General features: G+C 38.8%; 53 protein-coding genes and 1 pseudogene (2 of these 54 cut by a window edge). 27 read left to right on the top strand and 27 right to left on the bottom strand.

Going from position 1 to position 57671, the window contains the following annotated elements:
* The 9 genes in view from LW137_RS04155 to LW137_RS04115 are tightly spaced (at most 58 nt apart) and all read right to left on the bottom strand, a layout consistent with a single transcriptional unit that may run on beyond the window.
* Positions 1 to 56, bottom strand: the 5' end (the start) of a protein-coding gene (locus LW137_RS04155; RefSeq protein ID WP_233033461.1) for a sensor histidine kinase. The gene continues 961 nt to the left of window position 1, outside the view; the window shows 56 of its 1017 coding nt (coding positions 1-56); its start codon is at positions 54 to 56; its stop codon lies beyond the left edge, outside the window.
* A complete protein-coding gene (locus LW137_RS04150; RefSeq protein WP_428845618.1) occupies positions 56 to 352 on the bottom strand; it encodes a Rod binding protein in 297 nt (98 codons plus the stop codon). The genes LW137_RS04155 and LW137_RS04150 overlap by 1 nt, the downstream gene beginning before the upstream one ends.
* Before the next feature lie 10 nt (positions 353 to 362).
* The gene (locus LW137_RS04145) at positions 363 to 1394 is read right to left on the bottom strand and encodes a flagellar basal body P-ring protein FlgI (RefSeq protein WP_233033460.1); all 1032 of its coding nucleotides are present in this window, start codon (positions 1392 to 1394) and stop codon (positions 363 to 365) included.
* Positions 1395 to 1443: 49 nt separating this feature from the next.
* Positions 1444 to 2421, bottom strand: coding sequence for a selenide, water dikinase SelD (selD, locus tag LW137_RS04140; protein ID WP_233033459.1), 978 nt, complete (start codon positions 2419 to 2421; stop codon positions 1444 to 1446).
* 58 nt (positions 2422 to 2479) lie between these two features.
* Entirely contained in the window at positions 2480 to 3085 is a 606-nt protein-coding gene (gene yedF / locus LW137_RS04135; protein WP_233033458.1) for a sulfurtransferase-like selenium metabolism protein YedF, read from the bottom strand.
* Positions 3085 to 4206, bottom strand: a complete 1122-nt coding sequence (gene dapE, locus LW137_RS04130; protein WP_233033457.1) for a succinyl-diaminopimelate desuccinylase — start codon at positions 4204 to 4206, stop codon at positions 3085 to 3087. The genes yedF and dapE overlap by 1 nt, the downstream gene beginning before the upstream one ends.
* A gap of 5 nt (positions 4207 to 4211) precedes the next feature.
* Positions 4212 to 4919 (bottom strand): carboxy-S-adenosyl-L-methionine synthase CmoA, encoded by a 708-nt coding sequence (gene cmoA, locus LW137_RS04125; protein ID WP_233033456.1) that lies wholly within the window; start codon positions 4917 to 4919, stop codon positions 4212 to 4214.
* On the bottom strand, positions 4916 to 6301 hold the full coding sequence (locus tag LW137_RS04120; RefSeq protein ID WP_233033455.1) for an NAD(P)H-hydrate dehydratase: 1386 nt from the start codon (positions 6299 to 6301) through the stop codon (positions 4916 to 4918). The genes cmoA and LW137_RS04120 overlap by 4 nt, the downstream gene beginning before the upstream one ends.
* A 17-nt stretch (positions 6302 to 6318) precedes the next feature.
* A complete protein-coding gene (locus LW137_RS04115; protein ID WP_233033508.1) occupies positions 6319 to 7740 on the bottom strand; it encodes an acetyl-CoA carboxylase subunit A in 1422 nt (473 codons plus the stop codon).
* An 89-nt stretch (positions 7741 to 7829) separates the two neighbouring features.
* Here LW137_RS04115 and LW137_RS04110 point away from each other — a divergent pair, with 89 nt between their 5' ends.
* The 5 genes from LW137_RS04110 to rsfS are packed head-to-tail and all read left to right on the top strand — an operon-like array spanning position 7830 to position 10294.
* Positions 7830 to 8591, top strand: coding sequence for an undecaprenyl-diphosphate phosphatase (locus LW137_RS04110; RefSeq protein ID WP_233033454.1), 762 nt, complete (start codon positions 7830 to 7832; stop codon positions 8589 to 8591).
* A 48-nt stretch (positions 8592 to 8639) separates the two neighbouring features.
* Positions 8640 to 8816 (top strand): hypothetical protein, encoded by a 177-nt coding sequence (locus LW137_RS04105; protein ID WP_233033452.1) that lies wholly within the window; start codon positions 8640 to 8642, stop codon positions 8814 to 8816.
* On the top strand, positions 8816 to 9343 hold the full coding sequence (locus tag LW137_RS04100; RefSeq protein ID WP_233033450.1) for a TylF/MycF family methyltransferase: 528 nt from the start codon (positions 8816 to 8818) through the stop codon (positions 9341 to 9343). The genes LW137_RS04105 and LW137_RS04100 overlap by 1 nt, the downstream gene beginning before the upstream one ends.
* A gap of 6 nt (positions 9344 to 9349) precedes the next feature.
* Positions 9350 to 9919, top strand: coding sequence for an adenylyltransferase/cytidyltransferase family protein (locus LW137_RS04095; protein WP_233033448.1), 570 nt, complete (start codon positions 9350 to 9352; stop codon positions 9917 to 9919).
* A gap of 36 nt (positions 9920 to 9955) precedes the next feature.
* Positions 9956 to 10294, top strand: coding sequence for a ribosome silencing factor (gene rsfS, locus LW137_RS04090; RefSeq protein ID WP_233033446.1), 339 nt, complete (start codon positions 9956 to 9958; stop codon positions 10292 to 10294).
* A gap of 38 nt (positions 10295 to 10332) precedes the next feature.
* Here rsfS and LW137_RS04085 read toward each other — a convergent pair whose 3' ends face one another.
* On the bottom strand, positions 10333 to 10602 hold the full coding sequence (locus LW137_RS04085; RefSeq protein WP_233033444.1) for a TFIIB-type zinc ribbon-containing protein: 270 nt from the start codon (positions 10600 to 10602) through the stop codon (positions 10333 to 10335).
* Positions 10603 to 10664: 62 nt separating this feature from the next.
* Between LW137_RS04085 and LW137_RS04080 the strand changes: the two genes are divergently transcribed.
* Positions 10665 to 11870, top strand: coding sequence for a 2,3,4,5-tetrahydropyridine-2,6-carboxylate N-succinyltransferase (locus tag LW137_RS04080; protein WP_233033442.1), 1206 nt, complete (start codon positions 10665 to 10667; stop codon positions 11868 to 11870).
* 59 nt (positions 11871 to 11929) lie between these two features.
* Positions 11930 to 13042: a tetratricopeptide repeat protein gene (locus tag LW137_RS07185; protein ID WP_283092230.1), complete on the top strand. Its 1113-nt coding sequence runs from the start codon at positions 11930 to 11932 to the stop codon at positions 13040 to 13042.
* Positions 13043 to 13100: 58 nt separating this feature from the next.
* Here LW137_RS07185 and LW137_RS04065 read toward each other — a convergent pair whose 3' ends face one another.
* Positions 13101 to 15005: an NAD(P)/FAD-dependent oxidoreductase gene (locus LW137_RS04065; protein ID WP_233033440.1), complete on the bottom strand. Its 1905-nt coding sequence runs from the start codon at positions 15003 to 15005 to the stop codon at positions 13101 to 13103.
* A gap of 148 nt (positions 15006 to 15153) precedes the next feature.
* Between LW137_RS04065 and dnaE the strand changes: the two genes are divergently transcribed.
* The 5 genes from dnaE (at position 15154) to LW137_RS04040 (ending at position 23699) form a co-directional block, all read left to right on the top strand.
* Positions 15154 to 18777 (top strand): DNA polymerase III subunit alpha, encoded by a 3624-nt coding sequence (dnaE, locus tag LW137_RS04060; RefSeq protein WP_233033438.1) that lies wholly within the window; start codon positions 15154 to 15156, stop codon positions 18775 to 18777.
* Complete coding sequence (locus LW137_RS04055) at positions 18774 to 19535, top strand: pseudouridine synthase (protein WP_233033436.1); 762 nt, start codon at positions 18774 to 18776, stop codon at positions 19533 to 19535. The genes dnaE and LW137_RS04055 overlap by 4 nt, the downstream gene beginning before the upstream one ends.
* A 1-nt stretch (position 19536) precedes the next feature.
* Positions 19537 to 20802 (top strand): UDP-N-acetylglucosamine 1-carboxyvinyltransferase, encoded by a 1266-nt coding sequence (murA, locus tag LW137_RS04050; protein WP_233033433.1) that lies wholly within the window; start codon positions 19537 to 19539, stop codon positions 20800 to 20802.
* 68 nt (positions 20803 to 20870) lie between these two features.
* Positions 20871 to 21650: a zinc transporter ZupT gene (gene zupT, locus LW137_RS04045; RefSeq protein WP_233033431.1), complete on the top strand. Its 780-nt coding sequence runs from the start codon at positions 20871 to 20873 to the stop codon at positions 21648 to 21650.
* Positions 21651 to 21665: 15 nt separating this feature from the next.
* Positions 21666 to 23699: a heavy metal translocating P-type ATPase gene (locus LW137_RS04040; protein ID WP_233033429.1), complete on the top strand. Its 2034-nt coding sequence runs from the start codon at positions 21666 to 21668 to the stop codon at positions 23697 to 23699.
* A 70-nt stretch (positions 23700 to 23769) separates the two neighbouring features.
* On the opposite strand, the gene LW137_RS04035 is transcribed toward LW137_RS04040, so the two are convergent.
* From LW137_RS04035 to ppk1, 8 genes are all read right to left on the bottom strand, one after another.
* On the bottom strand, positions 23770 to 24426 hold the full coding sequence (locus LW137_RS04035) for a YggS family pyridoxal phosphate-dependent enzyme (RefSeq protein ID WP_233033427.1): 657 nt from the start codon (positions 24424 to 24426) through the stop codon (positions 23770 to 23772).
* A 3-nt stretch (positions 24427 to 24429) separates the two neighbouring features.
* Positions 24430 to 25485: an RIP metalloprotease RseP gene (gene rseP / locus LW137_RS04030; RefSeq protein ID WP_233033425.1), complete on the bottom strand. Its 1056-nt coding sequence runs from the start codon at positions 25483 to 25485 to the stop codon at positions 24430 to 24432.
* A complete protein-coding gene (gene pgsA, locus LW137_RS04025; RefSeq protein ID WP_233033423.1) occupies positions 25486 to 26031 on the bottom strand; it encodes a CDP-diacylglycerol--glycerol-3-phosphate 3-phosphatidyltransferase in 546 nt (181 codons plus the stop codon).
* The gene (locus LW137_RS04020; RefSeq protein WP_233033421.1) at positions 26031 to 26810 is read right to left on the bottom strand and encodes an enoyl-ACP reductase; all 780 of its coding nucleotides are present in this window, start codon (positions 26808 to 26810) and stop codon (positions 26031 to 26033) included. Before LW137_RS04020 ends, pgsA begins: the two co-directional genes overlap by 1 nt.
* Positions 26807 to 27688: a 4-hydroxy-tetrahydrodipicolinate synthase gene (dapA, locus tag LW137_RS04015; protein ID WP_233033420.1), complete on the bottom strand. Its 882-nt coding sequence runs from the start codon at positions 27686 to 27688 to the stop codon at positions 26807 to 26809. The genes LW137_RS04020 and dapA overlap by 4 nt, the downstream gene beginning before the upstream one ends.
* 1 nt (position 27689) lies before the next feature.
* Positions 27690 to 28949 carry a M16 family metallopeptidase gene (locus LW137_RS04010; protein WP_233033506.1) on the bottom strand — a complete coding sequence of 420 codons (1260 nt, stop codon included), beginning with the start codon at positions 28947 to 28949 and terminating at the stop codon, positions 27690 to 27692.
* A gap of 149 nt (positions 28950 to 29098) precedes the next feature.
* Positions 29099 to 30145, bottom strand: coding sequence for a dihydroorotate dehydrogenase (quinone) (pyrD, locus tag LW137_RS04005; RefSeq protein ID WP_233033417.1), 1047 nt, complete (start codon positions 30143 to 30145; stop codon positions 29099 to 29101).
* A 33-nt stretch (positions 30146 to 30178) separates the two neighbouring features.
* A complete protein-coding gene (gene ppk1, locus LW137_RS04000; RefSeq protein ID WP_233033416.1) occupies positions 30179 to 32182 on the bottom strand; it encodes a polyphosphate kinase 1 in 2004 nt (667 codons plus the stop codon).
* 162 nt (positions 32183 to 32344) lie between these two features.
* Between ppk1 and LW137_RS03995 the strand changes: the two genes are divergently transcribed.
* From LW137_RS03995 to LW137_RS03985, 3 genes are all read left to right on the top strand, one after another.
* On the top strand, positions 32345 to 32938 hold the full coding sequence (locus tag LW137_RS03995) for a hypothetical protein (RefSeq protein ID WP_233033415.1): 594 nt from the start codon (positions 32345 to 32347) through the stop codon (positions 32936 to 32938).
* Positions 32939 to 33019: 81 nt separating this feature from the next.
* Positions 33020 to 34834 carry a menaquinone biosynthesis decarboxylase gene (locus LW137_RS03990; RefSeq protein ID WP_233033414.1) on the top strand — a complete coding sequence of 605 codons (1815 nt, stop codon included), beginning with the start codon at positions 33020 to 33022 and terminating at the stop codon, positions 34832 to 34834.
* A 197-nt stretch (positions 34835 to 35031) separates the two neighbouring features.
* The gene (locus tag LW137_RS03985) at positions 35032 to 35961 is read left to right on the top strand and encodes a ribose-phosphate pyrophosphokinase (protein WP_233033413.1); all 930 of its coding nucleotides are present in this window, start codon (positions 35032 to 35034) and stop codon (positions 35959 to 35961) included.
* Positions 35962 to 35996: 35 nt separating this feature from the next.
* Here LW137_RS03985 and rimO read toward each other — a convergent pair whose 3' ends face one another.
* The 3 genes from rimO to LW137_RS03970 are packed head-to-tail and all read right to left on the bottom strand — an operon-like array spanning position 35997 to position 38834.
* On the bottom strand, positions 35997 to 37328 hold the full coding sequence (gene rimO, locus LW137_RS03980; RefSeq protein WP_346344789.1) for a 30S ribosomal protein S12 methylthiotransferase RimO: 1332 nt from the start codon (positions 37326 to 37328) through the stop codon (positions 35997 to 35999).
* Positions 37321 to 38145: an enoyl-ACP reductase FabI gene (fabI, locus tag LW137_RS03975; protein WP_233033412.1), complete on the bottom strand. Its 825-nt coding sequence runs from the start codon at positions 38143 to 38145 to the stop codon at positions 37321 to 37323. The genes rimO and fabI overlap by 8 nt, the downstream gene beginning before the upstream one ends.
* Complete coding sequence (locus LW137_RS03970) at positions 38142 to 38834, bottom strand: triose-phosphate isomerase (RefSeq protein WP_233033411.1); 693 nt, start codon at positions 38832 to 38834, stop codon at positions 38142 to 38144. Before LW137_RS03970 ends, fabI begins: the two co-directional genes overlap by 4 nt.
* A 59-nt stretch (positions 38835 to 38893) precedes the next feature.
* Between LW137_RS03970 and polA the strand changes: the two genes are divergently transcribed.
* A complete protein-coding gene (polA, locus tag LW137_RS03965) occupies positions 38894 to 41587 on the top strand; it encodes a DNA polymerase I (protein ID WP_233033409.1) in 2694 nt (897 codons plus the stop codon).
* Between the two features lie 14 nt (positions 41588 to 41601).
* Here the strand turns inward: polA and LW137_RS03960 are convergent, their stop codons facing one another.
* Together LW137_RS03960 and nusA are read right to left on the bottom strand one after the other, a co-directional pair.
* Positions 41602 to 43248, bottom strand: coding sequence for a phosphoethanolamine transferase (locus tag LW137_RS03960; protein ID WP_233033407.1), 1647 nt, complete (start codon positions 43246 to 43248; stop codon positions 41602 to 41604).
* Position 43249: 1 nt separating this feature from the next.
* On the bottom strand, positions 43250 to 44371 hold the full coding sequence (nusA, locus tag LW137_RS03955; protein ID WP_233033405.1) for a transcription termination factor NusA: 1122 nt from the start codon (positions 44369 to 44371) through the stop codon (positions 43250 to 43252).
* 150 nt (positions 44372 to 44521) lie between these two features.
* Here nusA and LW137_RS03950 point away from each other — a divergent pair, with 150 nt between their 5' ends.
* The 8 genes from LW137_RS03950 to LW137_RS03915 all read left to right on the top strand — a co-directional run bounded on the left by LW137_RS03950 (position 44522) and on the right by LW137_RS03915 (position 51587).
* Complete coding sequence (locus LW137_RS03950; RefSeq protein WP_233033403.1) at positions 44522 to 44761, top strand: HP0268 family nuclease; 240 nt, start codon at positions 44522 to 44524, stop codon at positions 44759 to 44761.
* Positions 44762 to 46072: a tRNA (N6-isopentenyl adenosine(37)-C2)-methylthiotransferase MiaB gene (gene miaB, locus LW137_RS03945; protein WP_233033401.1), complete on the top strand. Its 1311-nt coding sequence runs from the start codon at positions 44762 to 44764 to the stop codon at positions 46070 to 46072.
* Positions 46069 to 46719, top strand: coding sequence for a lysophospholipid acyltransferase family protein (locus LW137_RS03940; RefSeq protein WP_233033399.1), 651 nt, complete (start codon positions 46069 to 46071; stop codon positions 46717 to 46719). Before miaB ends, LW137_RS03940 begins: the two co-directional genes overlap by 4 nt.
* A 62-nt stretch (positions 46720 to 46781) precedes the next feature.
* A complete protein-coding gene (locus LW137_RS03935; protein ID WP_233033397.1) occupies positions 46782 to 47729 on the top strand; it encodes a hypothetical protein in 948 nt (315 codons plus the stop codon).
* Positions 47726 to 48244: a hypothetical protein gene (locus LW137_RS03930; RefSeq protein WP_233033395.1), complete on the top strand. Its 519-nt coding sequence runs from the start codon at positions 47726 to 47728 to the stop codon at positions 48242 to 48244. Before LW137_RS03935 ends, LW137_RS03930 begins: the two co-directional genes overlap by 4 nt.
* On the top strand, positions 48241 to 48792 hold the full coding sequence (locus tag LW137_RS03925) for a hypothetical protein (RefSeq protein ID WP_233033393.1): 552 nt from the start codon (positions 48241 to 48243) through the stop codon (positions 48790 to 48792). The genes LW137_RS03930 and LW137_RS03925 overlap by 4 nt, the downstream gene beginning before the upstream one ends.
* Before the next feature lie 71 nt (positions 48793 to 48863).
* Positions 48864 to 50219, top strand: a complete 1356-nt coding sequence (locus tag LW137_RS03920; protein ID WP_233033391.1) for a hypothetical protein — start codon at positions 48864 to 48866, stop codon at positions 50217 to 50219.
* 108 nt (positions 50220 to 50327) lie between these two features.
* The gene (locus LW137_RS03915) at positions 50328 to 51587 is read left to right on the top strand and encodes a major outer membrane protein (protein WP_233033389.1); all 1260 of its coding nucleotides are present in this window, start codon (positions 50328 to 50330) and stop codon (positions 51585 to 51587) included.
* A gap of 38 nt (positions 51588 to 51625) precedes the next feature.
* Here LW137_RS03915 and LW137_RS03910 read toward each other — a convergent pair whose 3' ends face one another.
* Both LW137_RS03910 and dnaG read right to left on the bottom strand, forming a co-directional pair.
* Positions 51626 to 52681: a 7-cyano-7-deazaguanine synthase gene (locus tag LW137_RS03910; protein WP_233033387.1), complete on the bottom strand. Its 1056-nt coding sequence runs from the start codon at positions 52679 to 52681 to the stop codon at positions 51626 to 51628.
* Positions 52674 to 54287 carry a DNA primase gene (gene dnaG, locus LW137_RS03905; protein ID WP_233033385.1) on the bottom strand — a complete coding sequence of 538 codons (1614 nt, stop codon included), beginning with the start codon at positions 54285 to 54287 and terminating at the stop codon, positions 52674 to 52676. The genes LW137_RS03910 and dnaG overlap by 8 nt, the downstream gene beginning before the upstream one ends.
* A 159-nt stretch (positions 54288 to 54446) precedes the next feature.
* Here dnaG and LW137_RS03900 point away from each other — a divergent pair, with 159 nt between their 5' ends.
* From LW137_RS03900 to groL, 3 genes and pseudogenes are all read left to right on the top strand, one after another.
* On the top strand, positions 54447 to 55322 hold the full coding sequence (locus tag LW137_RS03900; protein WP_233033383.1) for a glycosyltransferase family 8 protein: 876 nt from the start codon (positions 54447 to 54449) through the stop codon (positions 55320 to 55322).
* A gap of 356 nt (positions 55323 to 55678) precedes the next feature.
* Positions 55679 to 55945 (top strand): annotated as a pseudogene (gene groES, locus LW137_RS03895) (co-chaperone GroES); the annotation flags it as partial.
* A gap of 16 nt (positions 55946 to 55961) precedes the next feature.
* Positions 55962 to 57608 (top strand): chaperonin GroEL, encoded by a 1647-nt coding sequence (gene groL, locus LW137_RS03890; RefSeq protein ID WP_233033381.1) that lies wholly within the window; start codon positions 55962 to 55964, stop codon positions 57606 to 57608.
* A gap of 22 nt (positions 57609 to 57630) precedes the next feature.
* Here the strand turns inward: groL and LW137_RS03885 are convergent, their stop codons facing one another.
* Positions 57631 to 57671, bottom strand: the final stretch of a protein-coding gene (locus tag LW137_RS03885) for a glycosyltransferase family 2 protein (RefSeq protein ID WP_233033379.1). Its footprint extends 1018 nt past the window's final position; only the last 41 of its 1059 coding nucleotides appear in the window; its start codon lies beyond the right edge, outside the window; its stop codon occupies positions 57631 to 57633.

The following is a 57671-nucleotide window of genomic DNA, read 5'->3' as shown; positions in this document are numbered from 1 at the left end:
TCTTTATCCTTGCTTGTTAGGGTATTAAGTAGATCTGATGAAAGAAGTGTCTGCACTATCTTTTTCCCATTTGTTGCTCTTTTAAATAGCCCAATAAAAGCTCACTATACCCAAAACTTCCACTTAAACTTTCTGACAAAGTATCTAGATACATTGAATGATAAATATCGCTTCCCGCCTCTTTTGGATAGAGCGGATCTTCATTTTTTATTGCTGTTGCAAGCATTGTTTTAACAATCAATGCCTCAAATGCATCTGTTTGTTTTTTAAGTTTTGCCTCATCGCTTTCTTTTGCTTCCACTCTTGGCACATTGGCTTGAAAAGTGGCTAAACTCGTATCAATTTTCATCATTCTAAGATCCTTATACAATTTCAAGATCAGCACTAATCGCGCCACTTTGCTTCATTGCAGAAAGAATAGAGATAATGCTCTTGGGTCCTGCACCCATTTTTTGCAACGCACGCACAATACTTGAAACTGTAGGTTTTTTTCCACTAGTTGAGATCATATTCTGTGCTGAGCTAATCATCGTCCCATCGCCAATATCTGTCGCTTTTGGATCACTTAGATCTTCTTGGGTAATCTTAATCGTAATGTCTCCATGCGTAATCACAATAGGCTCAATTGTGATTCCAACTCCTGCGATAATAGTCCCACTTCGCTCATCAATCACCACTTTTTCACGCATCGAATAATCCACCTCAACCTCTTGCACCAAAGCCAAAAACTCAATCATACTAAGCTTTTCTGGCTTATGCAACTGGATTGTCCTAGAATCAACAGCCTTGGCAATTCCTTCGCCAAAAACACGATTGAGAACCTTTTGAACACGAATAGCATTTTGAAAATCAGAGCCCTTCAAGCTCAGTGTAGCGGTGGTTTTGTTATATAGATCATAAGGGACCTCTCTTTCAACAGTTGCACCATTTAGCACATTTCCTGCCAATACATTTCCGCTCTCTCCGATACTTAGAGCCCCTTGAGCAACTGCATAAATATTGCCATCAACAGCACTCAGGGGAGTTAGAAGCAGGGTTCCTCCTGCAATAGATTTTGCATCTCCAATAGATGAAACTGTGATGTTGAGCTTATCTCCCTGTTTGGCAAAAGGAGGCAATGTCGCAGTCACCATAACTGCAGCAATATTTTTGGATTTAATGTCATTGGGGGAGACTTTCACATTCATTGTTTCTAACATATTGGCAATGCTTTGCATTGTAAATTTTGAACTTGATTTATCCCCACTTCCATTTAACCCAACAACAAGTCCATAGCCAATCAGTTGATTGTCCCTTACGCCTATAATGCTTGCGATATCGCCGATCTTCTGACCCATCATAAATGTAGCAAGCAGACAAATAGCAATCAATGCTCGTAGAGATTCCTTTCTCATCTTAGCGCCTCCGCTCTGTTTTGGAATCTTTTAAGCAATTCTTATTCCACTACAAAAGTTCAATCGCTTCTTGATCTCTTTTGGTCATTTGTCCAATAATCTCACTTTGCTCATATCCCCCAAACCTTAATCGTTCAACAAGCATATGCGCTTGATTTTGTGGCAAAGCAAACAATAACCCCCCAGAAGTTTGGGCATCAAAACAAGCAATCACTTGAGAAAAATCAAGAGAGGTTTTTATTTTTTGTTTGAGAAATGCATAGTTTTCTCGTGTTCCATTAGGAATCACATCTTTAGAAATCCAATCAACAACACCATCAAAAAGAGGGATTTTTTCGACAAAAATAGACGCTCCCTTATCGTGAGCACACATTTCAAGCAAATGCCCCACAAGCCCAAAGCCTGTTATATCTGTACAAGCATGGATCTCAAACTCCTGTGCCATCTGACTTGCAATTTGATTTAGCTGACACATACTTACTACTGCATCACAATCTGCTTTCAATTCCAGCTTTCCATTTTTGAGCGCTGTTGCAATGATTCCTGTTCCCAAGGGCTTACTCAACACCAAAGCATCACCAACTTGCGCAGTGCAATTTCTCCAAATTTTTTTAGGATGCACAATCCCGCTGACGCTCAAGCCATATTTTTGCTCTTGATCAGCAATTGTATGTCCTCCAAGAAGAGTGACCTTTGCTTCATTAAGCTTTGAGGCTCCCCCCTTCAAAATTTCAGTGATTATTTCTTTTGAAAGATGCTTTTTATCCCACATAAGAAGATTGAGAGCGGTTTTTGGAACTGCGCCCATTGCAAAGATATCACTCAAAGCATTGCTTGCAGCCATTTGCCCATACAAAAAAGGATCATCAACAATTGGTGTAATAAAATCAACACTTTCAACCAAAGCGACTTCTTCGCTCAAGGCATAAACACCGCAGTCATCACTTGTATCATACCCTACAAGTAGGTGCTGATCTCTATAGGTCTCCATTCCAGCCATCATTTGTCCGAGGTCTTCCAGACCCACCTTAGCTGCTCAACCTACACACTGCACAAATGAAGTCAATTTTGACATCATTTTCCTCCTACAAACAAATCACTCCTGATGAACTCATCATTTTTTGCATTATGACTGAAGCTGAAGATATTTCACCTACACTCATACGATTTAAAACCCCATAGTGTTCTAGACAAGTTTTGCATGCTAGTATCTTCACCCCCTTGCGTTGCATGTATTGCAACTCCTCCATTGTTTCTCGACTAGAATCTGCACAAAGCAAAACAGCTCGATTAAGAAGCAAAATTTCCTTAGGGAAGACGCTCCCCTCAGCCAAAGCAACAAACAAACGATCCAAGAGGCGTTTTCCAAACTCATTATCTCCCACTCTATCATCCTTGAGAAAAAGGATCTTGTCTTCTAGGCTAATGACTTTTTCCTCCAAAAATTCAAGAACCTCTATTTCTTCTTTTCCCTTAAGAGTAATGCTAAAACGATTTTCATCTCCCACTGTTTCAATGATATATCCATTATTGATAAGAAAATTTTCAACATCTTCTAAGGCATAATCTCCAAAGATTGCAATCTTACTCACAACAATATTTTTTTCTTTGATTTGCTCCAAAACAGATTTGACCTTCATAACAGGATCATTACAAACCAATCGCGTGATATCAATTTTAGCTTCTTTCATCAATGACCTCCTTGTTGAGATAAAAAATCTAAAAAGATTTCTTTCAAAATCTCCAAGTCCTTAATGCTCGTGCATTCATTTTTTGCGTGGATTCTATCATTTAATCCCCCTAGTTCCAAAACCTCCACCCCAAATGCAGCAAAATAGCGCGCATCACTTGTCCCTCCAGTTGTGCTTGCATTTGGAACATAACCCGTGATCTTTTCAATGCTTTGACTTAGCACATCAAACAAAGAGCTTTGGGTGACAAAAGGATGAGAACTAACCTGCAAAGTAAGATGATAAGGCAACCCCTTCAAAACCTCTTGGAGATACTGTCTCAATGTATCCTCATTGCTCAAAGTGGAATTGCGGACATTAAACATTATTTTAAGTCTGCTAGGTGTTACATTACATGTCTCTATCCCACCTCGAATATCTGTAACAACTATCTTGCTTGGCTCAAAAAAATCATCTCCTCCATCCAAATCAATCCCTGCAATCTTTCCCAGCCTTTCTCCCACAAGCTCTACAGGATTGACGCATTTTTGAGGATATGCAACATGCCCTTGCACTCCTTCTATCTCAATCACCCCATTAATAGAGCCACGACGCCCTATTTTGATCGTATCTGCAACTTTTAAATGACTTGTTGGTTCTGCAACAAGAGCAAAGTTGGGTAAAAAATCTCTCTTTCTCAGCTCTTCAAGCACAAACTTTGTCCCATCCAATGCTTTTCCCTCCTCATCACTTGTCAATAAAATTGACACAATCAAATCACATTCTTCTCCCTCAAATTCTTGAATTGCGCCCAAAAAAGAAGCGATCCCCCCCTTCATATCTTGGGCTCCTCTTCCAAAAATATAGCCATCCTTGATCACAGGGACAAAAGGATCGCTCTCCCACCCTTCACCGGCAGGCACAACATCAATATGGCCTGCAAAACATAAATGAAATTTTTTATTCTTTTTTCTAGGAGCAAAATCTCTATATCCAAAGAGATTTTTCACTTCACCGCAATCTAACCTCTCCCACACAAACCCATCCCCCACAAAATCCATAATCCACTGATAGATTCCGCATTCATTTGGCGTAACCGTTGGAAAAGAAATTAAACTTTCTAAAATTTTCTCCACTTCCACAACTCTTATCCTTTCTTTGCGATCAATAAAGCAAAATTAACCCATTTAAACAAAACCTCAATATGCAGAAACCCAGAATTTTTAAGCATAGTTAGATTCTCATCCATTGTATAGGGGACAAGCACATTTTCAAGAGCCTCTCTCTTTTGGGCAATCTCAAGCTCTGAATATCCTTGAGAGCTTTTATAAGAATAGTAGTGCTCAATCATCGCTCGATCCAAGCTCTTATCTGAGCTAATCATCTTTTCTCCCATCAAAAACACTCCTCCACTCTCAAGAGAATGAGCGATTTTTTGAATCATTGCCTCTCTTTGAAGTGGGCGAACAAACTGCATCGTATAATTTGCTATCACCACTTGAGAAGCTTGGAAATCATATGTCAGGAAATCTACCTCCTCAAATCTAATATTTCCTCCATATGCCTGAGCTTTTAAATTTGATCGCTCAATCATTGCACTTGAACTATCTAGTCCAACACACTCTGCCTTTGGAGCAAGATGAGATAAAGCAAACAAAACATTCCCCGTTGAACTCCCTAGATCATAAACCCTCCCTCCATTTTGCAAAGAAAGCGATGCAAAATGGGCGATAAGTTTTACCTGCTCTTGATAAAAGGGAATAGAGCGCGCAAGCATATCATCAAAAACACTTGCAACACTTTCATCAAACTCAAATTGCTTGGTTGGTTTTTGTACAAAAAGAGAATCTCTCATAGATATTTAACTGTCTCTATCAAATCAAGGGGATTTAGCCCATATGAACTTTTGATTTTTTCAGATGCAAGAGCATGGGCCAAAACACCATTAATGGAAGCCTTGAGTGGATCGCTTCCTTGAGCCAATAGCGAAGCAATCATTCCAGAAAGCACATCCCCACTCCCCCCCTTTGCCAAATTATTGCTTCCAAATGGACACACAAAGATCTGCTTGTCTTTGGCAATAAGCGTATTAGCCCCCTTAAGAACAAGAGTGATATATGGATATTTCGCACAAAATTCCTCAACCCATATCCATCGCTCCGCTTTAAGTTCCCAAACTTCCAAATCAGCTATTCCACAATTTTTCAAAAGATTCGCAAACTCTTTAATATGAGGAGTAAGGACAACATTCTCCATCCCCTCTAGCTCTTCTGCCAATCCCTGATAAGCAAAAACATCCGCATCAAGCACGCACGGAAATGCTCTGCAAATCTGCAAATCTTGTGAAGTGATCTCCCCTGCCCCCATACCAAATGCAATAGCCGTCGTATTTTTGGGAATCTGATGTGCTTTCATAATGCTATATGGAAGATGATCAATTTCTCCTACCACGCTTACAAGCCCCACACCAAAAGCCAGAGCACTCAAGGCACTCAATACGCTTGCCCCCTCCTTGCTTTGCATATTTTTTCTGTGCAAAATTGCCAAATGTCCATATTCTCCCTTGTGAGTATCGCGTTTTAGGCGATGTGGGAGATGCAAATCTGTCTTCTCCAGTAATTTTATTTTCGAGCTCGTTTCATACTGCTTCCTTGAGATTCCCAAATCTGCCACACGAATTTGACCTACATAATCCTTGGCTTGTTCTCCAAACAAATCACTCTTAAGTCCCCCCATCACAACAGTATAGTGTGCCCTAAAGGCAGTTTGTATCACCTTTTGGCCCACTCCACTTGGCAAATCACACGCAATCCTTAAGTGTGCCATCTTATTCATCGCCTCAATAAGCTTTACTTTTTCTGGTGAGAGCTCTCCTTTAAAACCACTTCCATAAAGACAATCTATGACTACGTCACAGGGATAAAGTTTATTAACAAAATCAATCCCCATCGCCTTACATCGCATAAATTCTTTTTCACATAGAGAAGTTTTGGGTTGATCTGCCATATAGACCCTAACGACATAATCCCCATCTAGCTTTCTTGCCAATGCCAAACCATCAGCCCCATTATTCCCCCCTCCGCAAACGATATAAATCACACTTTTAAGATGAGTGAGCGAATCAATTAAATGCTTTAGCCCTATCGAAGCATTTTCAACCAAAATTTCTTCTGACAATAAAAACTTATCTATCGCACGCTTATCTAAGAGTCTTGTTTCTTTGTAAATATTTTGCATTCTCTTTTCCTATGCACTTATTGGTGATTTTTCCAAGCCAAAAGTGCAGAAATGGCAGCCACCTCATCAATCTCATCATGCTCTTTTTGTGGCAACAAATCTTGAAGACGATCAGACAAATAAGAAGTGTTAAATATGCCTTTTTTAAACACTTGATCTTGACAAATATTTTTCAAAAACGGAATTGTTGTTTTGATTCCCCCAATCCTAAATTCACTCAATGCTCTAGCTAATTTTCTCACTGCCAAATCATAACTTGTTGCACGCACAATCAATTTGGCCACCATAGAATCATAAAATGGCGGGATCTCATAATCTTTATACACGCAACTATCAACCCTTACAGAGGGACCCAAAGCAGGATAATACGCACAAATCTTTCCCATACTAGGAGAAAAATCAGCATTGACATCCTCTGCATTAATCCTAGCCTCGATTGCATAACCCTGAAAATGCACATCTTGCTGCTGAAGTTCCAAAATTTCTCCACAAGCGATGCGAATCTGCCTCACAACCAAATCAAGCCCTGTGATCTCCTCTGTCACACCATGCTCGACCTGAATACGCGTATTCATTTCCATAAAATAAAATTGATTAAACTCATCAAGCAAAAATTCAACCGTCCCCACATTACTATACCCAACAGCCTTTGCAGCAGCCACAGCTACAGCTCCCATTCTTTTTCTTAGCCCCTCATCAATACTAGGACTTGGAGCAATTTCAATCAGTTTTTGATGACGCCTTTGAATGGAGCAATCCCTTTCTCCCAAATGAATCACATTTCCATACAAGTCAGCCACGATCTGAAACTCAATATGTCGCGGAGAAGAAACAAACTTCTCCATAAAAACATCATGATTGCCAAAAAACGCACCCGCTTCTCTTTTACATGCCTCAAAACTCTCTAACAATTCTTCCTCATGCTCTACAACCCTAATCCCCTTTCCGCCTCCTCCAGCACTTGCTTTCAAAATCACGGGATAGCCAATCTTTGAAGCGATATCTTTTATTTCTTGTGGAGTCTTATCATTGAGAGGCTCAGTCCCTTGAACAATTGGAATCCCATTTTCTTTCATCAAGGCTCTTGCGGTGTTTTTATCCCCCATTTTTGCTATCACATCGGCATTTGGACCAATCCATACCAATCCACTCTCTTGGACTCTGCGTGCAAAAACAGCATTCTCACTCAAAAACCCATATCCTGGATGAATTGCTTCTGCACCACTTTTGTGCGCAACTTCTAAAATTTTCTCAATATCTAGATACACTCCAATAGGATTGCCCTCAAGACGATAAGCCACATCCGCCATTTTGACATGCAAAGACAGCTCATCTGCTTCTGAATAAATCACAACAGATTCCACTCCCAAATCCTTGCAAGCTCGTATAATCCGCACAGCAATCTCTCCACGATTTGCAACCAAAATCCTCTTAAACATCCACAACAACTCCAAAATGATTAAAAATATCATTATTTTATCACTTGCTATAATAAAAGCACTTCAAAAACCACAGCCAAAGGATTTTCATGGACTTGTTTCATGCAATTATTTTAGGAATCATTGAAGGAATCACAGAATTTCTTCCTATTTCTTCTACAGGGCATATGATTTTGGCTTCTAAGCTTATGGGTCTAGATCAAAATAACTTTCTCAAAACTTTTGAAATAGCTATCCAGCTTGGATCAATCCTTGCAGTGATTGCACTTTTTTATCGCAAGCTCACTTGCGGAATTGATATATGGATCAAACTTATGATTGGTTTTATTCCCACTGGTTTATTGGGGCTCACGCTTTATAAACTCATCAAAGATCTCTTTGATCCTTTCACTGTGGCCTATATGCTTATCTTTGGCGGTGGGGTATTTTTGTGGATTGAATACTTTTATAAGCCTCAACACAAAATTGAAACAATCGAAAAAATTGATTATAAAAAAGCCTTTTTTATTGGCCTCTTTCAATCTTTGGCCATGATTCCTGGGACCTCTCGCAGTGGATCGACAATCATAGGAGGACTCCTACTAGGGCTTAGTCGAAAATGTGCAGCTGAATTTAGTTTTCTTTTAGCAATTCCTACTATGTTTGCTGCTACAGGTTATGATCTTTATAAAAATGCTGAAATTTTAAATACTCAAAACCTTCAAATCCTTCTTATTGGGGCGTTTGTGGCTTTTCTCACGGCTCTTATGGTGATCAAGGTCTTTATGCGTTTTATTTCTCATTTTGGCTATGGATTTTTTGGAATCTATCGCATTGCAATGGGAGCAATATTTCTTTTATGGATCCTCTAAGAATCAAGTACAATTGAAAGCCTAAACAAATACTAAAAAGGACAAATAATGAGTGATCTAATCATGAAATATGACTATCCAATGTCATACAAACTCGACAATTTTGAAAAATATGTTCCGCGACAAAAACTCGCGCGCTTTATTGCAAGATACGAACTTTTTAAAATGATCAAAAATACAAAAGGTTCTATCATTGAGTGTGGAGTCCATTGGGGGGGGGGATAATGGCATTTGCAAAACTTTGTGCAGGATTTGATTTGCTCAGCTTTGATCGAAAGGTTATTGGCTTTGATACATTTGAGGGATTTCCCCATCTGAATGAAAAAGATCAAAAATCTGTACATCATGATGAATTAAAAGTAGGCGGATTTAAAAGTTTTATGCAAATTGAAGATGAACTCCAAGACTGCATTAAAGAATACGATGAAAATCGCTTTATCAATCAATATGAGCGCATTGAATTAGTCAAAGGAGATGCTTGCAAAACAATCCCTCAATATATCGAAGAAAATCCCCATACACTAATCTCATTGCTCTATCTTGATTTTGATCTTTATGAGCCCACAAAAGTCGCTCTTGAGTATCTGGCTCCTCGTGTTGTAAGGGGAGGAATCATTGCATTTGATGAGATCAATGAAAAATACTGGAAAGGGGAAAGTATCGCGGCCTTTGAATACTTTGGCAATTTCAATCGATGTCGATTGCAAAAATTTGACTTTGTTCCAGGGATATCTTTTATGGTGATTGATTAGGAGATCATGAAATACTTACCTAGAGCAGATAAAAAACATCGCACAAAAATCCCTTCCATAGTCGTCTATGGAGGGAGTTTTGATCCTATTCATTTAGGGCATATTGGCGCAATCCAAACTGCCCTCAAGATTCTCAACCCCTCTTTATTCCTTGTCGTCCCCGCCTTTCGCAACCCATTTAAATCTTGCATCAAATACAGCACCCATCAGCGCACTAAATGGCTCAAGCGTGCAATCAAACAAATCAATGATAAGCGAGTTCAACTCTGCCTCTTTGAAATCAAACGCAATGCTCCCACCCCCACAATTCTCACAATCCAATATCTCAAAAAAACCTTTAATACTTCCAAAATCTACTTTCTCTTAGGAGAAGACAATTTAGAACACCTCCACACTTGGGATGCATTCCCTCTTCTGGCACATTTGGTTGAATTTATCTTACTAAAACGCCAAGGATACTCACCCATACCCCACTCATACAAAATGCTTCCTTTAGACATTCCTGCTTCATCTACTCAAATTCGCAATGGAAAACAAAGGGAATTTTTACCCCCATTTTTAAAGGGCTTAAGATAGAATCCCAGTTCAAAATCAACGCATTAGGACAATTTGATGATAGAAAATCGAATCCAAACCATCACACAGCTCTTAGAAGACAAAAAGGGCGAAAACATCGAAGTTATTGATCTAAGAGGAAAAGACTACATCACCGATTTTGTTGTAATTGTCACAGCACTTGTAGGAAAGCATTCTTTTGCATTGCTAGACACTCTCAAAACAGAGCTCAAATCTCAGGGAGTAGAGTTTTTTGGCACTGAAGAAGAAAGTGAAGATTGGATTATTGCTGATTTGGGAGATATTATGATTCATATCTTCACAGAAGCCCATCGCAAAAAATTCAATCTTGAAGAATTCCTCAGCACCCTTGGAAAACCTCAAATCCAAGACTAAACGCACAAGGCAAGAAGATTTTTCTGCCTCTGCAATCTCTAAAAATCAAATAGCTCACTCAAAAAAGATTCTCTTTTTTTGGGCTTATGATACCCATAATCTCTCTTATCATAGTCTTTTTGCGACTCATATCCCCTATTGCGATCATAAATACTAGATGAAGTCTTTGAAGATTCTGAATTGGCAATGATTTTATCAAGCTCTCCACGATCTAACCATACTCCTCGACACTTAGGACAATAATCAATCTCTACTCCGCTTCTTTCACTCATCAATAAATCATTTTCAATACATACAGGACACTTCATTTCTTCTCCTATCTTTTGTTTCAAATATTATAATTGAGCAATCACAATCAAAAGGATAAATCATGACAAAAGAAGAGTTCAAAAACTTCGTTTCTCAAGCAGAAAATACATCTAATTATCAAAAACCAATAGGTTTTGGAATCGCACGCGTAGATTTAGGAAAAAAAAGTGGAAAAACACTTTGTGCAACCTACCCTCTCTTGAATTGGAATGAAAATTTTGGCTCTTTTGCTGTTTTTCACAAAGCAAGCGAGCAGGCGATCCTTATCCACAATAGCTCTAGCGAAATCGTTTATGGAATCAATAAAGAATTTATCGATACAGCTCTGGATCTTTTCTCGCCCTTTATGGCAGAAGCACAAAAAGATCATCTTAGCCATAAAAACATCCAAGTCTTACTTGAGCTTAAAAGAGCCTATGATTCTGGAGAGCTTTATACAAAAGGAGGGAGGCCTAGATTTCGATTTTGTGCAATTTTTGCTGACACGCAATGTCAGAGTGTCGAGAGTGCCTATATGAAATTACTAGCCCTCTCTCTTGGAAAGGCTCCACTACGCTCATTAGTTCTTGATGGAATCTTTGGCCTTTTGAGCAATGTGGCTTGGAGTGGGAATAAACCTTATGAGCTAGATTATTTGAGAGAAAAAGAAATTGAACTCAAGATGAGAGGAAAATTCCCTGCAATCGATTTTGTGGATAAATTCCCACGCTATTTGATGCAAGTCATTCCTCAATATGACAATATTCGCTTACTTGATACTGCCAAAACGCGTTTTGGAGCCTATCTTGGAACAGGTGGATATACACAAATGCCTGGGGCTTCTTATGTCAATTTCAATGCTGGGGCAATGGGAGCGTGTATGAATGAAGGAAGAATCTCAAGCTCTGTCATTATTGGAGAGGGAACAGATATCGGAGGGGGGGCAAGCATTCTTGGTGTTTTGAGCGGAGGAAATAGTGAGCCTATCAGCATTGGCAAAAATTGTCTCTTGGGTGTTAATAGCTCCACAGGAATTAGCCTAGGAGATGGATGCATTGTAGATGGAGGAATTGCTGTTTTGGCTGGGACGATTTTTGCCATCACCCCCCAAGAAGCCCAAAAAATCAAAGAAATCAATCCTGATTTTGAAATCAATCAAACAGGGCTATACAAAGGCAAAGAGCTTTCTAGCAAAAATGGAATCCATTTCCGCCAAGATTCTAAAACTGGAGCAATGATCGCCTTTAGAAGCAATCGAGAAATCAAACTTAATGATGCTTTACACTAAATTGGAACTGCTTTTGCTATAAGCAATTTCAAGAATATCAACCAAAAGGAGTTTAAAACATGTTTAAGAAGATTCTAGGAGTTGCGACAATTCTTTGGAGCCTTGCTTTTGGAGCAGAGGGAGAAGCCCCTCAAGAACAGACCAATCAGGCAACCCAAAACATACCCCAACAGATCCAAGCTCCAACCAATGCAACCCAAACTCTTCCTTCTCAAACTCCTTCTGCCCAAACACAACCCCCACAAAGACAAAGAGATCCTTATGCTTCTTCCAATGCTCCACTGCCCAATGTAACTCGCGATATCGCTCCAACCTATCCTGATAACTTTGCAAGAGACAAATTCCAAGCTCAACCTACACTCAATGCAGCTGTCGATCTAGCCAAAAAGGGTGATATGGAACAAGCCCTCAAGCTCTTCTCTCAATCTTGCAACGAAGGGAATCCAGCGGGATGTTTTGGTGCGGGATTGATGCATATGTATGGTCAAGGCACACTCAATGATCAACAAAAAGCCGTTGGATATTATCAAGAAGCTTGCTCAGGTGGCGATGCTGTTGCTTGCACCAATCTAGCAATCGCATATGATGATGGAGTTGGCGTTCAAATGGATAAAGAAAAGGCACTTCAATATTATCTTGTTGGTTGTGAGGGGGGAGATAGTATTAGCTGTACCAATGCAGGATGGATGTATGCCAATGGGGTAGGAACACCCAAAAATTACTACCAATCTCTAAATACCTATAGCAAAGCCTGCAATCTTGGAAGTGAGCTAGGATGTTACAACTTGGGGCTTATGAGCAATACTTACAATGTCTATGGGATCGACAAAGATCGCTTAGGGGCACTTGATATGAATTATATTGCCTGCTCTCAGGGAGACATGGTGGGCTGTGCTAACCTTGGATATCTCTACTCTACAGGAGAAGCTGGAGCTCCACTCAATTACTATAATGCTGCAAAATACTTTGATCTTGCTTGTAAAAATGGAGTACTGAGTGCTTGCAATAATTTAGGGGTACTCTATGACAATGGTAGAGGAGTCTTGCAAGATCGTCTTCGTGCAATGGAGCTTTTTGCCTTTGCTTGTCAAAATGGATTTGAAACCTCTTGTCAGAATTATCGCATCATGAATGGCAATAGCAGGGGAACAACAAGAATGTTTGGGCGATAAAGAGCCCAAAAATCATCTTCTCTCAAGTCCGAAGAGACCCTCTCCCCCTTTTGCCTTTTTATTTTTCCAAATCACGAATAGATCTGATTGCTTCCTCAATCGCTGAATGCGCATATGCATTCCAAGCTGCATCACAATTTGCAATAGCAATATTTCCATATTTCTTCTTTGCAACTTCAATAACATGCTCTGATTCTTTTTCGTCATCATATAAAGAATTAAAAGTATAAGAATAGCAATGTCCCCAACGATTGATAGTGATTGCCAAAATATCCTTTTGATGATCAAATCCCACATCTCCCAACATTCCCTGAAGCTGTTCTCTTGTCATTCTTTCAAGTTCTGAGAATGAAAGATCAAGCAAGAGATGACGAGCAAGTCTTGATTGATCTCTTGCATTCATAGTTTCCCCATCCCCCATCCCTCGAATTAAAGTAATGGGAGCTCCTACCATATGAACACAAATAGGCTCTTTTGGATCTCTTGGATGTTTATAATCCCCAATATCGACAGGATAGTCAAGCTTTGTACGTGCATAAAACATTTTGGGAGAGTAAATCTCATGCACCCCAAGCTTTCTAAAACTTTCCCAATTTCTTAAAATTACTTTTGTGTGGATAAGAGGAGTTTTAACACATTGAGCCAAAGACTCTTTTTGCTTAATGGGTAAATCTGGGATAATGTAGGGAATCATACTATTGTAATTAGCCATTACAACTTTCTTGGCAAACACTTTGTGTATCCGATTATCCCGAGCACTCATATAGAAAACTTCTCCCCCATCATTATGATTATTTACCCTTACAACAGTGCTGTTAAGCCTCAATCGGACTGGCGAAGAAGAATGATCGAGCTGACTGTAATCAAATTTTGCCATCACAATTTCTTCCACTTCTTGCTTAGCAGCTGTAACAGATGGAATAAGCTTTTTGACCATCATTCTAGCAATTGTGGCATTTCCATCTGGAAAATGATAGATATAAGGCTCAGAGACCTCTGCTTCTTCTTCCTTGCTCAATGGTGGCAAACCTAGCTTTTCAAATCCTGGCAAAAATGAAATACGAGCATCTTCGCATGAAATCGAATCAATTCCTAAAGCCAAGAAATCATCAGTCATTCCCTCAAAAAAAGAAATAGCCATTGGAGAAAGTTTAACTTTTTCCTCCAAGAAACGCTTATAGCTTGTCTTTGCAACATATTCTTCTCGTTGTTTAAGACTCATTCCAGCAAGATAATCTTTTGGATTTTGATGCAGATCAAGCAACTGCTTTTTGTCCTCTGCGCTCATTGGAAAATTCCCAATAAAATCAGCATAGGATCGACCATTAATCCTATCTTCTGGAATATCATCAGCAACCATCTTTCTAGGATTCCCACTTACAACTCGATCCACTCCATAATCTTTTTTATTGAAATAAACCCCTCGGCCAAGCCCCAAGTTAGGATAAAAATCCACATCAAAAGCCTTTGCCAATGCATCAATATCAATCCCAATTCCCTGTAAAAACTCAACAACTTCTTTTGAATAAAGAGTCTTAGGGGATTGCAAAGATTCACTTCCCCCATAACTAAGAATCATGCGATCTTTTAGATGAAATTCATTTCTCCGAGCATGCCCTCCAAAATCATCATGATTATCCAAAATCAATATTTTGGCCTTTTTACCTTTTTTATCTTGAAAAATACATGCGGCGCATAACCCACTAATTCCCGCTCCAACAACAACTAAATCATAATTTTCTTCTGTTTGAAGATTATCAAAATTAAATTTTTCTCCATCTCTTATCATATGAGCATAACGATAACTCTCATTATTGCTTCCACGCAACCCTGCAAGAGAAGGAGGATAAACAGTATCTATTCCGTATTTCAAATCTTTTGCTTGAAGCAATGACAATGGGGACATTCCAGCAACAACAGCAAGACTTATACCATTTAAAAAATCTCTTCTTGTAATACCCACAATTACTCCTTATGCATAAATGCAAATTTCACAAACCGTAATTATGTCATATGTAAATTATTTCTTAACCTTTATGGAGATCTAGCTTCACTGATTTGTTTTTACTTTCTACTATAATTCCAACACAAAAAATTTAGAGAGACAACAGATGAGCTTTACACATTTGCATTTACATACAGAATATTCTCTTCTTGATGGCGCCAATAAAATCAAAAATTTGGCCAAAAAAATCAAAGCACTAGGCATGAAAAGTGTCGCTGTAACTGATCATGGGAATCTCTTTGGAGCAATGGAATTTTATAAAACAATGCTTGAAGAGGGAATCAAGCCCATCATAGGAATTGAAACTTATCTCCACAATCAAGAAAACCTAGGAGATAAAAGCACAAAATCTCGCTTTCATCTTTGCCTCTATGCCAAAGACTATGAAGGCTATCAAAATCTTCTCTATCTTAGCTCACAAGCCTTCATTGAAGGCTTTTATTATCACGCTCGAATCAACAAAAAACTCTTAAGAGAACACAGCAAGGGACTGATTTGCTCCTCTGCTTGCCTTGCTGGAGAAATCAGCTATCATCTTGATTCTAGCAATCCAATTCATCAAAATGTCGGTGATCGACCCTATAAAAAACCCTACAATCCCAATGGCTATCAAATCGCCAAAGAAGCCGCACTAGAATATCAAGATATCTTTGGGGATGATTTTTATATTGAAATTATGAGACATGGGATCGATAAACAACTCTATATCGATGATTTGCTTATCCAACTCTCTTTAGAAACTGGGATCAAATTAATTGCTACAAATGACACTCATTACACCCTCAAAGAAGATGCCGCAGCACAAGATGTGGCAATGTGTGTCGCAACAGGCAAAACAATGAGTGATCCCAATCGCCTCAAACACACTGTGCATGAGTTTTTTGTCAAATCCCCAGAAGAGATGGCTCGATTATTTGCCGATATTCCAGAAACTCTGCAACACACTCAAGAGATTGCTGAGAAATGCAATCTTGTTCTTCCACTTAAAAATACAGACATTGTCAATAAAGAAACAGGTGAGAAAATCTTAAGCTTCACACCTGCCACTCCTCCAACCTTTCGATTTACGCAAGAGTATGCGCAACAAGAAGGACTCCTTGATATCACCAACGATGCAGATTATTTTGCCTATAAATGTCGCGAAGGCTTGAAAGAAAGATTGGAAATCGTCCCTCAAGAACTTCACGCAACCTACCAAGAACGTCTAGAACAAGAAATCGAAGTGATCACTAAGATGAATTTCCCAGGATATATGCTCATTGTTTGGGATTTTGTCAATTTTGCTAAGCGCAATGGCATCCCTGTCGGCCCTGGAAGAGGAAGTGCTGCAGGAAGCCTTGTGGCCTTTTGTCTCAAAATCACTAATATCGATCCACTTAAATACGACCTGCTTTTTGAGCGTTTTCTTAATCCTGAGCGCGTGAGCATGCCCGATATTGATATGGATTTTTGCCAAAGGCGTCGCGGGGAAATCATCGAATATGTCACGCGCCAATATGGAAAATACAATGTTGCACAAGTGATCACTTTTGGTGAGCTAAAGGCCAAGGGTGTTATTCGCGATGTGGCAAGAGTGTTTGACATGCCCTACAATGAAGCAGACGCGATGGCAAAACTTATCCCTGATGATCTAGGGATTACACTCAATGATGCTTACGAAAAAGAGCCCAAAATCAAAGAACTCATCCAATCCAACCCCCTTGCATCAAAAATTTGGGATTTTTCACTCAAGCTTGAGAATCTCAAAAGAAATGCGGGCACGCACGCGGCAGCTATTGTGATTGATTCTGAAAAAGAACTTTGGCACAAAACTCCACTTTATACCAACGAAAGGTTAGGGGGCTCTGCTGTCACACAATATTCAATGAAATGGCTTGAACCTGTGGATTTGATCAAATTTGACTTCCTTGGACTTAAAACCCTAACAGTGATTGATGATGCACTCAAACTGATCAAAAAACGCTATAACAAAGACATTGACTTCTTACGTGTGGATATCGAAGATCCAAAAGTATATGAAACGATGCAAAATGGTGACACGCTTGGATTATTCCAAATCGAATCAGGGGGGATGCAAGATCTCAATAAACGTCTTAAACCCACAACTTTTGAAGACATTATCGCGGTTTTGGCACTTTATCGTCCAGGACCTATGGAATCTGGGATGCTTGATGACTTTATTGATCGCAAACATGGACGCAAATCTATTGTGTATATGTTCCCTGAACTTGAACCCATTCTCAAACCTACCTATGGCGTAATCGTCTATCAAGAGCAAGTTATGCAAATTGTGCAAACAATTGGAGGATTTAGTCTTGGAGGAGCAGACCTTGTTCGTCGTGCGATGGGGAAAAAGATCAAAGAGGAAATGGATCGTCTTAAAGATACTTTTGCAAATGGAGCAGAGCAAAAAGGTTTCAATCGCACTAAAGCAGAGGAGTTATGGGAGCTGATTGTCAAATTTGCAGGCTATGGATTCAATAAATCACACTCCGCAGCTTATGCCATGATTACTTTTCAAACCGCCTATCTTAAAACCTACTACAAACACGAATTTATGGCAGCGATGCTAACAAGCGAAACCAATAAGGTCGAATCTGTAGCGCACTATCTTGATGAAGTGAAGGCAATGGAAATTGATGTCATTCCTCCTCATATCAATATCTCAGAGCATGATTTTGGCGTGAGCGATCTTGAGGGAGAGCGAAAAATTGTCTTTGGGCTAAGCGCAATCAAAGGGGTAGGTGATGCACCGATTGAAAACATCATTCAAGAGCGCGCCAAAAATGGACCCTATAAGAATCTGGAAGATTTTATCGGTCGCATTGATTGGAGCAAAATCTCCAAAAGAGTTTTAGAGCCCCTCATCAAATCTGGAAGCCTTGATCACCTTGGCTATAGCAGAAAATGTATGCTTACACATATTGATGCAATTTGTGAGGCAGGAAGAGCCAAAGACAAAGCCAATGCAATGATGGCAGATTCTCTCTTTGGAGCCTTAGAAGATGAGCCTTCTAGTATTTCACTTCATTTTTCAGATATGGCTGAAGATGATAATCTTGTGTTGCTAGAAAATGAGTATGAATGTATGGGAATCTACATCTCTGGACACCCTCTTGATGCATTTAAAAGCCAAATCAATGAAATCAAAAAAGTTGCCAAAAGTGCAGAACTTGAAAAATATGGAGAAGGCTCAAGTGTTTTATTGATCGGAAAGATTTTAGATATTCAAAGAAAAATCAGCAAAAAAAGTGGAAAACCTTATGGAATCCTCTCGTTGCTTGATTACTCTGGCAAATTTGATCTCATGATTTTTGAGCAAACACTCAATGATTTGGAAAATACAGACAAAAATCAACCCATCGCTCTAAAATGCAAAGTTGAGTATAAAGATGACAAACCCACACTGCGTCTTTTAGAACTCCTAAGTCTTGAAGAAGCCAAAGATACAAAAACAACAACCAAAAAAAAGCAGCCCACCCCAACTCAAGAAGAAGTTGCACCCATTGCTCACACTGAGCCATCAACTCCTCTTGCCCTCATCCTACCCCTTGATTCTCAAGAATCCATCCTTGAAACCATTGCGCAAGCTGCACAAAACAATGTAGGAAAAAGGGAGCTAAAAATCATTTTAAAAGATGATCAAGAATGCTATATCTTCTCTTCGGCATTTAAGGTGCATTCTTCAATCAAAGAACAGCTTAATTCTATGCAATGGAAAGATCTATGAGACTCAACAAATTTATCTCCCACAATAGTAAATATTCTAGACGCGAAGCAGATTCTCTAATCCAACAAGGTCGCGTTAATATCGAAAAAAAGAAGGCTACAGCAACCTCAATCCTCAAAGACAACCAACGCGTCTTTATTGATGGCAAACAACTCCACCCCATCAAACAAGACCACTTTACAGCCATTATCTATCACAAACCCAAAGGAGAGCTTGTAAGCAAGAAAGACGATCGCGGACGCAAAACGATCTATCACTCTTTGAGCTCACAATTTGCACATTTTTCCCCCGTGGGCAGATTAGACTATGCCTCTGAGGGGCTTTTGATCTTGAGTGATAGCAAAGAAGTTGTGAGCAAGCTTATGCAAAGCAAACTCCCAAGAACCTATCTTCTCAAACTGAATGGCTCAATTACCCAAAATATGCAAGAAGCGATGCAAAATGGTCTTGAACTTGAAGATGCAAGTGCTGGTGCTCATCCCAAAAATGAAATCTCACAAATGACTTTTTCTCCATTTGCAAGCTTTTCCATTATCAAAAATACGCGTAATTACTCTAAAATCAAAGTTTGCATCACAGAGGGAAAGAATAGAGAACTAAGACGCTTTTTTGCACACTTTGGACGAGAGGTACTTGATCTTAAGCGTATTAGTTATGGATTTGTCTCACTCAATGCTCTTCCTTGTGGGAAAACACGCTTTTTTAGCAAAGAAGAATATAAATCTCTGCACCAATTTCTAAACCAAACAAAGGAATAAAATGGATTTTCTAAAAATTTATCAAACCCCCAAGCTTTCTGGACATATTGACATCTCTGGTGCCAAAAACTCAGCCTTACCTATTTTAACAGCCACACTTTTAAGCCAAACTCCCCTAACAATCTCTAACCTTCCTAATGTGGCTGATGTCAATACCCTCCTCAAACTTTTAGAGATTTTGGGTGCAGAATATCAATCCCTAACACCCCATCGCATTACAATCAACACACAACGCGTCAGAGAAACAAAAGCAACCTATGATATCGTCAGAAAGATGCGTGCTTCCATCCTTGTATTGGGACCACTTTTGGCAAGATTTGGACATTGTGAAGTCTCATTGCCTGGAGGATGTGCTATTGGTGCTAGACCTGTGGATTTACACATTAAAGCAATGGAAAAAATGGGCGCAAAGGTTGATATACAAAATGGCTATATTGTTGCTCAAGCTCCACAGGGTCTCAAGGGTGCAACAATTGTATTTGACAAAATCACAGTGACTGGGACAGAAAATGTTCTAATGGCCGCTTCTCTTGCAAAAGGAAAAACTAAAATCATCAACGCTGCAAAAGAGCCAGAAGTGATTCAATTGTGTGAGATTTTGCAAAATGCTGGTGTATCTATTGAGGGAATAGGCACACACGAACTTGAAATTATAGGAAGCGATGGGGAGCTTTTGAAGATGCAAGACATTGCTGTCATTCCTGATCGGATTGAGGCTGGAACTTATCTTTGTGCAGGGGCAATCACCAATTCATCAATCACTCTCAACAAAATCATTCCTCATCACCTAGAAGCCATTACAGATAAACTGCAAGAGATTGGGTTTGGTTTTGAGATCACACACGATTCTCTTACGCTTTTACCTGCACCCAAACGCAAGGCATTTGAAATCACAACAACAGAATATCCTGGTTTTCCCACAGATATGCAAGCCCAATTTATGGCTCTAGCACTTGTGTGCGAGGGAATCTCAAGTATTGAAGAAAAACTATTTGAAAACCGCTTTATGCATGTCAGCGAATTACAAAGAATGGGAGCAAATATTACTCTCAAAGGGCACACGGCCAACATTATTGGAGGAGAAGATCTTAAGGGTGCCGATGTGATGGCGACAGATTTGCGTGCTTCTTCTGCGCTTGTCTTGGCTGGTCTTGTGGCTCAAGGAAGCACTCAAGTGCATCGTATCTATCACCTAGATAGAGGATATGAAAAACTTGAAATCAAACTCCAAAACCTTGGGGCAAAAATTGAACGCCTCAAAGAATAGAGAGCTTTCTTTTTGATTAATTCTTTTTGACTATCCTAAATAATAAAAATTATTATTTGGGAGGCGTTATGATTTTATCTCAATTTTATCAGGCCTTTTTTCTTTCCTTGTTCGCTGGGCTTTCCACTATTATTGGTGCTTTTATTGTGTTTTTTATCAAGCATGATAATCTTAGATTTCTAGGATTTGGTCTTGGATTTTCTGCTGGGGCAATGATTTATATTTCTTTTGTGGAGATTTTGCCTCAAGCCATTCTTGACTTCTCAAAGCTATATCCATCAATGGGGGAAATCTATGCCATTCTTTGCTTCTTTGGCGGAATCTTTGTTTCTGCCTTTATTGATTCAATCATTCCAGAAGAGATCAATCCTCACGAAAAAACAAACTCACTTAAAAGAGTGGGGATTTTTACAGCTATTGTTGTTGGGATTCACAATTTCCCTGAGGGATTTGCGACCTTTGCTTCAAGCTTAGAAAGTCTTTCCTTTGGACTTATGATCGCCATTGCTGTAGCTATTCACAATATTCCTGAAGGGGTTGTTGTTTCTCTGCCTATTTATCACGCCACAAAAAGCAAGAAGAAAGCCATTGTATTTTCTGCACTTTCAGGCATTGCAGAACCCATAGGGGCTATCATTGGAATCATGATTATTTTCCCAATTTTTGGCAAAAGTGCATTAAGCTTTTCATTAGCTTTTGCTGCTGGAATTATGGTATTTATCTCTTTGGATGAACTTCTTCCATCGGCAAGACAATATGGGAAAAGCCATGATAGTCTTTATGGACTTATTTTTGGAATGCTCACGATGGCGATAAGCATCATCCTTCTCAAAAAGGTGGGAATCTAAAAGGAGGAAATGAAAATGAAAAAATATAAAATCATCAATCTTGACTGCCCCAACTGCGCGCAATCTCTTCAAAAAAATTTACAAAAACAAGATTTTATTCAAGATGTGATGATCGATTTTTCTACAAGCACCATTTTTCTAGATACTCAGGATTTGGAGCGTGCCAAAAAACTGATTGGTGAGCTAGAAGAGGGCGTTGAAATCCAAGAGTGGGATCAAGCTCATCAAAGCTCCTCTACTCTTTCTGAGGTGATATTTTTGGGAATATTGCTTGCAAGCTTTGCGCTTAGCTTTTTTATCTCCATACCCATTCTTGCTCAATTTATGCTCTATACCATTTACATTGTTGCAGGCTTTCCTGTTTTCAAGGGTGCTTATAAACGCCTCAAAAACAAACAATTTTTTGATGAAAACTTTTTAATGTTCTTTGCCACAATCGCAGCCTTTTTTATTGGAGCAGATTTTGAAGCTGTAGCAGTGATGCTCTTTTTCCGCATAGGAGAGTTTTTTGAGAATCTAGCCGTCAGAAAAAGTCGCAAAAATATTCAATCCCTCATCGATCTTAGTCCATCTTATGCGTGGAAAAAACAAGAAAATGGGGAGCTTGTCAAAATCTTCCCTAAAGATTTGCAGGTTGGTGATATTGTAGTGGTCAAATCTGGAGAAAAGATTCCAAGTGATGGAATCATCACACAAGGACAAAGCGAATTGGAAGAAAAAATGATCAATGGAGAGCCTCTTCCTCGCTTTTGTAAAGTAGGAGATCATGTATTTGGAGGAAGCATCAATCTCCTTGGTGTTCTAGAAATACAAATCACGACTCCTTATGACAAAAGTGGGATTTCTCAAATCATCTCCCTTATCGATCAAGCAAGTATGCAAAAATCTCAAAGTGAGCGCAGAATCACTGAATTTTCAAAAGTCTATACACCTTGTGTATTTGCCATAGCATTGATGATTGCGATCCTTCCTCCACTTTTTGGATATGGATCATTTCATGATTGGATTTATCGAGCCTTAGTGATTCTTATGGTGAGCTGTCCTTGCGCTCTTGTCTTGAGTGTGCCATTGGGCTATTTTGGAGGAATTGGAGGGGCAAGTAAGCATGGTATTCTCATCAAGGGATCAAACTATTTGGAAGCTCTCAATCAAATTAAATTTATCGCATTTGATAAAACAGGGACACTTACTCAAGGAGAGTTTGAAATAAGTCAAATTGTTTCTTTTGGCAAATATACCCAAGAAGAAATCTTGCGTATTGCAATGTGCGCAGAACATCTATCAAGCCACCCTATCGCAAGATCATTGCAAAAAAGCACACAAAATCTCCCCATCACACATCATCCCATTTCACATGACCAAATAGCAGGAAAGGGCATGAGTGCAAATTGTTGCAATCAAAGAGTTCTTGCAGGCAATAAGGCTTTGTTAGAATCCTTTGGAATTACTCCCCCACAAGAAGAGATTAAGGGGACTGTTATCTATGTTGCACTTCAAGAAGAATGCATTGGATACATTATCCTCAAAGATGCACTCAAAAAAAATGCCAAAGACTGCATCCAAAAACTTCACCATATGGGAATTGAGACAATGATACTGAGTGGAGATCAAACAAGTAGCGTAGAAGAAGTTGCCCAAGAACTTGGAATCAAGAAGGCATATGGAGGATTGTTGCCACAAGAAAAGCTCGAAACTTTTCAAAAATATAGAAAAGAAAAGTCTGCCTTCATAGGAGATGGCATCAATGATGCGCCTGTGCTCTCAAGTGCAGATGTCGGAATCTCAATGGGAATTGGAGGAAGCGATCTAAGCAAAGAAAGCTCTGATGTTGTGCTTGCTAATGATGATTTAAGCAAACTCATCACTGCCTTAAATATCGCCAAAAAAACCAAGACAATCACAATACAAAATATCATTTTTGCATTGGGAGTTAAGGGGATCTTTATTGTGCTTGGAATCTTTGGGTTTGCGGGAATGTGGGAGGCTGTCTTTGGAGATGTAGGCGTGTCGCTTTTGGCCTTAGCCAATGCTTCAAGGATTCTCAAATAAAAGCAGGAGACTTTCCTGCTTTTTATCGCTTTTTAGATCCTGAAACTTCTTTGCCCTACTTTAAGAGGTACTATTCAATCAATGCTGAGCCAATTCTTACAAGATTTGCCCCACAAGCAATCGCTATTTCAAAATCTCCACTCATTCCCATTGAGAGAACTTTGGCATTGGGGAGAGTTTCATAAATTTTTTGTGTGATTTCAAAACTTTTTTGAATCTCTTTTTGATCTTGAGTATGTGCTCCAATACTCATCAATCCTTCCAAAATAAGATTAGGACAACTCTCTTGAATTTGCAAATATATTTCTTTTGCCATTTGAGGATCAACCCCGCTTTTACTCTCCTCTCGTGAAGAGTTGATCTGCAAAAGTGCCTTTTGCACCTTTCCTTCTCGCTCCAATCTCATCTGAAAAGCCTGAGCTGTTCTAAGACTATCGATAGAATGTATCAAGGCGGGCTTGAGCTGAATGAGGGCATTGATTTTATTTTCTTGGATATTGCCTACAAAATGCCACTGGATTGGATATTCATCCAAAAGCTCGCTTTTAGATTTCAAATCCTGGACTTTGTTTTCTCCAAACGCCCTCTGGCCCCCATGATACAATTCAAGAATTTGAGAATCTTGCCAATACTTAGAAATCGCCACAAGCTTAATAACCTGATGCCTAGAATAGGCAATTCTTGCTTTCTCGATACGCGCAATCACTTCTTGCAAATGATGAGCCATCTCTCACTCCTTAAAAATCCGATTGAGATCATTATAAAAACCCAAACACATCAATCCCAGTAAGATCCCCCATCCCAAAAGTGTCAAATAATACATTGCCTTCTCATTCAATGGTCTTCGCATAATGAGCTCATAAAGATTAAAAAGAATATGTCCCCCATCTAAAGCGGGGATAGGGAATAGATTAAGCACTCCAAGATTGATTGAAATCAATGCAACAAGAGCCAAAAATTGTGCGATTCCGTTTTCTTGTGCTTTATTCATCACCTGAACAATGCCAACAACTCCTCCAAGTTCGCTTGTAGGCACCACTCCAACAATTAGCTTTTCAATTCCCTGAATGATCAATGTTCCATTTGCAATCGTCTGCCAAATCCCCAATCTCAAAGCATCAAATACGCCACAATACACATTCCCCATCTCTCCAGATGGAGAGATTCCAATCGCAGGAATCTTCACCTTTTCCCCAAAAGGATTGGTTCTTTCAACTTCAAAAGGAAGGATTCCCACCTCCAAAACCTCCTCTCCTCTTTGAATTTTAAATGTTGCCTTATCTTTAGTTTCTTGAATTATATGGGCCAAATCAAACCAAGTCTTAAGCACATTTCCATTGATTTCCAAAATCCGATCCCCAATAAGAATCCCTGACTGCTCAGCAGGCATATCTTTTTGTAATCCACCAACAATAGGCAAAAGCACCTGATGATTCCCATAAGAAAATCCCACATAAATCAAAAATGCTAAAAAAATATTGAAAAATGGACCTGCAAGTAAAATCAAAATCCGCTGAAAAGGGGTTTTGGAAGTATAGCTATCCAAATCTGCATTCTTACTCAGCGGATCGCTATCATCTTGCCCTTTCATTTTGACATATCCGCCAAGAGGTATCAAAGACAGGGCATATTCTGTATCGCCATATGTTTTTTTAAATAGCTTTTTGCCAAATCCGATGCTAAACACCTCAACTTTGACACCAAACAAACGAGCCACCAAAAAATGACCCAACTCATGAAAAAAAATCAAAAAAGACAATGCAATCAATGCAAAAACAAAATTCATCTAAAGACTCTTAAAATAATTACGCACATAGTTCACCCCAGAGATCAAGGTCAGTGCAACAGCAAACCATAAAAAAAACTGATTCCAAAACTCTGGCAAAATTTGAACAATCAGACAACCAAGTGCCCAATATTGCGCGATGGATTTGATTTTGCCAAATATATCTGCAGAAACATTAACTTGGTTTGCCGCAACAACAACCCTCAATCCCGTGATAAAAAACTCTCGACTTAAAATCAAAAAAACAGCCCAAGGAGAAGCAATCTTTGCGACCAAAAGCGCAATAAAAACGCCCAAAACCAACATCTTATCGGCCAATGGATCAAAGACTTCGCCAAAACGACTTTGCAATGCATATCTTCTTGCAATAAAACCATCAAGAAAATCCGTAAAGGATGCAAACACAAAAACTCCGCAAGCAACCACTCGCATTGTGAAATTTCCCATATCTGCATACAAAATAATTGCCATCACCAAGATGGCCAAAAAGATTCGAAAAATTGTTAGGGCGTTAGGAAGATTTTTCATAAGTTTTTGATCAAACATTATTTAAATGTCGTTCCACCATCGATAATAATCGTTTGTCCAGTCAGCCATCCGCTTTGACTCTCATCACATAAGAAATAACAAGCTCCAGCCAAATCTTCTGGACTACCCATTCTTTTCAATGGCGATTCAGCTTCAACTTTTGCCTTCACTTCAGCATAATCTGGAAATGCTCGCAGGGCATCTGTATCAATAGGCCCCCCACTGACTGCATTGACTCGTATCCCAAATTCCCCCAACTCGGCTGCAGCATACTTCACCATTGTCTCAACAGCATTTTTACTATTACCATGCCCTGCATAATTTGGCATATAGACCAAATTACCTGTTGAACTCAAAGAAACAATCGATCCTCCACCAACTTCCTTCATACGCTTAGTGGCCTCTTGTGCCCCCACAACAAATGCCAAAACTGTAGCTGTATAAATATTATTCAAGCCTTTTGGCTTCAATCGCATAAAAGGAGCAAATCCACCCACAACACTACGACCATAAATGATCGCATTACTCACAAAAAAATCAATTCGATCAAAATCCTTATCGATTTCAGCAAACAATGGCACATATTGCTCAGGCTCCAAAACATTTAGTGGATAAAAACGCGCCTTGATTCCAAAGCGTTCTTCGACATCAGAAGCAATCTTTTGCGCCTCTTCTTCATTTTTGTTGTAAGTAAAAGCAACATTAACACCTTCTTGTGCAAAACGATACAAAATTGCCTTACCAATCCCTCTTGTTGCTCCACTGATAACCAGAGTCTTTCCTTTCATTTTACTCATTGTAACACCTCATATTTTTCTAAGATTTTTTCAAGCATTGTCAAATTTTCTTTTTTCAATGCGACAAGTGGCAAACGAAACTCTAGGGTTTCAATCAACCCAGACAAAAACATTGCTGTTTTAATAGGAACAGGATTTGTCTCACAAAAAAGAGCTTTGTTGATCGCATATAGTTCTTCATTGATCTCTCTTGCTCTTTCAAACTCCCCATCCGTCGCACAATGAGTAAGATCGGAAATCTTATCAGGGAGAAGATTTCCAGTGACTGAAATAACAGCCTTTCCACCGCTTGCTAAAATCGGGTAATTGATAGCATCTTCACCACTTGCTATGATGCTTTTTGGACTTGCAGAGTGCAAAGCAACAATATGTTCCACAAGCCCTGTAGCCTCTTTGATTCCATAAATATTTTCCACTTCTTCAAAAAGCTTTAATGCCGTAGAAACTTCAATATTAACACCCGTTCTACTTGGAACATTATACAACATCATAGGAATCTCAATAGATTTAGCAATCGCCTTATAATGCTCAAAAAGACCTTTCTGTGTGGGCTTATTGTAATAAGGTGTGACACACAAAATCCCATCTGCACCGATCTTTTGAGCAAATTGAGCAAGTTCAATTGCCTCATGCGTAGAATTACTGCCCGCTCCTGCTAGCACCTTCATATGATTTTGTTTGCACACACTAACAGCGATTTCTATGCACTCCATATGCTCTTTATGACTAAGCGTTGCAGATTCTCCAGTTGTTCCCACAGGAACACAAGCATCCATTCCGTATTTTGCCTGTCTTTGTATGATCCTTTCATACGAAAGAGAATCAACTTTTCCATTTTTAAACGGAGTGATTAAAGCGCTCATTGCACCTAAAATCATTTTATTTCCTTAGTATTGCCGAAGTCGATTGAGAATGGACAAAATATTTTTTTGCCACATTGACCAAATCTTCTATTGTCAAGCTTTTCAGATTCTTTTCATATTCCAACAATGGCTTTAAATCCCCTTTTGCCAAATACTCTCCAAACAAAGATGCCACACTTGATGCATCTTCAAGTCGATAAATAAAATTTGCTCTAAGATTTAAAATCACCTTGTCTAAATCTGCTTGCTTAATTTTTCCTTCTTGCAGTTTTTGCAAAATCTTTTGTATTTCTTCTTGCATTTTTTCTGCCTTAACCCCATCATTCCCAGCAGCAATAATCAAAAACACACCCTCATCTCGCAAATCCATTGGATAAGAATAAACCTCTGAAGCAATCTGCTTTTCATCCACTAAAGTCTTATAAAGAAGACTGCTTTTTCCACCACTCAATAATTCACCCAAAACATCTAAAGCAACCTGATCTTTTTGTTTGAAATTAGGAATTTTAAAACCAAGAGCAAAATACTCTATTTGAGAATCCTTTTTGATCTCAATCTCTCTTGGACCATCTTGTTTTGGCTCAATCATATACACTTCAGGAATCTCTTCGCCTGTATTTTGAATAGAGCCAAAGTGCTTTTGCGCTTGATCAAAAACAGTTTGAGGCTGAATATCTCCAGAAACAACGATCACTGCATTCTTGGGTTGATAATACACCTTATGAAAGGCTCGAATATCTTCAATCTTCCAATTTTTAATATCATCCATAAAACCAATAGGTGTCCAATGATAGGGATGATACACATAGGCTGTGTTAAAAAACCGGAAATAAAGATATCCAATGGGAGAATTATCCGTTCTCCATCTTCTCTCCTCGGCCACGACATCACGCTCAGGCTGAAACTCTGCATCATCTAGTTTTAGATTCTGCATCAATTCTGCAAAGAGCTCTAAAGATTTTTCAAGATTTTGTGCGCTTGATTTGACAAAATAACGCGTATAATCAAAGCTTGTTGAAGCATTCGTTACCCCACCAAACTTCTTAACGATCTCATCAAACTCACCTGCTTTGAGATTTTTGGTTGATTTGAAATTTAAATGTTCTAGCATATGTGCTATCCCACTTTTTCCCATCACCTCATTGCGACTTCCAACCTTATAAAAAATATTCGTTTCAATCACACCACTTCCATTAGCGATAGGAATAACATAAACCTCCAAGCCATTATCTAAAACTTTTGAAAAATATTTTGGGAGTAAAGATTTTTCTTCCACTTGCTTTTCCTCTTGTTGAACTTGATTAGAATCTTGTTGCCCCACTTGCTCTTGCTGATTTTGTCCCAAAGAATGAGGCTCCACATCAATAAAAGCATCTTCAGCCACAAGAAACATTCCTGCACACAATAATCCTAAAACGACTTTTTTCATTTCACGTTCACTCCAATTGCTTCTGAAATGTTTTGATAGCCATCTGCTTTCAATAAATTAGCAATCTCTTGATTGATATTCTTACACACACTTGGTCCTTGAAAAATCAATGCCGAATAAATTTCTACAAGAGAAGCACCCATTTTGATTCGATCATAGGCTTCTTCACCATCAAAAATCCCTCCCGATGAAATCAAAGTCGCTTTTCCAAAAAAAGACTTAGCAATCTCATAAAACACTTCACGACTCTTGTTACGCAAGGCTCTACCACTGATTCCTCCAATGTTTTTGGGCGATTGCACAAGAGAATAATCTGTGCTTGTATTTGTCGCTACGATTCCGTTTGCTCCTCCACTTATCGCACTCTCACACACCTTAAGCGTCACATCAATTGCATTATCTGGACATACTTTCAAAAACAAAGGTTTTTGGGTATAGCTTCTTGCCATTGCAAAAAGCTCTCTAACAAAACTCTCATTTTGCAAATCACGCAAATTTGGAGTATTGGGAGATGAAGCATTAAACACATAAGCATCTCCCAAATCTTGAAATGCCTTAAGATTCTCTTCATAATTTTTCAAAGCATTAGGCACTTCTTTATTTTTTCCAAGGCTAATCATTAAGGGCGTTTTATAAGGATAAAGCTTTCTCACTCTTTGTGCAATTTTGCTTGATCCATCATTATTAAACCCCATTGCATTTTGCAAACTTTCTTCTTGAACGAAGCGAAAAACTCGAGGCTTTGGATTCCCGCTCTGTGGGACATAGGTCACACTTCCAATCTCTGCAAATGCAAATCCCATCAAACTAATCCCCTCAATCATCGTCGCATTCTTATCAAATCCTGCAGCCAGTCCCACAGGGTTATAAAAATGCATCCCCTCCACCTCATTTTCCAAACTCAAATCCATATAACAAAACTGACTTGCCATCCAATCGGCAATTAAAGGCAATGGAGCAAAATTTTTCAAGCAAAATTCAACTACACGATGATCAAATTCAGGATCAAATTTAAAAAGAATATTTTTCAGCAATTGATACACAGGAGCCCCTCCAAGATTTTCTATAATTTTAGTTCAAAAACCATTCCAAGCTTCTTTAAAATTTAATTTTTGACATTCTTGCTGAGAATCAAAACCTTCCCCTAAAATTTGTTGATATTCTCCACTGCTTCTCAATTCATATGCTCCCTTCGTATCTTCAAGCTGAAGAGTTAAGAAATTTAGCAAACTCTGAGAAGCCTCTGGATGCTCAATGGGGACCAAAAGCTCAATACGCCTTTGGAGATTTCTTGGCATCATATCTGCACTTGCAAAATACAAACCTCCATGTTTAAAATAATAAATTCTTGCATGCTCCAAATAGCGTCCAACAAGAGATATCACCTTAATGTTTTCTGAAAGACCTGCTATCTCAGGACGCAGTGCACAAATTCCTCTAACAATCAAATAAATTTTTACACCATTTTGAGATGCTTCATAAAGCGCATCAATCACATCAGAATCAACCAAAGCATTCATCTTCATAATAATCTTCCCATTTTCCCCTCTTTGCCTTTCTCCATTGATCAAATCTAAAATTTTAGGCTTGATCTGCATAGGAGCCATAAAAATACTTTGAAGCTGGGTTCTTTTGGCCAATCCAGCCAAAAGTGAATGAAAAAACTTAATTGCATCAGCAACAAGTTCTTCTCTTGAGCTCAATAGACTTATATCTGTATAAACCTTTGCACTCTGCATATTGTAGTTTCCACTTCCTATATGGACATATCCTCTGATTCTATCAATCTCTTTTCTCAAAACCAATGCAATCTTTGCATGCACCTTCAGACCAGCAACCCCATAAATTACATGTGCCCCTGCTTCTTCCAACGCCCTCACCCACTCCAAATTATTCTCTTCATCAAATCTTGCTTTCAATTCAACAAGAACATTGACCTGTTTATGTCCTGCTGCATCAATCAGTGCTTGAACAATCGGAGAATCTTTGCCAACTCGATAAAGCGTCATCTTAATAGACAAAACATTGGGATCACGACTTGCCTGTTGGATAAATCGCACAACCGGATCAAAGCTTTCGTAGGGATGGAAAAGCATCAAATCCTGCTCTTTTAAAACTTCAAAGATTTTTCCCTCCTCATTGAGTACTTGCGGAATCTTTGGGGAAAAATAAGGATGTAATAAATGAGGAAAATGAGGATGAGAAACAATTTGCCACAATGCGCCAAGATCCAAAGGAAGATCATAATGATATGCATCCACCTTGGGCAAATGAGATTGCAAAAACTCAAGCAAACTTTCATCGTGGTTTTTCCCCACCTGAAGACGCACAATCTCCCCTCGTTTTCTTGCCTTAAGCCCCTCACTTAAAAGCTCAATAAAATCATCTGCTTCTTCCTCCTCAATCTCAAAGTCCGCATTTCTTGTGATTCTAAAAGGACACCAATTAAGGATCTTAAAGCCTTCAAACACAAGATTTGCAAACTCCCCAACAATGCTCTCACAAGTCACAAACACACCCTCTCTGATCTCTGCAAATCTTGGGAAAAACCTCGGGATTCTAATCAATGCAAAAGAGACTTCTTGAGGATTTTTAATATTTTGCATTTTGACAATGATCCCAAAACTCAAATTATTAAAATGCGGAAAAGGATGAATAGCATCAATAACAACAGGAACAATGATGGGATAAAGACTGCGATTAAAATATTCTCTTGCCCTTTGCTGATCGCTCTCATCAAGCTCATCATAATCAAGAATAAAAATCCCCTCTTGCATAAGAGCGTTGCGGATAGAAAAATAGCTTTTTTCCAAATCTTCCTTTTGAGATCTTAAAACCTTCTCAATCGCCTTAAGTTGTTGCGCAGGACTCATTCCATCATCTCCCACCTTTGTAATTCCCCGATGGTAAAGTTTTTTTAATCCAGCAACGCGAATCATATAAAACTCATCTAGATTCACCCCATAAATAGCCAAAAATTTAAGCCTCTCAAGAATGGGTAAATCGAGCTTAAAACTTTGATCCAAAATACGCGCATTAAACTTCACCCAAGAAAGCTCGCGATTAAAATATTTTTGCATGACTACCCTTTATCAAGTCGTTTCTTTGAATCAAATCATATATTAAATCGTGGATAGAAGAAAATATTGCCCAACCTAAAATAACAAAACAAAAATCCGATAGAATGTATGTGATTTTTGCTTTGACAAACATCTAAACTTTATTCAAAAGAGGTGAAAATAATGAAAAAGATTATTTTAGCACTGGGACTTACTGCAAGTTCTATCTTTGCAATAGATTTAGGAATCGTATTGATCTCTCCAGAAGTAGGAGCAACTCTAAGTTACAACAAATTTAATGGGACCGCAAGCAGTCGCGAAGAGAATGTTTATTTTGAAAACGATAGTGCATTTGGTGCCGGAGCCTATGCAAGACTTTGGATAGGAGCTGCTGGATTTATGATTGCTCCACATGTCAAATATGACTATCTAGGAAGCAGTTTTAGCTCAAAAACTCAAGGAGACAAAACTGCCAAACAAAATATTCACAACATTCAATATGGAGGCGTTCTTGGATATCGCATCCCCTTTATCAAACTCACTCCCTTTGTTGGAGCAAGTTATTCGACATTCAAAGGAGGATTTATTCAAGATTCCTCCCTTAAAGAAACCTATGCGATCAATTTTGGTGTACGCTGGGAAATTCCTTTTGTGCCATTCTTGGTGCTTGGATTTGAAGGAAGCTGGCAAAAACCCAATGTCAACACCCCATCTTCTACTGCAACAGGACGCGTAGAAATGCTCAATCTTGGTGGAACAATCGGTTTGGCTTTCTAACAAACTGACTTCATATAAAAGGAGGTCTTAAACACCTCCTTTCCTTCTGATAAAATATCTCCAAAACTCCAAGGGCTAGAGATGCAACATTTTATCGATCTTGCAAAAAAACACAAACTACTCAAAGTGATCGACACGCCTTTAGATGTCGAACTTGAAATACCTCATCTTTCCTATATTGAAGTCAAAAAAAGCGATTCTAAAGCATTGCTCTTCACTCAACCCAAACGAGGAGATCGCATTTTTAAAACTCCTGTTTTGACCAATATCTTTGGATCTTTTGATCTTCTTAATCTCATTGTTCAAAAAAATCCAGAAGAGATTGCAACTCAAATCCAAAATCTCCTCAAACTCACCCCGCCCAAAACTTTCTTCCAAAAACTTCGCAAGGCTAAAGAATTATTTGCCCTCAGACATGCTATCCCCAAACTTCTTTCCTCAAAGGGTCAATGCCAAGAAGTCATCCACCTCAAACCCTCACTTTTAGAGCTTCCTGCGCTTAAAACTTGGGATCTTGATGGAGGAGCCTTCATTACAATGGGGCAAGTTTATACGCAAAGCCTTGATGGAGAACTCAAAAATCTAGGGATGTATCGTCTTCAGATTTATGATGAAAAGCGCTTGGGCTTGCATTGGCAGATCCACAAAGATTCTAATCATTTTTTTCATGCATACAAAAAAGCAAAAAAACCCATGCCTGTGAGCATTGCTTTGGGAGGAGATCCTCTCTATACTTGGTGTGGGCAGGCTCCAATGCCCTATGGGGTTTTTGAACTTGCACTTTATGGAATCATCAGAAACCGCAAGCCACGCCTTGTGCAATCCATCACAAATCCTATTTTTATCCCAGAAGATGCGGATTTTGTAATTGAGGGATGGGTGGATCCTCAAAAATTAGAGCTTGAAGGACCCTTTGGGGATCATACAGGATACTATACCCCCATTGAACCATATCCTGTGCTTGAAGTGAGCGCCATCACGCACAAAAGCTCGCCTATTTTTCCTGCTACTGTTGTAGGCAAGCCCCCCCTAGAAGATAAATATATGGGCTATTTAACTGAACAAGTATTTCTCCCAATGCTCAAAATGACAACTCATGGGTTGTTGGATTATCATATGCCCGAAAATGGAGTTTTTCACAATTTGATTCTTGCTCAAATTGCTCCCTCCTACCCAGCCCACTCCCAGCAACTTATGCATGCCTTTTGGGGAATGGGACAAATGAGCTTTGTCAAGCATGCCCTTTTTGTCGGTCCTGAAGCCCCATCATTGTTGGACTATCCTGCAATCACAGAACATATTCTCAATCGTTTTAGCCCTGAGCGATTGCTAATTACAGAAGGGATATGTGATGCCCTTGATCACTCTTCTCCAAGCTATGGTAGAGGAGGAAAATTAGGACTAGATGCAACCGGAGAGCAAATCAAACGCTCAGGACTTAACCCCATTGATGATAAAGAACTCAAACATAAGATTCAAGCCCTACTGCCTCATGTTTTAGATCTCAAACAATACTACACCCACACTCAAGCCCCTATTTGCATCCTCTCCGTTCAAAAAAATCACACACCCATTCTTCCCACTCTTTGCAAACTCTCCCCTCTTTCAGCTCATCTTGGCATTGTGATCGCTATTGATTCTCACAAAAACAATCTCAACAACCCCTATATGCTCATTTGGAGAATCACAAACAATATCGATGCCAAAAGAGATATCTATATAGACAAAGAGGTTGCTTATATTGATGCGACAGATAAGGAGGCTTGCGATGGGCACACAAGAGAATGGCCTCAAGACACAGACTGCTCACCTGTAGTGATTCAAAAACTCCAAGAAGCCAATCTATTAGAGATAGATAAGAGCTTTTTAGAGAAATTTGCGATTCTTCACTCCTAGACTTTCTATGCCCCAACCCACACTCCAATCAATCAGGGTATAAATACCCAGTGATTGATTGCACTACCCCCATACTTTAGTCTTGATAAAATTTTCAATCCAAGAAGATTTGTCTCCTTGAAAAGATAGAAAATCTAGACTTTTTTTTGTTTTTAGAGTAAGTTACATTTTTAGTTTATCACCAAGGAATCAAGACAATGAGAGGTATTAAGATTTTTTCAGGAACTGCTTATCAGGAGTTCAGTGAGGAAGTTGCAAAATTCTTAGATATTCCACTTTCAAGCGCAAGCGTTGGGAAGTTTAGCGATGGAGAAATCAATGTCCAAATTGGAGAATCTGTGCGTGGACAAGATATTTTTATCATCCAGCCCACCTGTGCTCCAACAAATGACAATCTTATGGAGCTCCTAGTCATGATTGATGCATCTAGACGAAGCTCTGCTAATAGCATCAATGCAGTCATTCCTTATTTTGGCTATGCACGACAAGATCGCAAAGCAGCGCCAAGAGTCCCCATTACAGCCAAGCTTGTTGCCAACCTCCTAGAAACAGCTGGGGTTGATCGTATCGTCACAATGGATTTGCATGCAGGACAAATCCAAGGCTTTTTTGATGTGCCCGTAGACAATCTATATGGCTCGATTGTTTTTAGAGACTATATCAAGCAAAAAAATCTCCCCAATCCCATCATCGCTTCTCCAGATATTGGAGGTGTATCTCGAGCAAGATACTTTGCTGATCAGCTTGGGTTTAATCTAGTGATTGTGGACAAAAAACGCGAAAAAGCCAATATTAGTGAGGTTATGAATATAATTGGGGATGTTAATGGCAAAGATGTCATTTTGGTCGATGATATGATTGATACTGCAGGCACTATGTGTAAAGCAGCTGAAGTCCTAAAACAACACGGGGCCAATAGCGTGATGGCTCTAGGAACACACCCTGTACTAAGCGGTCCAGCATTTGAGCGTATTGATTTGAGTGTTTTAGATGAAGTTGTGGTCACAAACACCATCCCTCTTCAAAAAAAATCACCTAAAATCAAGGTTTTAAGCGTTGCCCCTCTTTTTGCAGAAGTGATTCGCAGAATCAATAATGACGAAAGCGTTAATTCTCTTTTTAGTTAGAGATTCAAACAAGGAGGGAGCGATAAGCCCCTCTTTTATTCTTTAGCAAGATTTCCAATCACACTCCCAAAGACGTATCCTTCCTTGACTTGTGTGATTTTTGCCTCATAATATCCTGCTTTTAAACTTTCAACATCATCTAGGGCAATTTCATTAATCAAGATTTCTCCATCAATATTTGGAGCCCAATTCAGTGCTCTTGCACTATAAAAATATTCACTCACTTCACTTTTGTCCTCAACAATCACAGGAAAATTCTCACCTAGCATTGCCTTTTTACGCTTCTTTTGCTGAGCAAGGATAATTTTATTTAATCGCGAAATTCTAGCATTCACCACTTTAGGAGGAATATGCCCCTCCATCTTATGGGCCAATGTTCCCTCTTCGCTTGAATAAGCAAAAACATTCACTGCATCAAAAGCAAACTTCTCCATAAAATGGCACAACTCTTCAAATTCCTCTTCACTTTCTTGGGGATGCCCCACGATCAATGTTGTTCGCACAAAAGATTTTGGCACAGATCGCATTGCCTCCAAAAGCTCAAGATGCCTCTCTTGGCTAGCTCCCCTTTTCATTCTTTTCAACATTGATTGACTAATGTGTTGAATAGGCATATCAAAATAATTTTGCACAATTTTAGAATCTGCAATGGCTTGAATCAGCTCTAGGTCTGTGGTACTTGGATAAAGATACAAAATCCTTGCACTTCTTGCATATCCTTGCTGATCTAGGGCCTCAATCAATTTCTTCAATCCATCTTTTTCTCCCTTATCCCTCAAATAAGAACTACTATCTTGAGCAACAAAAGAGAAATCTTGATAGCCTTGCTTGCTCAGATTCTCAATTTCTTTTAAAACAGAATCAATGCTTCTAGAGTGAAGCTTGCCTTTGAAACTTGGAATTGAGCAAAATGAACAAGCTTGATTGCACCCCTCACTTAGCTTCACATAAGCATGAAGACAAGAGCCCGTAATGACGCGCTGATGGTTTTCATTTGCTAAAAATACTTGGTGCGTTTGCAAGCCTTGTCGCTTATCAATCATCATATCAATCTTGTCATAATCTCCCACTCCGGTGATAATGTCAATTTCGGGCATTTCCTCTAAAAGCTCTTTGTGATACCGCTGACTCAAACATCCGCTTGCGACAAGCAAGGCTCCTTCTTTGCGCCTTGAGCTTGCATCTAAAATCGTATTGATACTTTCTTGCTTGGCAGCTGAAATAAACCCACAAGTATTGACAATAATGACATCGGCCTCACCCACCTCATCAGTCATCTCATAATCTCTCAATCTTCCAAGCATAACCTCACTATCCACAAGATTTTTTGTACACCCCAATGAAATCAAATGAAGTTTTTTACTCACCGGCTTTCTCCCAGCTTAGAATCATCTTTCCATCCTCTTCTTCTGTGGCACATATTCCCATAATGTTATAACCACAATCAACATAATGAACCTCTCCAGTTACACCGCTTGAAAGATCAGAAAGTAGATACATTGCAGATTTTCCCACCTCATCAAGGCCAACATTGCGACGCAAGGGAGCATTGACCTCATTCCACTTCAACATCAATTTAAAATCACCAATACCACTTGCAGCCAAAGTTTTAATAGGCCCAGCAGAAAGTGCATTAACTCTAATTCCCTCTTTTCCCAAATCATAGGCCAAATAACGCACGCTTGCCTCAAGTCCAGCTTTGGCAACACCCATTACATTATAATGCGTCACATACTTCACTGATCCCAGATAACTTAGAGTAAGCACGCTTGCATTGGGATTTAGCAAAGGTTTCATTTCACGCACAAGCTCAATCAAAGAATAAACAGAAATTTCCATAGCTTGCGAAAAAGCTTCTTTGGAAGTCTCTAAAAATTCTCCACTTAAGGCCTCTTTGGAGGCAAATGCTACAGAATGCACAACAAAGTCCAATTTCCCAAAATCTTTGGCTAGATTTTCTCTCAAAGCCACAAAGTGCTCTGGCTTACTCACATCAAGTTCATATACATAAGAAGCGCTTCCCAACTCTTCAGCAATCGGTCTAACCCTTTTCTCAAGCGTTTCATTTAAAAAAGTCAAAGCAATCTCTGCGCCTTGTTCTTTGCATGCCTTTGCAATCCCATAAGCGATAGATTTATTATTGGCAACACCAACGATGAGTCCTTTTTTTCCTTGCATGATCATATTTCTTCTCCTTGTTGAATGATTTGATAAAATCTCTTTAAATCCAAGCTTGCTCCACCCACAAGCACGCCATCTACATATTCCAAATTCATAATATCTTTTGCATTTCCCTCACTCACACTTCCCCCATAAATTACCTTTTTGCATCCAAGCTCCTTAAGGAGTCGATGCGTTTCTTTAATCTCTTCCAAACTTGCACTCACTCCTGTTCCAATCGCCCAAATGGGCTCATATGCAACCACTAAGCGAGAATAATCCAAATCAATCGACTTAAGCTGACTAGCCAAAACATCTAATACCCTTGCATCTCTCCTTGCCTGCAAATCTTCACCGATACAAAAAAACACATTCATACCATACTGAGAAAAAAAATCAAACTTTCTTTTACACAATTCATCATCTTCTTTCAGTATCAGTCGCCTTTCGCTGTGCCCAATCATTAGTGTATTGATTCCAAGCTCTTGAATTTGCTCCAGTCCAATCTCGCCACTATAAGCTCCATTGCAAGCTGGATAAGCATTTTGCACCCCTATAGAAAAATGAGCAAAATCATCATAAGGAAGCGCACACATAGAAGGAAAAACATAGACCTCACTTTTTTGAGCTCCCAACAAAGAATCCAACTCTTTGCAATAAGAAAAAGTCGAGGAACGCGTATGGTTAGTTTTAAAGTTGCCTGCTATAATCATTTTTTACCTCATCTTTGCTTAATCTTTTGAATTTTATCTTAAACATGAAAAGGATTGAAATGCGAACTTTGACAATCATTGATACATTTGGCTTCTTTTTTCGAAGCTACTACGCTCTCCCTCCTTTGCGAAACTCCGAGGGATTTCCGACAGGATTACTCCTTGGTTTTGCCAATCTAATTCACAGCATCTACAAAGAACAAAATAGCGATTATCTTGTCTTTGCACTTGAAGGTAGGGGACAAAATCGACGCAAACTCCTTGATCCAAACTATAAAGCCAATCGAGCCAAAGCTCCAGAAGAGCTGTTATTACAACTTCCCATCGCAATTGAATGGATCGAAAAAATGGGTTTCCAAAATCTCTCTATCAAAAACTATGAAGCTGATGATGTCATTGCCTCTCTTGCTTCATGGGCCTCCAATCAAGGACTGCAGACAAAAATCATTAGCCACGATAAAGACCTCTATCAACTTATCAATGAAACAACATACTTATACGATCCCATCAAAAAAAGAGAAATTCATATCCAAGAATGCATTGAAAAATGGGGTGTTTATCCACAAGACTTTACCAACTTCCAAGCCCTATTGGGAGATTCTAGTGACAATATTTCAGGAATCAAAGGTATCGGAAGCAAAACTGCCCAAAAACTGATCAATCACTATCACACACTTGAAGAGATTTATGCAAATGAAGAACATTTAGAAAGCCAACTTGGCAAACGACTTGCAACACTTATCAAAGAAGGCAAAGAAGACGCCTTTAAAAGCCGAGAGCTTGTTATTTTAGAGAAAAATCTCATTCAAGATTTTTCTCTCACTGCTTTTCCCTCAAAAAATCCCCTACTTGCAATCCTTCCAGAGCTTGAGAAGCACAATTTTGATCGTCTTGTGCTCAAAATAAAACAACAAAGCCCATTTAGCTTTAAAAAGCCACTTGTGCGAAAAAATGGACAAAAAAAAGTCGAGCTTGAAGAGAAAAAATTCACTTTTCAAGCCCACCTAATACAATCATTTGATGAAGCACTATCACTCCTCCAAAACCATCCTCTTCACTCTCGCATCGCTTTTGACTGCGAGACAGATCAGCTAGACACTCAAAATGCTCAGATGGTAGGTTTTAGCTTCTGTCTTGATGGAAAAAATGGATATTATGTGCCACTTTTGCACAATTATCTAGGATCCCCAACACAACTCTCTAAGCAAGAGGCAAAAATTCTTCTAGAAGAGATTTTCAAGCATCCCATCATTGGTCACAACCTCAAATTTGACTACTTAATCACAAAAAATAATTTCAATATCACCCCACAAAATATCATCCTAGATTCGATGATTCTAGCTTGGCTTGATGATAGTAGCTCGCATGTTGGGTTGGATCGCCAAATGTTTAAATGGTTCAATCACAAAATGATTGCGTTTGATGAAGTGGTACAAAAAGGACAAAATTTTGCCCAAGTCCACCTTGAAGAAGCCTCAAAATATGCAAGTGAGGATGCAGTAGCAACATATCAGCTTTATCACTTTTTAGAAGAACGATTCAAAGAAACTCCTCACTTGCTTGATTTGGCATACACCCTAGAATTTCCTCTCTCTATTGTGCTTGCTGAAATGGAAAATCAAGGAATCAAAATCAATCTCCCCTTCTTTGAATCGCTCAAAGACCAACTTTCTCAACTCATCTCAACATGCTCAAGTCAAATCTTTGCTCTTGCTCATGAGGACTTCAATATTAACTCTCCGCAACAACTCTCTGCTATTTTATTTGAAAAACTTGGCCTCAAAGGAGGCAAGCAAATCAAGGGGGGTTATAGCACAGAAGAAAAGGTTCTTGAAAAACTCATCGATGATCACCCCATCATCGCTCACATCTTGCAATATCGTGAAGCCAATAAATTACGCAATACCTATATTGAACCTCTTCTTAAGCTTGCTAATCAAGAGCACAAGATTTTCACCTCATTTCTTCAAACAGGGACAGCCACAGGCAGACTTAGCTCCAAATCTCCAAATCTCCAAAACATCCCCGTAAGAAGCGAAGCGGGAAAAAAAATACGTCAAGGATTTATCGCCCAAGAAGGAAATTTGCTCTTAAGCATTGATTATTCACAAATTGAATTAAGACTTTTGGCTCACTTCAGCCAAGATCCCAGTCTCCTCCAAGCTTTTCAAACCAAGCAAGACATTCATACTCAAACTGCTATCAGCATCTTTGGAGAGAGCGATGATCTCAAGCGCTCCATTGCCAAATCAATCAACTTTGGCTTAATTTATGGAATGGGGGCCAAAAAACTCTCAGAAACACTCAAAATTCCCCTCAAAGATGCCAAGCAATACATCGAAAGCTATTTTGCCTCTTTCCCAACTGTCAAAAATTTCCTTAAAAATCAACAAGAAAACATTCTCTCTCAAGGCTATGCACAAACCCTACTTGGGCATCGCAGATATTTTGACTTTGAAAGCGCAACAGAATTTCAAAAATCAAACTTTTTGCGCGAAGGGATTAATACAATTTTTCAAGGGAGTGCTGCAGACCTCATAAAGCTTGCGATGAATGCAATCTCTGCTCACATCCGCGATACACCCATCAAAATGCTAATCCAAGTCCATGATGAGTTGATTTTTGAGCTTCCACAAGAGGGGGCACAACAACATGCTCAGCAGATCGTGGAGATTATGAACTCTATTTATACTTTAAAAGTTCCCCTAGAGTGCGGATTTGCTTTGGGAGAAAATTGGGCAGAACTTAAGTAGCTCTGCACCTTGATTTAAAGAGCTGATTTTAGCTCTTTATCATAATCCCTCCCCTCACTCCCTCCAACGATTCTTTTGCGTGTAGGATTAAAACTCGGGCTGATAAGGCTTCTTGTGGGATCAAAACCGCTAACCCTAATCCCTGCAATATCCAAAAGCGTATGGATCAAATCATCTGTCATATAGGGACGCTTAAGAGATTGTTGTATTTGATGATAAATTAAGGGATGCTTCTTTTTAAATAAATCTGACACATAAACAATGAAAGGAATCTCAACCATAAAACGGCTCATATTATCATCAGCATGTCCCGCAAACTCCCTTGCATCATATACCTCCTCTCCATGATCTGGGACATAGAGCACAAGAGAATCTTGATTGGCAAAACGCTCACAAATTTCACTCACAACATAATCGTTATAAAAAATAGCATTATCATAACGAGCAATGGTGCGCTTCTTAAGATCCAATGTCGCATCATCAAAATAGGCAAATGTTTCAGGATACCTCTTCCCATAGCTAGCATGTGCCCCCATCAAGTGAAAAACATAAAGATGATTTTTAGAATCCATTGGCTTTAGATGATCAAATGCTTCAAGTAATTTTCCATCATAAAAAACCTCATCAAAATTACGCTTATACTCAGAAACAAAATGTGTTTCATGACTCAAAGAGGCAATAATCCCTGTTGATCCACCATGAGTTGCATTTAACTGATTGGAGATCCATACAACCCTATAGCCACTTCCTCTAAAACTTCCAATCAAATTCCCCTGCTCATACCAAGGAATTTGAGAATTTTCAACATTGGAAAAAGTGAGCATTTTTCTCAAAGAAAGCGTGGTTTGAGCATGCGGAGAGACCACATCTGAAAAAACAAACAAATTTCCCTTTTTTACAAGGGATTGCAGGCGTGGGGTCGTGGGCTTTTGGTATCCATAAATTTGCATATGATTTCTTTGCGTTGATTCTCCAAGAATCAACGCAATATTTTTAATTCCCTCTAAGGGGGGGGGGACAGAATATGTTTCTTCTTGTTCTAAAAGTTTTTGATAATAAGCAAGCGTCTTTTGCGCATCTCTAAGATCACTAAAAGCAAGATAAGTATCGCATCCAAATCTCAATGGAGAAATAAAAAAGAGCTGATTGCGATATTGGCAGGAAGAAATTCCACGACTTGCGAGCAGATAAGTTTCATACACCCCAAGAACTCCCCCAATGATGACAAAGCCCATGATCCATAAAGTTTTGATTCTAAACTTAACCCTTAGAGCACAAAGCACCAATGCAATACAAACCATACCTACACCCAAGGCCTTCAGAATCTGAGAAGAATAAAGCTCAAAAAATGAAAGAGATTCGGAGATATTTGTCTCCCACAAAGTCAATATCATCGCCCCAGTAAGAGAGGTTTCAAAAATAAACAAACATGCAAGATCTACAAAAAACATCACTGTCGATAAGATCAGCCATACATATAAACAAAGTTTCCCAAACCTCTTGAGCTTAAAAGACAAAGCAATACAAAAAGCAAGAATAAAAAAACCACTTAACTGCGCAACAAAGGTAGAAATCGAAAAATTTCTCCCCCAAATTGAACACACATAAGAAATCCAGTAAATTACGCTCAAATATAAAAAGCTTTTTGTATAAAATCCCATTTTATTCCTTAAAAAGAGACTCTAGAGCATCTAGCCCTACTTTTTTGCCCTCATCAGGTTTTATATTGCCCTGTTGCTCAAACAAATCAGCCACCCCCACCTCTTTGATCTCAATCTCACACTGTGTTAGCATCGATGCAAGACGAATATTGACACCATTTTTCCCAATCGCTTTGGATTTTTGATCACTTGTAAGCGTAACAATTGCCTTCTTTTTCTCTCCAATCTCTTCGATCTTGACACTTAAAACACTTGCTGGAGAGAGAGATTTTGCCACAAACATCTCTAATGGCTCACAATACTCAACACAATCAATGTTTTCTCCATGCAACTCTTTGCTTACAGCATTGATTCTTACTCCTTTTGTCCCTACAGTTGAACCAATGGGGTCAATTTTTGGATTTTGGGTTGCAAGAGCAATCTTTGCTCGATCCCCTGGAATCCTTGCACACCCCTCAATTGTCACTTCTCCATCTTTAATCTCTGGCACCTCCAAAGTCAAAAGCTCTATGAGGAATTTGGGCGTTGTTCGCGAAAGCTCAATCTGCATCCCACCTTTTGCAAATCGCATATGTTTCAAGATACAAGACACTGTATCTCCGATTTTAAAGTTTTCTCCCTTGATTCTGTTTTTTTGACTCATCACCCCTCTGATTTCTTCAATCTCAATATAGGTATTGCCCTCATCATCAACTCGCACGACCTGCCCACTTACAATCTTCCCAAGCTTTGCCTTCAAGCGCTCAAAAAGCTTATCTTCAAGAAGCTTTTGCAATCTTCCCTCAAGCATCTTAAAAAGCGTATTGATCGCATTTCTGCTCATATTTTCAAGGCTAATTTCATATTTTAATTCATCACCAACATTTACATCAGCATTTAGCTCCCTAGCCTTATCAATCCCCATAGAATTCAAATCATCTTGACCATTCTCGCAAATTGTAATTTTTTGAAACAACTTTAATGTGCGTTCTCTCTCATCTATCTCTGCTTCAAAAATTGCCTCATCACTCAATTCTTCCGAAGCAATCTTGATCAAACATTCTTTCACCAAATCAATCACAAGAGCCGATTCGATCCCTTTCTCATATGCAATAAGCTCTACAATATCTAGTATCTTTTCCATTTCTTTCCTTCATTTAACAATCATAAAATTTGGGATTTTTATTTGATTGGAGTTTAAGTTGAGATTATAGCAAGCTTTTGGTTTCAAACTTTTATATCCAAAGGAGTATAATACGCCCTTTATTCTAAAAAGCCAAATAAAAGGAAAGATATGGATTTCAAACTCGCTAAACAAACCCTTCAAGACAAAAGCGAAAAAATCACTCTTAAGCAGATCCAAGATCTCATCAAAGATGGGGAGAAGATTTTATATTTTTCAAATGAAAATACCCACAAAGATCTCCTCAAACTTACAGAAACTCTCCAAAAAGATGGACGCAGTGCCCATTTAAGAGAAGCAAAATTTGGGCTAGATGAAAAAGAATTTATCTATGAACTCCACATTATCTAAATGAAAAAACTCTACATCGAAACAATGGGGTGCGCGATGAACAATCGTGATAGCGAGCACCTCATCGCAGAACTACAAAATAAAGAAGGCTATACTCTCACGCAAGATGCAAAAGAAGCAGATTTGATCTTGATCAACACTTGCTCTGTGCGAGAAAAACCAGAAAGAAAGCTCTTCTCTGAAATCGGACAATTCAATGCCATCAAAAAACCTCAGGCCAAAATTGGAGTATGCGGATGTACAGCAAGCCACCTAGGAGAAGAGATCATCAAAAAAGCTCCAAGTGTCAGTTTTGTCTTGGGAGCAAGAAATATCAGCAAAATTACACAAGTGATCCATCAAGACAAGGCTGTGGAAGTTGATACAAGCTTTGATGATAGCACTTATGCATTTTCAAAAAATTCCAATCCCGATATCAAAGCCTTGCTTAATATCTCCATAGGATGTGACAAAAAGTGCACTTATTGCATTGTTCCACATACACGCGGGAAAGAAATCTCTATTCCTACAACAATGCTTCTTGATGAGGCTCAAAAACTTGCACAAAAAGGGGTTAAGGAGCTCCTTTTACTCGGACAAAATGTCAATCACTACGGAATCCGATTCTCAAATCCGCACAAGCCTACTAATTTCACACAGCTCCTCAGAGAACTTTCCTCTATTGAGGGCATTGAGCGTATTCGATTTACCTCTCCCCACCCTCTCCATATGGATGATGAGTTCTTAGAAGAGTTTGCACGCAATCCAAAAATCTGCAAAAGCATTCACATCCCCCTGCAAAGCGGATCAACAAAAGTCTTAAGAGAAATGAAAAGGGGCTATACAAAAGAATGGTATCTCAACCGAATTGAAAAACTCAAATCGCTTGTCCCTCATGTTGGAATCAGTACCGATATTATCGTAGCCTTTCCCACAGAGACAGAAGCAGATTTCCAAGAAACTATGGAAGTGCTCAACATTGTGCAATTTGATACGTTATATAGTTTCATTTACTCTCCTCGTCCCCATACTGAAGCTCAAAAACTTCACAATCCCATTTCCAAAGAAGAAGCATCCAAAAGACTTGCGACACTCCAATCAAGACACAAAGAAATTTTGGCCCAAAAATCAAAAGAAGAAATCGGGAAAATCCATTCTGTTTTGATAGAAAACTATCGCGATGAAGCCCCTCAAGTCTGGAGTGAGGGAAGAAGTGATACAAATCGCCTCATCAAGATTCCCAATCATGTCTTACCATTAGGCTCTATTGTGCCAGTGAGAGTTGCCCACAATGATGGAGGAAGCCTCATAGGAGAAATGCTACCTCAATGATCAAGCATCTCAAAAAAAAACTTCTCTTTCTCCTTGCTCCTCGTGTGCTATATGCTTTTTTGTGGCTTGTTTATAAAACCTCCAAGCATCGTTTTCATATCCCCCAAGAATCAATCCAAGACTCTTTTATTGCAACCTTTTGGCATGGAGAGATTCCAATGCAGGGTTTTTTTTATCACCACATCCTCAAAAAACTCAATCATAGAGATCTAAAACATTTCCGCTATGGCGTGCTAATCAGCGAACACTCAGATGGAGAAATCGCGACACGACTTTATGAGATGTATGGATTTACAAGCATCAGAGGATCAAGCACACGAGGAGGAGCAAAGGCTCTGATTGATGCCCTCAATAAACTCAAAAATGGCTGGAATATTGGACTTACTCCAGATGGCCCTAAAGGTCCTTATCATTCTGTTGCCAAGGGAGCAGTCATTATGGCTCTCAAAAGCCAGAAAAAAATCATTGGCTTGCGTGTTGAGCCAAAAAAATTTTGGCAACTCAAAAGCTGGGACAAAATGAAGCTTCCTAAACCTTTTGGAGTGATTGACTATTATGTGCTCCCTCCACTCTGGTTGGATTCCAACCTCTCTATAGAAGAAAATCAAGCCATTCTTAAAACCTATCTTGAGCAAGATCTTTTGTAATTCAAGTGGAATAAATCTTGCTTAAAATACCAAAACAGAAACAAATCAATTAAGGACATTGTGTGTTACGCAGCCTAGCCAAACTTTTTTATTCTAAAGTTTTTATTGGAATCAATCTTGATCAAGAGACTTGCTGTGTCAATATCTTGCGCACAAAGGGTGGCAAAATCAAACAAAACATTAAAACAAAAACAAAATTGATTGACAACACCATTGCGATGGAAACACTCAAATTGATTTACTTTTTCAAAAAAAAATATCCATTGACCTATATTGGAATGATGAGCAAGACACAAAATCAAGGAGCAATTCCCTCTATAGATCCCCAAAGTTTCATCCAATACGAACTCAGCATTCAACAAAATCTTTTCATTCCTTTTCAAACATGGAGTGCTTATATCAACAAAAGAGATTGTGCAGAGATTGCAAAGCAATATGAAGATATTGGGCCTCTTGATTCTCTATTTTCTCCATTTGTTTTTATTTTTCTACAAGCAAGAAAAAATGAAAAGTTTGCCCTCTACATCATCCAAGAAAAAGAAACACTCTCCCTTGCAATTTGCGATCATCAACAAATCCACTACGGAAAAACTTTCCATCTTCACGATGAAGAAATGGCGCTAGATTCACAATCCAATCAAGAGACAATTTCATCACTTGATCATCTATTAGAAAATCTTGATCAAGATATTGACACGCTAGATTTGGATGGCTTTAAGGCAGAAACTGAAGAAGATGAGGAGCATCAAGAAAAAGCAGAAGAGCTCAATGACTTTGTGCGAGCCACACATATTGCACAAATTTTAGAAGAAACAATCCATCATTACTACCAAAATCACAAAAGTTCTTTTATCAACGAAATCGTCTTTTTAGACACTTATGGAATCAGTCCAGATGCTTTCAAATACATTCAAGAAACTCTAATGATTGATATGCATATTGTGCCCTTTTCCCCATCAGAGGCAGTTGCATCGCTTATGTTTGAAGAATATCAAAGGAATGCATTATGAGACTTAGCTTCATCACTCCCAATAAAAAATCCTTGATTTCATCAACGACTGCCTCTTGGCTATTGTGCTTCATAGCCTCCACTTTAGTCATTATTGGATTTTGGACTCTTCTTGAGATTCAATCAAAAAGCTTTGAGCGCTATTCGCAAGATTTTGAACAAAACATCAAACATCAGCAAAACATCCAAAGCACACTCAACCAAGAGCTTGATTTTTTAAATTCTCAACTTGAGATGCTCAAAAACATCAACCAACAAAATATTTCACTCATCAATGCAACTAAAAATCTTTTTGATCTTATTCCTGATCAAATCACAATTAACTCAATTGCCCTCACAGATGACATGCTCACACTCAAAGGGATTACACCCTCCAAAGAACTCTATATTTTCCTCCTAGGAACGCCACTGAAAGCAATTTTTTCAGAAAGCAGAGTAGATTTTTTTGTTCTTCCAAGTGGCTGGTATAACTTTGTCTCTGTCAGCAAAATCATCCCAATAAAGGCACAGCAATGATCAACAAAAAAGAAGAACTTGCCGAATTAATCGTCAAAAATATTGTTTTTATCTCTCTTTTTGCCATCTTTTGCTTCTATAGTATCTCTCTCATCATTGTCCCAAAAATCGTGGATTTTCAAGACAAGCGCAATGCATTTAAGCAGCAACAATATTATGAAATCAAACTCAAAGAAGAAAACGCACAAATTCGTAACCACATCAGCGAATCTCAAAAAAACAACCACAAATCTCTAGCATCTTTAGAAACAAAAACCGATGAGGCCAAAATCCAAGTTATTGCACAGGATTTTTTCTCTTCTGTCACAGTAGAAAAAGTCAAAACTCAAACAACAGATTCGTTTCTTCAAACACATTTCAAAATCAAGGGCACAAGCAATGGATCAAAAGCGATCTTTGATTTTATCGATAAAATCAAAGAAACTATGCCCAACGCCTCTTTTATCTTACCCCTAAACATACAAAAAGAAGACCCTCTCACCAATTCACTCAAAATAGAACTTTTTCTGAAAATTTATAGACTTACCAAAAACGCCTCACGAGATTGAGTTTTTTTCTTTTTACTTCAATTTTGTGCTAGCATTCCTAGGCATTTAAAGCAAACACAAAAAGGAGAAAAATGAAAACTTTAAAAAACTCTTTGGCAACATTGGTTGCACTTGGCGCCTTTGGCTATGCAAATGCTGAAACAACTGAAACAACTCAGGCTAACGCTCAAGAACCTCAGCAAAAAGTAGATAAGTCTATCCCACCCTCAACAAAAACTTCTCTAATGGATGCACTTGAAGGAACAACAATCGGTGGTTATGTTTATGGTCAGCTTACTTCTATGTTTGGAAGTGATGCAAGTGGAACTGCGATGAGATTTAGAACAGCTATTGATGTCAATACGGGAGCATATTATGGCTTCTCTGTTGGCACAAGAGTTTATGCATCTATAGGGGGAGGAGCTCCAAATGGAAAAAGCTTCCTTGAAAATTCTGGGGCATCTCCAGCTGAAAATATGCAATTAGGTCTTCAAGCTCTCTATGGTCGCAAGACATTTGAATCTTCTGCCACAGTTATCACTGCAGGAAAAATGAACATTATCACACCTTTTAGTGATAGCGCATGGGATTTTGCCTATGGTGCAGGTATCGATAACTATGATATTGCAGGAGTTGGATTCCATCTTCAAGCTTATGGAGCTTGGGCTTTGGATAACAGCAATACAATTGGTACTCCAGAGCTTGTTTCTGAAAAACCTTTATTTATCTTTGGTATAACAGGAGATCAAAAAGAGCTTGCTGGAGTCGGTTTTGATGCTTGGGTTGCACATGCTGTAGATACAATTGATTTCTTGACTTTTGTAGATCTTAATTACACAATTGCTGGAGTAAAACTCCAAACTCAAATTGCTACAACTCAAGTCAATACATCAAGCAAGCACTTCGATCTTTCTAACACAACACAAGACTTAACTGCAAAATTAAGAGGACTTTATAACTTTCAACTTGCCTATAACTCAAATGAAACAGGCATCGTTGCCGCTGCTGGTTACACTGGAAGCTTTGGTGATGGATATGGTGCACTTTTAAACAGCACTGCTTCTTTCAATATGGGTGGAAAAATCTGGTATGACACTCTTAGTAGTGGAGCAAATGGATATGGGATCATTGGAACAGGTGGAACAAAAACATCTGATGGCTCTGCTTCAAAAGTTCAAGTTGCTTATGCTTCACTTGGCTATAAGGGAGTTAAAAACATTTCTTTGAGCCTTGATTATGCTTATGTTACAAGCAATAACTATATGCTAATGGCAAAAGGAAAAGAAAATCATCCTAACAAAACTCATATGGATGTACAAATGCACGAATTCTCTGTTTCCTCTACCTATGCCTTCTCTGATAAGCTTGCCTTATCTGTCCTTGTTGGATCGACATTTGGAGATCTCCAAATGGGAAGAGCAAGAGCTAAACTTACTTATAAATTCTAAAACCAAGGTGCTTCTTTTGCACCTTGACCTCTTCCACTTTCCTCTTTTCTTTTGATACAATCCTCTCATACACGCTAAGTGAAAACCAAAGACACAAGAAGGATTTTAATGAAAAAATTTTCTCAAATACTATTGATCACATCCGGCCTCTATGGACAAGAAAGTCTTCTTGATGCAATCAAAGATATCAATGTTGATGGCTACACATATGGGCAATATACGCTCATGTTTGGAGAAGATGCAAATGGAAGCGCTTTTCAAACACGTGTTTGGCTCAATCTACAAACAGGCTCTTATCATGGCTTCTCAGTTGGAACAAGAGTCTTTGTTGATTATGGGACAAGTGCTCCTGATGGAGGAAGCTTCTTAGAAAATTCAAGCTCTCCCTCAGGAATTCCTTCTATTGGGCTTATGTCCCTTTATGGTGTTTGGACACCTCAATCCTCCAAAACAACAATTACATTGGGAAAAATGAACATTGCAACACCTTTTAGCGATTCGGAATGGGATTTTGGCTATGGTGCGGCAATGACAAACAATGATATTGAAAATCTCACCTTCTCTCTTCAAGCTTATGGAGCTTGGGGACTTGATAATGCAAATGCCATCCACTCCTCTCCTCTTGCTGATGAAGATGATGTAAGCATGAATTCCTCAAGACCTCTTTTTATTGGCGGAATTCATGGTGAAAACTTCAATGGATTTGGTTTTGATGTTTGGGTTGCACATGCAATCAAAACGATTGATTTTCTCACTTTTGCTGATTTGAATTACTCAATTGCTGGACTTACTCTTCAAACACAGGTCGCTGCAACACAAGTGAACACAAATGAATCTTTTTTCAATCTAGGTGAACTCTCAGCTAAGCTCCGCGGACTTTATAATATACAGGCAAGCTATGAAAGCTTTGGTATAAATCTCACAGCAGGCTATACTGGAAGTTTTGGTGATGGATATGGTGCACTTTTAAATTATTGTGCAGGCTTTAATATGGGAGGAAATATTTGGTGGGATGTTGGATCTGGCAATGGGTATGCACTCAATGGTGTTGGTGGATACAAACAATCCAATCAAAGCTCAAGCATTCAAGTTGCCTATGCTTCACTTGGCTATGCAAATCAAAAAACCTCAATGGGTCTTTCATATGCCTATATTGGAGGGAACAACCAATATAGACTTCTTAAGAAAGGTTTTTCACGACATCAAGCCTCTCTTTTGGGTGGAAGCATGAATGCCAAACTTCACGAGTTATCCTTTACTCTCAAATATGACTTTAGTGAGAAATTATCTCTATCTGCACTGGTAGGATCAACATTTGGGGATTTATCAATCGGAAAAGCTCAAGCAAAAATCAATTATCAGTTTTAATTCAAAGGATGAGAATTTCTCATCCTTAGATCTTTGATCTATTTTAAGAATAAATATTTCTGAGCTTCTTGGCGCTCTAAGGGGGTAAGCTTGTATTGCATATCACCAATACGCACTTGATAATCTTGCTCTAAATGACTTTTGCCATATCCTAGAGCAATTCTTCCAGCCAAGCATTTATCCTCTTTTGTTGCATTTTTTTCTATTAGCCCTATTGGACCATTACAATCAAGCAAGACAATCTTTTCCATCATCGGATTTTCAATATCTAGCTTCTGATTCTCTTCTTCATTTCTAGCAATGATGCATCGCGCACCATTGGGCAAAACCATATAGCGTCCCGCCTTGACAAGCTCCACATCCTCAAAGATCATTCCGCGATGTGATTGCAAATCTTTAATCTTCAAAGCCACGCTCGTATCCGTCAGCAAGCACCCTCCTCCTGGCTTCTCAAAATATTTCCATCCATAATTTTGAATCATCTCCAATTGACGAGTTCTTCCGCGTCCATGCACATCAAGCAATTTGGATCGATCTACCCACCCCATTCTTTCTGGATAAGTCTCCTCCAAAAGCTTTGCACTCATCGGACGCAAAAGAAGCTCATCTAGACTTTTGGGCTTTTGGATTCCATCTCCATTAGGATCAATCAAATGCGCAAATCGAGAATCTTCTCCCATTTTTTTGACCAAAATTTTCACTTGATCTAATGCCTCTTTTCTTTGACTTTTTGGGCGTTGCCCCAATACTTCTCCACTGATGACAAAATCTGCATCAAGCTCTACAAGTTTTAAAAAAGCATTTTTGAACATATTGGCATGGCAATCTATGCAAGGATTAAAATATTTTCCATAGCCATATTTTGGCGCAAACAAAACATCATTAAAAAATTGCTTGCGGATATCGACACTAATAAACTCCACGCCAATTTGTGCAGTCGCATTGTGGAAATACTCCAACTTACTTTTATTTCCCCCAAATCCAATATTGAAATTAATTGCAACAACCTCAATCCCCTGCTCTTTCATCAATTGCATACTGATCAAGCTATCACATCCCCCACTAAACAAAGCTATGGCTTTTTTCTTACTCATGATTCTCCTTTTGAATTTTTTCGATACAACACTTATATTTTTTGATCAATTCTATTTTCTGCTTATATCCTAAATTTCGCTCAAATGGTATCTTTTTCAATCTTTGTTGATAATCTTTGATCGCAAGCTCTCGCACTTGTTTTTGAAAATCTTCTCTCATCAAAGGCTGTATTGCTTCATTGATTCTTATTCCAAGAAGCAAAGGATGACTCCACTCCCCTCTTGCAAGCAACTCAAATTCTGCAAAATGTGTCTGAAATGATTGAGCATCCAAATATTCAATCGCATAATCCAACAACCCACGATCCTCTACAATACTTTTAATCAAGACAAGCTCTGTTAGATTCATGCGACTAGTTGGTATCTGGGAGGAAGTTTTTTTTCGTTTTATATGAATTAAAGAAGGAGAGATTCTAAGCATTTGGGCAAGTAGCTCTCGATATTCTTCTTGCAAAAGAGGAGACAGGGTATGGAGAAATTCTAAAGATTCCTTGAGTGCCTTTTCTTTTTGCAAAGGATTCTTTAAATCATAGGCCTCAATGGTTTGCTTCAATACAAACTCAATAAAAGGGATTGGCTTCTTTAAAAGTTGTGCAATCTCTTCAATCTTGCCAGAAACAACCATATCCGCAGGATCCATGCCTCCCTCAAAAATCACAACCCCCCCTTCCTTATCAGCCAAAAGCTTTGAGGCCTTGAAAGCCGCACTGATTCCTGCCTTATCTCCATCATAAGCTACAATGATTTGTGGCTCTCCTTTTGACAAAAGAGGAAGGTGATCTTTTGTAAGTGCAGTTCCAAGTGTAGCAACAACATTTTTAAAGCCCGCTTGATGCATCATAATCACATCAATATATCCCTCAGTAATAATGATTTGACGCTGGGCATAGATACTTTCTTTGGCCAAATGATAAGCATAAAGAAGCTTTGATTTGTTAAAAACCTTACTTTGGGGAGAATTGATGTATTTGGCATTATTTTGAGCTTGCAATGCCCTCCCACCAAAGCCAACAACTCGCCCATTGGGAGAGAAAATAGGAAACATCAAGCGTTCAAAAAACCGAGAATAAACCCTATCTTTATCTTGTCCCAATACTCCAAGCTCAATGGCCTCAGATCGTGCATTGTGCGTATCTGCAAATTTCACACTCTCAAACCCAGACCCACAAAGCCCTAGCAAAAACCTCTCAATGCTTTGCTTTGAAATTCCACGATCACCCACATAAGCCAAAACCTCTTGAGACTGCAAAAGTTTTGAGTGATAAAACTGCGCAATTTTGTCTAAGAATTTAGAATCTTTTCTCTGCCTCTCTTGGGTGTATGTCAGGGAAAATCCGGTCAAGGAAGCAATTTTTTCAATCGCTTCTGCAAAACTCAACTTTTCATATTCCATCACAAAAGCAATCGCATCACCTCCAGCCCCACAACCATAGCAGTGATAAACCCCCTTTGCAGGACTAACCATAAAGCTAGGTGTTTTTTCGTCGTGAAACGGACAACAAGCGCTATAGTTCACCCCTGCTCGCTTGAGTTGGATATAATTGCCCAAAATTTCAACAATATCAAGATTTGCTTTAAGCTGTTCGATTGATTCCTTAGCAATCATTGAAAATCCACAAAAAAAGATAAAAAGGCATTGTAATGAAAGAAATTCCAATTATGTTTTGTTTTGACAAAAATTATGTCATCCCAGCCGCTGTTGCTTTCTACTCTCTTCTTAAGAATAATACCCCCCCCCCATCAAAAAGTTTTATTTAAACTTTTTGTGATCCACAATAACATCTCTCCTAACGACCAAGAAAAACTTCAGCTAACCATCAAGCCTTTCTCTCATTTTGCCACACTTGACTTTATCCATGCGCAAAACTATTTGCAAGATGTGTGGAAAAAGCTCACCCACCAATACCACTTTTCTTATGAAGTGTTTTATAAGCTCATTGCCCCTAGTCTATTCCCTCAATACGACAAAATCATTATTTCTGATGTTGATGTTGTCTTTTTGGGAGATATTACAAGAAGCTTTGATGATTTTGATTGCAATGAGGATTATCTGATAGGAGGAGTTGTCAGCAATGATCCACAGGCATTTTTTCCTCTTCCGTCCAAAGGATGGCGCAGTGGATACAAAAAGTTTGATTCTAAAGAATTAGAAGCAATTTCACATGGAGTAGATGGATGCTATCTCATCATCAATCTTAAAGGGTGGAGAAAAGAAAATATTCAAGAAAAAGCGATTCGATATTTAGAAAACAATGCTCACAAACTTGTCCTAGCAGAACAAGATGTATTAAATATTGTATGCTTTCCACATAATACAAAAATCAGCCTAGCCCATGTTGTTTCCCATACTAGCTGGAAAAATTTTGGGGAGTTATGGGAAAAATTCAAGCCAAATATTTACTCACAACAAGAAATTACGGAGGCAAGACTTCACCCAATTCAACTTCATTTTGTTGGGGCAAACAAACCATGGAATACCCCCAGTGAGCCCAAATCTGATTTATGGTTTTCCTATCTTTGCAAAACTCCATTCTTGCAAGACTATCTTTGCTCTCTAGAGAGCCTAATGTTTGCCAAGTTCCAAAAATCTCGTTTTTTCTATCGGGCACTCAACTACATCAAAAGAAAATTTTTTAAATAATCCTTGCTCCTCACTCTCAAACCCAACGTATTTACAAAGTCCGTTGGTGCAGGAGGACCCCAATCCACTCTCAAATATTCACTCAATAGAGAATTCTGGTCTCTATTTCACAATCTTGTATAACTCTATTTTTGCATTCTTCAATATCTTTAAATGATCAATAAGCCCCCAAATAGACGAGGTTTCCAATATGTTTTTGGATATTCTTATAGATAAATACTCACTAATATTTAGCCAAATAGACTAAATATTAGTGAGTATTTATGACTTAAAGCAATTGAAAGTAAATCAAAAATAGTATAAAATCGTAGCACTTAAAATATTTAAGTGCTATCAAACTATCAAGGAGTATTGAAATGAATTTCAAACCACTGGGTAAAAGAATTTTGGTTGAAAGACTTGAAGAAGATACAAAAACAAGTTCTGGAATTATCATCCCAGATAATGCAAAAGAAAAGCCATTGATGGGGAAAGTTGTCGCCATTAGCAAAGAGATCGAAGAAGGATGCAAATGCGTAGCGCTTAGTCAAACTGTTGTTTTTGGCAAATATAAAGGAAATGAAATCAAACTTGATGGCAAAGAATATATCGTTTTGGAACTTGAAGACATTTTAGGAACAATTTTATAAGGAGTAAAAAATGGCAAAAGAAATCAATTTTTCAGATAGTGCAAGAAATAAACTTTATGAAGGTGTTAAGCAACTTAGCGATGCTGTAAAAGTTACAATGGGGCCAAGAGGTCGCAATGTTTTGATCCAAAAAAGCTATGGAGCGCCAGCAATCACAAAAGATGGTGTTAGTGTGGCAAAAGAAGTTGAGCTAGCTGATCCAATTGCAAATATGGGAGCTCAACTTGTTAAAGAAGTTGCAAGCAAAACAGCAGATGCTGCAGGAGATGGAACAACAACAGCAACAGTTTTGGCCTATAGCATTTTTAAAGAAGGGTTGAGAAACGTCACAGCTGGAGCTAATCCAATCGAAGTTAAAAGAGGAATGGATAAAGCTAGCGAAGCGATTATCGAAGAACTCAAAAAAGGAAGCAAAAAAGTAGGCGGAAAAGAAGAGATTGCACAAGTTGCAACAATTTCTGCAAATTCTGATGAGAAAATCGGAAATCTTATCGCTGAAGCTATGGAAAAAGTAGGCAAAGATGGTGTTATCACTGTTGAAGAGGCAAAAGGAATCAATGATGAATTAAGCGTTGTTGAGGGAATGCAATTTGATCGAGGATATCTCTCTCCTTATTTTGTAACAAATAGCGACAAAATGAACGCTCAACTAGACAATCCCTACATTCTCTTGACAGATAAAAAAATCACTTCAATGAAGGATATCTTGCCACTTCTTGAATCTACAATGAAAAGTGGAAAACCTTTGCTTATCATCGCCGAGGACATTGAAGGTGAAGCATTGACAACTTTGGTTGTAAATAAATTACGTGGTGTGCTTAATGTCGCAGCAGTCAAAGCTCCTGGATTTGGTGATCGCAGAAAAGAAATGCTTAAAGATATTGCAATCCTAACAGGTGGACAAGTCATTAGCGAAGAGCTTGGAAAAACTCTAGAATCTGCAAGCATCGAAGACCTTGGGCAAGCTGGACGCATTGTGATTGATAAGGATAATACAACAATCGTAGATGGCAAAGGAAGTGCAGAGGAAGTTAAAGCGCGCGTTGCACAAATTCGCACACAAATTGAGAGCACAACAAGCGATTATGATAGAGAAAAACTCCAAGAAAGACTTGCAAAACTTAGTGGTGGAGTTGCAGTTATCAAAGTGGGTGCAGCAAGCGAAGTAGAAATGAAAGAGAAAAAAGATAGAGTTGATGATGCACTTTCTGCAACAAAAGCAGCCGTTGAAGAAGGCATTGTAATTGGTGGTGGTGCAGCACTCATTCGAGCAGCTCAAAAAGTTTCTCTCTCTCTTAAAGGTGATGAGCAAATTGGTTATGAAATCATTCTCAGAGCGATCAAAGCTCCAATGAAACAAATTGCTGAAAATGCTGGATATGATGCTGGTGTTGTTATTAATAATGTTGAAAGTGCAAAAGAGGACACTTACGGATTTAATGCAAGCAGTGGAGAGTATGTTGATATGTTTAAAGCTGGAATTATTGATCCACTTAAAGTTGCAAGAGTTGCATTGCAAAATGCAGTAAGCGTATCAAGCCTACTCCTCACAACAGAAGCAACAATTAATGACATCAAAGAAGAAAAGCCTGCAATGCCTGATATGAGCGGTATGGGCGGAATGGGGGGCATGGGGGGCATGGGAGGGATGATGTAATCCCCCCCCCCACCCTTCTCTTTTAAGCGATTTTTACTTTTTTAATAAAACTTTTGATTCCTT

The organism is Helicobacter kayseriensis (assembly GCF_021300655.1).
GTDB classification, from domain to species: domain Bacteria; phylum Campylobacterota; class Campylobacteria; order Campylobacterales; family Helicobacteraceae; genus Helicobacter_G; species Helicobacter_G kayseriensis.
Note: the sequence above shows the minus strand (reverse complement) of the source record. Positions and strands in the feature narration are given on the sequence as shown.

Coding starts and splice junctions, on each gene's coding strand:
- LW137_RS04150 (WP_428845618.1), bottom strand. CDS start 352: ATGATGAAAATTGATACGAGTTTAGCCACTTTTCAAGCCAATGTGCCA.
- LW137_RS04145 (WP_233033460.1), bottom strand. CDS start 1,394: ATGAGAAAGGAATCTCTACGAGCATTGATTGCTATTTGTCTGCTTGCT.
- yedF (WP_233033458.1), bottom strand. CDS start 3,085: ATGAAAGAAGCTAAAATTGATATCACGCGATTGGTTTGTAATGATCCT.
- cmoA (WP_233033456.1), bottom strand. CDS start 4,919: ATGAGAGATTCTCTTTTTGTACAAAAACCAACCAAGCAATTTGAGTTT.
- LW137_RS04120 (WP_233033455.1), bottom strand. CDS start 6,301: ATGCAAAATATTTACAAAGAAACAAGACTCTTAGATAAGCGTGCGATA.
- LW137_RS04115 (WP_233033508.1), bottom strand. CDS start 7,740: ATGTTTAAGAGGATTTTGGTTGCAAATCGTGGAGAGATTGCTGTGCGG.
- LW137_RS04110 (WP_233033454.1), top strand. CDS start 7,830: ATGGACTTGTTTCATGCAATTATTTTAGGAATCATTGAAGGAATCACA.
- LW137_RS04105 (WP_233033452.1), top strand. CDS start 8,640: ATGAGTGATCTAATCATGAAATATGACTATCCAATGTCATACAAACTC.
- LW137_RS04100 (WP_233033450.1), top strand. CDS start 8,816: ATGGCATTTGCAAAACTTTGTGCAGGATTTGATTTGCTCAGCTTTGAT.
- LW137_RS04095 (WP_233033448.1), top strand. CDS start 9,350: ATGAAATACTTACCTAGAGCAGATAAAAAACATCGCACAAAAATCCCT.
- rsfS (WP_233033446.1), top strand. CDS start 9,956: ATGATAGAAAATCGAATCCAAACCATCACACAGCTCTTAGAAGACAAA.
- LW137_RS04085 (WP_233033444.1), bottom strand. CDS start 10,602: ATGAAGTGTCCTGTATGTATTGAAAATGATTTATTGATGAGTGAAAGA.
- LW137_RS04080 (WP_233033442.1), top strand. CDS start 10,665: ATGACAAAAGAAGAGTTCAAAAACTTCGTTTCTCAAGCAGAAAATACA.
- LW137_RS07185 (WP_283092230.1), top strand. CDS start 11,930: ATGTTTAAGAAGATTCTAGGAGTTGCGACAATTCTTTGGAGCCTTGCT.
- dnaE (WP_233033438.1), top strand. CDS start 15,154: ATGAGCTTTACACATTTGCATTTACATACAGAATATTCTCTTCTTGAT.
- LW137_RS04055 (WP_233033436.1), top strand. CDS start 18,774: ATGAGACTCAACAAATTTATCTCCCACAATAGTAAATATTCTAGACGC.
- murA (WP_233033433.1), top strand. CDS start 19,537: ATGGATTTTCTAAAAATTTATCAAACCCCCAAGCTTTCTGGACATATT.
- zupT (WP_233033431.1), top strand. CDS start 20,871: ATGATTTTATCTCAATTTTATCAGGCCTTTTTTCTTTCCTTGTTCGCT.
- LW137_RS04040 (WP_233033429.1), top strand. CDS start 21,666: ATGAAAAAATATAAAATCATCAATCTTGACTGCCCCAACTGCGCGCAA.
- LW137_RS04035 (WP_233033427.1), bottom strand. CDS start 24,426: ATGGCTCATCATTTGCAAGAAGTGATTGCGCGTATCGAGAAAGCAAGA.
- rseP (WP_233033425.1), bottom strand. CDS start 25,485: ATGAATTTTGTTTTTGCATTGATTGCATTGTCTTTTTTGATTTTTTTT.
- pgsA (WP_233033423.1), bottom strand. CDS start 26,031: ATGTTTGATCAAAAACTTATGAAAAATCTTCCTAACGCCCTAACAATT.
- LW137_RS04020 (WP_233033421.1), bottom strand. CDS start 26,810: ATGAGTAAAATGAAAGGAAAGACTCTGGTTATCAGTGGAGCAACAAGA.
- dapA (WP_233033420.1), bottom strand. CDS start 27,688: ATGATTTTAGGTGCAATGAGCGCTTTAATCACTCCGTTTAAAAATGGA.
- ppk1 (WP_233033416.1), bottom strand. CDS start 32,182: ATGCAAAAATATTTTAATCGCGAGCTTTCTTGGGTGAAGTTTAATGCG.
- LW137_RS03995 (WP_233033415.1), top strand. CDS start 32,345: ATGAAAAAGATTATTTTAGCACTGGGACTTACTGCAAGTTCTATCTTT.
- LW137_RS03990 (WP_233033414.1), top strand. CDS start 33,020: ATGCAACATTTTATCGATCTTGCAAAAAAACACAAACTACTCAAAGTG.
- LW137_RS03985 (WP_233033413.1), top strand. CDS start 35,032: ATGAGAGGTATTAAGATTTTTTCAGGAACTGCTTATCAGGAGTTCAGT.
- fabI (WP_233033412.1), bottom strand. CDS start 38,145: ATGATCATGCAAGGAAAAAAAGGACTCATCGTTGGTGTTGCCAATAAT.
- LW137_RS03970 (WP_233033411.1), bottom strand. CDS start 38,834: ATGATTATAGCAGGCAACTTTAAAACTAACCATACGCGTTCCTCGACT.
- polA (WP_233033409.1), top strand. CDS start 38,894: ATGCGAACTTTGACAATCATTGATACATTTGGCTTCTTTTTTCGAAGC.
- LW137_RS03960 (WP_233033407.1), bottom strand. CDS start 43,248: ATGGGATTTTATACAAAAAGCTTTTTATATTTGAGCGTAATTTACTGG.
- nusA (WP_233033405.1), bottom strand. CDS start 44,371: ATGGAAAAGATACTAGATATTGTAGAGCTTATTGCATATGAGAAAGGG.
- LW137_RS03950 (WP_233033403.1), top strand. CDS start 44,522: ATGGATTTCAAACTCGCTAAACAAACCCTTCAAGACAAAAGCGAAAAA.
- miaB (WP_233033401.1), top strand. CDS start 44,762: ATGAAAAAACTCTACATCGAAACAATGGGGTGCGCGATGAACAATCGT.
- LW137_RS03940 (WP_233033399.1), top strand. CDS start 46,069: ATGATCAAGCATCTCAAAAAAAAACTTCTCTTTCTCCTTGCTCCTCGT.
- LW137_RS03930 (WP_233033395.1), top strand. CDS start 47,726: ATGAGACTTAGCTTCATCACTCCCAATAAAAAATCCTTGATTTCATCA.
- LW137_RS03925 (WP_233033393.1), top strand. CDS start 48,241: ATGATCAACAAAAAAGAAGAACTTGCCGAATTAATCGTCAAAAATATT.
- LW137_RS03920 (WP_233033391.1), top strand. CDS start 48,864: ATGAAAACTTTAAAAAACTCTTTGGCAACATTGGTTGCACTTGGCGCC.
- LW137_RS03915 (WP_233033389.1), top strand. CDS start 50,328: ATGAAAAAATTTTCTCAAATACTATTGATCACATCCGGCCTCTATGGA.
- LW137_RS03910 (WP_233033387.1), bottom strand. CDS start 52,681: ATGAGTAAGAAAAAAGCCATAGCTTTGTTTAGTGGGGGATGTGATAGC.
- dnaG (WP_233033385.1), bottom strand. CDS start 54,287: ATGATTGCTAAGGAATCAATCGAACAGCTTAAAGCAAATCTTGATATT.
- groL (WP_233033381.1), top strand. CDS start 55,962: ATGGCAAAAGAAATCAATTTTTCAGATAGTGCAAGAAATAAACTTTAT.